We start from the raw sequence: 57,671 nt of genomic DNA on the forward strand, positions 1-57,671 counted from the left end.
CACCCGTTCGCCACTAATCAACGGTGCAAGCACCGCATCATCGTTCGACTTGCATGTGTTAAGCACGCCGCCAGCGTTCGTCCTGAGCCAGGATCAAACTCTCCGAACAAAAACAAAAACGTCAAAGCCCAGAAAAACCCACCACACCACAACAGCACAGCAGGCAATCCCAACCAAAAACAACTCAAAAACAAAAAACAGGCATAAAAAACAAACACACTATCGAGTTCACAAACAACACCCCACACCCAACCACAACACCCCAAAAAGGCACCACAACCAGGCAAGGCAACCACCACAACCCCACAACCAGGAGCCGCAGCAACAAAACACAAACCTACACACCCCCACCCACCCACGTCAAACCCACACAACGTAACACCCACCACACTTTTCACCACCCAACCCCCACAACACACAACCAAACCCACCCCCACAAGCCACAACACCCCAACACGCAGCACATGACCCACAGGCTTCTGGCAACTCACAAGAGCTCCACACCACAACACAGCGGTGCAGACCGCACAAGGCGGGACGCATTCAGGCGAACAACTCAGGAGCATCACAACAGCAAGGAGCTTGCACTACCACAGCAAGGGGCCCGGACCAGATGGTCCGGGCCCCTTTCAGCACTATCCAGGCCCGCCAAGGATCACAGACGCGACCGAAAGCCAAGAATCCGTCGTGAGCGCACTATCCAGGTTCTCCAGGAATCACTGCGGCCGATCGGCGTCGGCCTTCGCCACCGAAGTGATCTTCATGTCGTCGTCCTTCGCTCCAACACTGCGACACTCGGCTTCGCTTCAGCACGATCCTTCAGGCACCCCTTTTAGAAGAGCTCCACCACGTTTTAGAAGAGCTCCACCCCGTTTTAGGAGAGCTCCACCACAGCAAGGTTGCGCCGTCCCTTACGGACCAGCACACGAGAACCCGCCAGAAGATCCTCCACGCAAATCGGAGCGTCCTCGTCCTCGACCTTGATGTTGTTGAGGTAAGCGCCGCCAGAAGCGAGGGTACGGCGCGCCGCACTCTTGCCCTTCTCCAACCCCGTTTCCACCAAGGCGTCAATGATCGTCGCCTCACCGAGCTTCAAACAAGCTTTTGGCAGATCCGAAGTCGCCGAAGACAGGGTCTGCTCGTCGATCGCGTGCAAATCGCCACCACCCCACAGGGCGTTCGTCGCAGCGAGAACCCGATCGAGTTCCTCTTCTCCGTGAACCAGGCGCGTCACCTCGGCCGCGAGAGCCTTCTGGGCGCTGCGGATGTGGGGCCGTTCAGCGACCTCCACCTCGAGCTCTTCAATGCGAGCGCGATCAAGGAACGTGAAGATCTTCAAGAACCTCACAACATCCGCGTCCTCGACTTGCAACCAGAACTGGTAGAAGGCGTAAGGGCTCATCATCTGCGGGTCGAGCCAAATGGCCCCGCCCTCGGACTTTCCGAACTTCGTGCCATCGGACTTCGTGATGATCGGAGTGGTGAGCACATGAGTGGTTGCGCCCTCCACCTTGCGGATCAGGTCGACGCCGCCGATCATATTGCCCCACTGATCGTTCCCACCCGTCTCCATCGTCGCACCGTAGCGACGGTAGAGCTCGAGGAAGTCATTCGCCTGGAGGATCTGGTAGGAGAACTCCGTGTAGGAGATCCCCTCATCGGAGGCGAGGCGACGAGCAACAATATCCTTCGACAGCATCGTGCCGACGCGGAAGTATTTCCCAATCCCACGCAGCAGATCAATCGCGGACAGCTCAGCAGTCCAGTCGAGGTTGTTCACCATCGTGGCCGCAGCAGGCCCCTCGAAGTCGAGGAAATGCGAAATCTGGGACTTGAGGCGATCCGCCCAGCCGCGCACGACCTCGCTCGGCTGGAGTTGACGCTCACCCGATTGACGCGGGTCGCCAATCTGCCCCGTCGCCCCACCCACGAGGGCGAGTGGACGGTGTCCGGCGAGCTGGAGGTGACGCATGAGCAGGATCTGCACGAGGTGACCGTGATGCAAGGAGGCCGCGGTCGGATCGAAACCGCAATAGAAGGTGACCGGACCCGCAGCAAGATGCTCACGAAGAGCATCAATGTCGGTGTGCTGGGCGATGAGGCCTCTCCACTGGAGTTCATCGAGAATATCGGTCACGGAAAACACCCTTTCTTCTACGGCTCAAGGAAGTCAATTCCCGGCTCGAAGCTCATTTCCGGCTCAAGGAAGCGCCAATAGCTTAACGGGTCGAGCCCGCCGCCCACGCCCGGCAAGCCGCAAGCGCCTCTTGAGCGGCTTCGAGCTGCTCGGCGACGCGAACAGGGGCTGTGCCGCCCTTGCCCAAGCGCGCGGACACAGAACCGGCGACGCTCAGTACCTCCCGGACCTCGGCGGTGAGGAAGGGGGATGCACTCGCGAGTTCCTCATCACTCAGATCCGCGAGTTCCACTCCCCTGGCCTCGGCAATGCGCACACAGGATCCGGAGATCTCGTGGGCGTCGCGGAAGGGGACGCCGCGGCGCACCAGCCACTCCGCAATATCAGTGGCGAGCGAAAAACCCTGGGGGGCGAGTTCGGCCATGCGCTCAAGATGCAAGGTCATCGTTGAGATCATCCCGGAGACTGCGGGGAGGAGGACATCGAGGGTGTCGAGCTGATCGAAGACAGGTTCCTTATCCTCTTGCAGATCCCTGTCGTAGGCGAGTGGAATCCCCTTCAAGACCGTCAGGAGCGACATGAGGTCGCCAATGAGACGACCGGCTTTGCCTCGTCCCAGTTCGGCGACATCCGGGTTCTTCTTCTGGGGCATGATCGACGAGCCCGTGGAGAAGGAATCGTCGAGAGTGACATAGTCGAACTCTTTCGTGTTCCAGATGATGATCTCCTCGCACAGGCGCGAAATGTCGACGCCGATCATTGCGAGCACGAAAGCCGCTTCAGCGACGACATCGCGCGAAGCAGTGCCGTCAATGGAGTTCTCCACGGAGTCAGAAAAACCCAGTGCCCGGGCAACGGCGCCAGGATCCATGCCAAGAGTGTTGCCCGCGAGGGCGCCCGAGCCGTAGGGCGAAACAGCGGCCCTGCGATCCCAATCCATGAAGCGCTCGACATCGCGGATAAGAGGCCAGGCGTGGGCGAGAAGATGATGGGCAACGAGGACGGGCTGGGCGTGCTGCAAATGTGTGCGCCCCGGCATCACAGCCTCACCCGCATCCTTCGCCTGTCCGATGATCGCCTCGACGACATCGAGGACGAGCTTGGCAATATGGCGGGCCTCTTCGCGCAGGTACATGCGGATCAAGGTCGCGATCTGATCATTGCGTGAGCGTCCCGCACGGAGTTTGCCACCCAGTGTCTGCCCGGCGCGCTCAATGAGTCCTCGTTCCAAAGCGGTGTGGACGTCCTCGTCTTGGGGGGCGGGGATGAAAGCGCCGGAAGCGACGTCCTCGTCAAGACGGTTGAGGGCCTCGTGCATCGCGGTGATTTCTTCGTCGCTGAGCAGGCCCGCCGCATACAGGGCGTCCGCGTGAGCGTGAGAGCCCGCAATGTCGACGTGGGCGAGACGCCAGTCGAAATGGGTCGAAACGGAAAGGGTTGCGAGGGCGTCGGCCGGAGCACCTGCGAAGCGGCCGCCCCACAGGCTCAGGTGCTGGTTCGAAGAATCGGATGACGTCATAGGTCGATCATGCCCTCCCAAGGGGTACTCGTGGGCTGCTGTCTAGAGAGCGGACGAGGAGCAAGTGCGCTGCCCCGTCCCTGCCGGGTACGCGCGCGGCCTGTAATGCTTACGAATGTGCTCCACGAATGGGCGGGTCTGGGCGACATAGGCGGCAAGAACGACGAAGAGGATCCAGTTGCCCTCAAAGAGGAGGCGAGATTCGACGGTTGATTGCACTCCCAGGGCCGTGGCGAGCAGGGCCGGGATGATCGCCGAACGATCTGTGTCGATGCGCCGCACACCCGTCACATAGGTGCCGAGAAGCACCGTCGCAACCGCGAGGAAAACGAGGAAAGCACCCACTATGCCCGTCTCGAACAGAGCCTCGAAATACGCGTTATGAGCCTGGGTTGTTGGAAGGCCATCTGCTCGCAGAAGGAACCCCTCAAACACGGGGTGGTCAATGGGGTAACCGATGGTCCATCCCCAGCCGAGCATCGGATGCTCGAGCCACATTGGAAGTAGGGCCCGCCAAATATCGCCTCTGCCTGAAAAATCGGAGGAACGACCGAGAAAGCTCGCAACATACTCGTGGGCGAACAGGGTCATCATGATGATGACCATCGCCAGTCCCGTCAAGGACAGAACGAGGCCGGGACGTGCTCGTTCCGGTACCGAACCGACGAAAGCGAAAGCGAGAGTCGCTCCTGCGACCGCCAGGAGACACATTGTGACTGTTCCTGAACGTGTGAGCGCCATTGTTGCCCCGGCGAGCCCGATCCACGCGAGGGCGGGACCAGGGGTGACTCGCCCTTGAAGGAGGCGCCCCATCAGGCAAATGATCAAGAGGACCGCGACGAAGGCCAGGGGGTTGCGATTCCCCATGAATCCTTGGATCGGCCCGCCGCTGAACAGGCGGTTCTCCGACCAGAAGAAGATCTGCGGAATATCCGGATTCCGAATGATCGTCAAAGGTGGGAGCGGGGCTTTCCAGAAGAGAGAAACGAAGAGTTCGAAGAGGAAGGAGACGGCGAGGATCGACTGAAAAGCGCGGATGAGCAAGTCGATGATCTCATCCATTGTCCGCGCTGCTGCGAGCATAAGGCCGACCAGTGTCACTCCGATGGTGACCACTGCCGATACTGCCGTGTGGAAGGGGTATTGCGACCATCCGATTGAGAGGACGCACACGAGCGCATAGAGCAGGGTCGCGACCGGCTGGGGTTTTTTGACGAAGGATGCACCCTGGTGGGCGAAAGCCCAGATGAAGGCGATGAAGAGGATCACGAGGACGATCCCAGAACTGTAAAAGCCCACAATGTAGCGAATGCCTTGGCCCGCGAAGCCGACGAAAAGGATCGCAACGGCGACGAGGTCGAAAAACCTCTTCGATCGGAGGAAGGAAGAGGCCGAAGTCGCCGGTCTGGGGAGGGTCTCGTTCGCAGATGTCATCGAGAGCATACTAGCCGTGTATGACGACGTGATCGGTCTGGATGAAAGGACCGGTGAGAAGCGATATCAGACTGAAACACGCCAAGGATGGATGAAAGCACGGCCCGAATCGAGCGGCTGGACCTTTCCGCCTCCAGCAGCGATGCTCCATCTTCGCGATAGGCGCTGTGGCTCGGCTCTGTGCGCCCGCCCTCAATACAGCCCGGGTCGGCCTCGACACAGCCGTCCTTTCTCGACACAGCTGCCCCTTCTCGGCACAGCCCGGCCGGTGCTCAAGTCAGGACTGTCCCGCCTCTGTCCTCGTCATCGTCATTGTCCTCGCCCTCGTCCTCGTCCTCGAAAAGGAGTGCGCCCGCCCTGAAGACCCAGCCTCAGAACGGGCGCAACACCGATCAATCAGTAGCCGCTGCTCTCCCCCAGGCGCACATCGCGCGCAGCCGCGAGCTTCGACTGCAGACCGTAGATGTCGATGAAGCCCCTCGAAGAGGACTGATCGAAAGAATCACCGCTGTCGTAAGTCGCGAGATTGAAGTCGTAGAGCGAAGCATCAGACTTTCGACCATTCACGGTCGCGCGACCCCCGTGCAAGACCATGCGGATATCACCCGACACGAACTTTTGAGTGTCCTCAATGAAAGCGTCGAGAGACTTCTTCAGCGGCGAATACCACTGCGCCTCATAAACGAGCTCTCCCCAGATCTGCTCCACGCCCCGCTTGTAGCGGCGCTGCATGCGTTCAAGAGTCACAGACTCGAGGGCCTGGTGAGCTTCGATGAGCGCAATGGCACCCGGAGCCTCGTAAATCTCACGCGATTTAATGCCGACGAGACGATCCTCAACCATGTCGATGCGACCAATTCCCTGCGCACCCGCGCGCCGATTCATCTCCTGGATCGCCTCCAGCGGGGTGACGGGGCGCCCATCGATCTTCACCGGGATACCCTTGTCGAAGGTGATGACCACTTCATCGGGAAGCGGCGGGTACGTCGGGTCGTCCGTGTACACGTAGACGTCCTTCGTCGGAGCATTCCACAAGTCCTCGAGGAAACCCGTTTCAATGGCACGCCCCCACACGTTCTGGTCGATTGAGAAAGGATTGTGCTTCGTCGTCTCGATCGGAAGATTGTGCTTTTCCGCGTAGGCGATCGACACGTCCCTGGTGAGGGAGAGGTCTCGGATCGGAGAAATGCAGTCCATGTCCGGGGCCATTGAGGTGATCGACACCTCGAAGCGGACCTGGTCATTGCCTTTGCCGGTGCATCCGTGGGCAACCGTGTGGGCCCCGAATTCTCGTGCCGCCCGCACGAGATGCTTGGCGATCACCGGACGTGAAAGCGCGGAAACAAGAGGATACTTCCCCTCGTAAAGGGCATTCGCCTTCAGGGCCGGCATACAGTATTCGCTCGCGAACTCGTCACGGGCGTCGGCGACATAGGCCTCAACAGCGCCGCAGTCGAGGGCGCGCTGGCGGATGACCTCGAGGTCCTCTCCTCCCTGGCCCACGTCAACAGCCACGGCAACGACCTCGCGGCCGGTCTGCTCCCCGATCCAGCCGATCGCGACGGAAGTGTCGAGACCACCGGAGTAGGCGAGAACGACGCGATCATTCTTCGCAGTCATATGCGCTCCTTTTCCTATTTCTATGACAGTCCGGGAGTCCCGGTTCAGTCGAGGTCCGGCATCTGGCCGGGCTCAGCAAGCTCCATGAGGCACTTCTGGGTTGCCCGCGCATCCGCCGCACTTCGGCAGATGACGAGGATCGTGTCATCACCGGCGATCGTGCCCGCGATCTCCTCCAAGCGCACCGCATCAATGGCAGAACCCAGAAGATTCGCACCCCCAACGGTCGTGCGCAAAACAAGCTGGTGATCCACGAGGATCGAGGTGACGAGGAGCGCCTGGCACCACTTCTGGAGGCGCAGGCGCCCGCCCTCGCCCTCGTGCGTCAAAGCGCCATCAATGTCGGGAACCGAGTAGACGCGGCTGCCCTCAGCGGTACGGACCTTCGTGGCCCGCATGTCGACGAGGTCTCGGGACAAAGTGGCCTGAGTGACCTCGATCCCCTTGTCGGCCAGCCTTTCACGCAATTCCTTCTGAGAGCCGATCTGCTCGGAGGCGAGAATGTCGCGGATCGCTTCACGCCTCGCGTTCGGGGTCTGCGGCATCGGTGTGGGCGTCATCGGCGCTCCTCCTTCAACCCGGTGGCTTCCCCAATGAGGCGAGGCAGAGCCTTCGTGAAAGATGCAGCCTGCTCGGCGCTGACAATGAGGGGCGGAGCAAGGCGAAGAGTATGGGGCCCCGTCGCGTTGAGGATGAACCCGGCTCTCCTGCCGACTTCGACAAGTTCAGCCGCAATATCGCGGGTGAAATCGAGGCCGATGAGCATGCCGCGGCCCCGCACCTCGGCAACCCCCTCGATCAGGGCGAGTTCGGCGCGCCACTTGCCAGACAGTTCCTTCACGTAAGAAAGCACTCCTTCCTCTTCAAGAGTGTCGAGGAGCGCCAGGGCCGCGGCCGCGCAGATCGGGTTGCCCCCGAAAGTCGTGCCGTGCATCCCCGGGCCGAGGACATTCGCGCATTCACCGAGTGCGACGCACGCGCCGATGGGCATTCCAGCGCCGAGGCCCTTCGCGAGAGTCACGACATCCGGGACGATGCCCGAGGCGTGGTGCCCCATCCAGTCGCCCGTCCGGCCGATTCCCGTCTGCACCTCGTCAACGACCATGAGGGCGTTATGAGCGCGTGAAAGCTCGCGCACGAGGCTGAGGTAGGAGGCGTCGAGTTCGTGGACTCCGGCCTCGCCCTGAATCGCTTCGACGAAGATCCCGGCGACGTCATCTAACATCGCGGCTTCCAAAGCTTGGGGGTCGTTCGCCGCAATGAACTCGACATTGGGGATCAATGGTGTGAAAGGCGTGCGGTAGCGTTCCTTCCAGGTGAGGGACAGAGCACCGAGAGTGCGCCCATGGAAGGCGTGTTCGAGGGCGAGGACGCGGGTCTTCTCAGGGGAAACAGCGAGGCCGTGGGCCTTGACGATCTTCAGGGCCGCTTCGTTCGCCTCAGTTCCGCTGTTCGCGAGGAAGACCCGGGAGCCTTCGGGGGCCCCGCCGGGTTCGACGATGTGGAGGATCTTCTCCGCGAGCCGGATCTGGAGCTCTGTTGCGAAGAAGTTCGACACATGGCCGAGGCTGCGGGCTTGTTCTTCGATCGCAGCGATGACTTTCGGATGGCAGTGTCCCAGCGCATTCACTGCGATTCCGCCGAGCAGATCGAGGTAGCGCTTGCCCTCAGTATCTTCGAGGTATGCTCCTTCGCCTTTGGTCAAGACGAGGGCGGGAGTGCCGAAAGTGTTCATCACCGATGAGGTGTAGCGGCTCGTCCATTCGGACCCTGCGGGGGTTTCTTTCATGGCGCTCCCGTTCAAGGGGTCTTTCTTCATTGCGCTCCCCTTCGCGGGGTGTGTTTTCCCTGGGTTCTCATTCATGAGGAGTAGGCGCTGTTCTCGTGGACGTAGTCGTGGGTGAGATCGTTCGTCCACAAGACGACGTTCTCCTCTCCGGCTTTCAAGTCGATGAGGACCTGAACCTCCCTTGGCGTCATATCGACGAGGCTGCGGTCCTCTCCCACTGCACCGTTGCGGCAGACCATCACCCCATTGATCGACACGTCAATCTGCTCTGGCTCGAAGGGGGCGAGGGATTCGGGGACCGTGCCGACCTCGGAAAGAATGCGACCCCAGTTCGGATCGTTGCCGAATACAGCGGTTTTGAACAGGTTGGATCGTGATACGGCGCGGGCGACTGCTTCTCCGGCGGCTTCGTCGCTGGCGTGCGCAACCATGATCTCAATATCGTGACTCGCGCCCTCGGCGTCGGCGAGGAGTTGACGGGCGAGGTTCGCGCAGGCCGAGCGGAGAGCCTCAGTGAAGTCTTCTTCCGAAGGAGCGACGCCTGAGGCCCCTGATGCGAGGAGGATCACTGAGTCATTCGTCGACATGCAACCATCGGAATCGGTGCGGTTGAAGGTCGTGCGCACCGCTTCGCTCAAAGCGGCGGCGGCCATCTCATCGTCGAGGATGGCGTCGCTCGTGATGACGCACAGCATCGTCGCGAGTCCGGGCGCGAGCATTCCCGCGCCCTTCGCCATCGCTCCGATCTTCCATCCCTCCTGAGAGGAGAACTCATAGGTTTTGGGGACTGTGTCGGTCGTGCGGATCGCATCTGCCGCTCGGGCTCCCGCCTCAGGGGTCGAGGCGAGGGCAGCCACGGCCGCGTCTGTGCCATGAAAGATCTTGTCCATCGGGAGGCGTTGGCCGATCATGCCGGTCGAGCAGACTCCCACTTCCTTCACTTCGCAGCCCAAGAGGGGCGCGAGGTGTTGAGCGCTCTCCTGTGCATCGTGGAAGCCTGCTTGGCCTGTGCACGCGTTCGCCCCACCGGAGTTGAGGATGATCGCTTTGAGGTTTGCGGAAGCGAGGTGGCTGCGGGTCAAGGTCACGGGCGCGGCGACGACCCGATTCGAGGTGAATACTCCCGCCGATGCGAACACGGGGCCCTCGTTGACGACGAGGGCTAGGTCCAGGGCGCCTTCCGTGTGTTTGATTCCGGCGGCCACACCGGAGGCGGTGAAGCCGCGGGGCGCGGTAACACCGCACGGAGCCGGGGCTCCGGTGGAAGTGGGGGTGTCGGCGAGCACGGGGCTACCGGCGGAAGTGGGGGTGTGGACGGACGCTGCAGAAGCCGGGGTTCCGGTGGGCGAGGTAGACGCGAAGTTTCCGGCAGGAGCCGGGGCTGCGGTGGGCGTGGTCGATTCAGTGCTGGTCACGGTGCGACTCCGATCATTGGAACACCCAGGTACTCCTCAAGCCCCAGGGCGATATTGGCGCTTTGAACCGCCGCTGCCGCGGTTCCCTTCCCGAGGTTGTCAATAGCGGCGATCGCGATGAGCGTCCCCGCTTTGGCATCAATGACGGCCTTGACTCGGGCGAGACCCGTGCCCGTCACCGGTCCGCTCGTCGGCCAGACACCATCGGGGGTGACAGTGATGAGGGCTTCGTCCTCGTAGATGGTGTAGGCCTCTTTCACGCTCTCCTCCTTCACGCCCTCGGCAAGGGGAGCGACGACGGTCGCGAGAATTCCACGAGAAGTCGGGACGAGGACGGGAGTGAAGCTCAGGCGCATCGATTCCTCGTCCCCTCCTGCGAGTACGAGGTTCTGAATGATCTCGGGAATGTGTCTGTGCGTTCCGCCGACCGCGTAGGGAGCCATATTCCCGAGCGCCTGCGAAGCGAGAAGGTGGGGTTTCATGGACTTGCCTGCGCCGGAGTAGCCAACGGCGAGGGTCGCGACAATGTGCGACACGTCGACGAGTCCGGCATGCACAGCGGGTTGGAGTGCCAGGGTCACCGCTGTGACATTGCATCCGGGAACTGCGATCCTGCGGGTCGCGGCGAGGAGTTCTCTTTGGGCGCGAGCCAGGGGCTCTCGTGCATGGATGAGTTCAGGCATGCCGTAGGTCCATGCGGGGCTGAACTCTCCCCCGTAATACTCCGCCCAGTCCTCGGCCTTGATGAGGCGATGATCGGCTGCGCAGTCCAACACGAGGGCGCCGTCCCCGCTGGCATCGAGTTTTTCGGCGAGCGCGGCGGAGTGCCCGTGTGGCAGTGCGAGAATCACGAGGTCGTGGCCGGAGAGTGTTTCGACAGAGGTCTCTTGGATCTCAAGCTCGGCAAGAGAGCCAATCTGGGGGTGGAGTTCACCGAAGAGTCGGCCCGCGCTTGATGCCGCGGTCAGCGTGGTGACCTCAATTTCGGGGTGGGCGGCCAACAGGCGCGCAACTTCACCCCCGGCATAGCCGGATGCTCCGGCGATCGCAGCTTTCAAACTCATATGCATGAATATACACCGTCATGCATATTTATCCATTAGTGTCCGGGGGACGAACACTCAGACCTTCACGCCACCGACCCCTCCGAACACGCAGGCCATCGGCTATTCAGAACATTCAGTCCTTGTCTGAAAGCTCCGCTGCGATCGAATCCGCCCACGCCTCGACCTCGCTCCAGTCGCGGAAATCACCCTCCACGACACCCGCGAGGCGCGCAACCGAACGCTCGCGCAAGGACAAGAGCGAAGGCTTGTAACGGCCCGCAAAAGTGTGCTTGTCAATCGCGAGAACATGCGTCAAAGCCGGACCAATGCGAGTCGGATCTTGCGGCGCATGCTTCGGCACCCCATTCATCCCAACTGAGAAAGCCCAGACGCGCTTCGTCTTCAGCTGCTCGGCGAAGCGCTCCAAGAAACTCTTCGCCTCGTCCATCCACTGAAGGATGTACACCGCCGAACCGCATACGACCACGTCATAGGGATCCACGGATTCCACGGCCGCCGGAGCCACGACATCAACGCTGTGGCCCGCATCTTCGAGCCTGTGCGCGATCGCTTCCGCGATCTCATGAGCCGAACCATGTTTCGAAGCTGCAGTGACAAGGATGTGCATACGCCCAGTATGAACGACAAGGAGGCCCCTCGCGCTGTCCGATGGTCCCGGTGAGTCGGAATCCATAAGATGCGCGAGGGCCCTCCCTTAAGAATCTGCCTCCCGATGGCGAAGCATTCAGGAACGAAGAGACGCTCCGAGGACCTTCTCCGCTTTCTTCACAACATCCTCACGAACCTTCGCCGATTCCTTCGCAGTGAGCGTGTGATCGGTGGCGCGAAGCTTCAGGGCGAAAGCGAGAGAACGCTTCCCCTCCCCCAACTGCTTGCCTTCGAAAACGTCAAACAAGCTGAGGTCTTCGAGGAGCGGGCCCGCACCCTGGCGAACCACCTGTTCGACGCGCGACACGGGAATCGAGGAGGAGACGACGAGGGCGATGTCCTCCTTCGCGACCGGGAAAGTCGACACGGGCTTGACCTGGATCGGCTCAGCCGAGCAGGCCTCAAGAAGAGCGGACAGATCGATCTCAGCGGCGCACGAGCGAGCGGGAAGACCGAAGGCCTTGCACACCGCAGGGTGGAGCTCCCCGGCGAAAGCGATGTCCACAAGCTCACGCCCCTTCCGCACGAAAACGCGGGCAACACGGCCCGGGTGCCAGGGGGCGACCTCGGATGGATCCTGCGCAGGCGTCGGCATGGGAGCACCCTTCACCGTGGAAGGCTCTAGATCCCAGGCGCGACACGTCTCAACGCGCACCCCGAGGATCGAGGCGAGCCCCAAGACGATCTCAAGGGCATCAGACCACGCGAAGGAACGAGTCTCCTCGGCAAGCGGGGAGGCCGAGGCACGCCCAGCGAGGACCACGCCAATATGCTGAGGCTGCTTGGGAGTCCCCGCGTACAAAGCTCCGAGCTCCTCATCGCTCGGGCGCTGGGACGCGGAAAGCAGCCCAGTTGGAACGGTCCCCTCGGGCCTGGCGACGAGCCCCTGTTCGAACAGGGCTGCCCGGTCCGCACCTCGGGCAATATTGCGGCCCGCAGCATCAAGAAGCGTGTCAAGGATCGAGGTGCGCAGCCAGGGAGCATCATCGGCGAGCGGGTTGCGCAATCTCAAAGCCTGACGCCTCGGATCGGATTCAGCCAGTCGCTGACGGTCAAAGGAATCCGAGACGAAGGGGTAGCTGAGAACCTCAACAAGCCCCTGAGCTGCGAGGAAGTGCACGGCCTGACGGCGAGCCTCCTGCGCGCCCGTCAAACCGGTTCCCGCCGGAGCGGCAGGGAGAATCGAAGGGATTTCGTCGTATCCGTCAAGACGGGCAACCTCCTCGACCAAGTGAGCCCGACCCACCAGATCGGGGCGCCAAGTCGGCGGAGTCACGAGGAAGACCCCTTCGGCGCCCTCCACGACCTCGCAACCGATCGCTTCGAGGATCTCGCGAACCCGGTCCTTCGAATAGTCGACACCAACAAGGCGCGCCGCGTCCTCGAAGGGGAACTCAATCGCCTCAGCGGCGCTGAGCTCATTGAAGTCGAAGACCGCAGGATCGACCGTGCCACCCCCGTATTCGACGAGCAGGTCCACTGCGCGTTGCGCGGCCACAGCCGGAAGTTGCGGGTCGCTTCCACGTTCGAAACGCTTGGACGCCTCGGAGGGCAGGTGATGACGGCGCGAAGTACGGGCAATCGACACGGGGTCGAAGTGCGCCGCCTCGAGGAGAATATCCGTCGTGGACTCCTCGACCTCGGAGTAGGCGCCACCCATCACACCGGCCAGACCAATGATGCGCGAGCCCTCCGACTCAGGTGAATCGGTGATGAGCAGATCCTCCGGGTCGAGCTCGCGCTCGACCTCGTCAAGAGTCTGGAGCTTCTCCCCCGCTTTCGCTCGGCGCACCACAATCGGTGCGGCCAGGGCCGACAGATCGTAGGCGTGCATCGGCTGGCCCAAGTCGAGCATCACATAGTTCGTGACATCAACGGCGAGGGACAAAGAGCGCATCCCCGCGGCCTCGAGGCGCTCCACCATCCAACGCGGCGTCGGCGCCTGAGGATTCACTCCGCGCACGATCCTCGTGACGAAACGGTCAGCGCCCATTGCACCCTTAATCGGAGCCTCGTCCTTGACGAGAACAGGGAAACCATCCGCGCTGGCCTCGGGAACGCTCGTGACGAGATTGCCCACCAGGCCAGGATCGGTGAAGGCCGCTCCAGTGGAGTGGGAGAACTCGCGGGCGACACCGCGCATTGAGAAGCAGTAGCCGCGGTCCGGGGTCACGTTGATCTCAAGGACCTCCTCGCCCAGTCCCAAGAACCCAATGATGTCGGTGCCGGGTGCGGGGATCTCGCGGTCCGCAAACATCTTCTTCAAGACGATGATGCCATCGTGGTCCTCGCCAAGACCAAGTTCCCGTGCCGAGCAGATCATGCCGTCCGAGATGTGTCCGTAGGTCTTGCGCGCCGCAATCTGAAAATCTCCGGGCAGCACCGCGCCGGGCAAGGAGACGACAACCAGGTCGCCCTCGACGAAGTTGTGGGCACCGCAGATGATCCCCCGGCTCTCAAGCTCCGAGGGCTCCTTTCCGCTGCCGGGGGCGTCGTTGAACTCGCCCACGTCGACCCGGCAGTAGTTGACGGTCTTGCCGTTCGATGCGGTCTCCTTCACGAGGGACAACACCTTGCCCACGACGAGAGGACCTTGGACCTTCGCGGGGTGGATCGTTTCCTCTTCAAGACCCACCTTGACGAGAGCCGCGGCGAGCGCGGTCGCATCGGTGCCCTCGGGGACCTCGACGTGGTCGGCGAGCCAGCTGAGCGGAACCATTGGCATTTCAGTGGCCCTTTCCGTGAAGACCGAACTGCTGGGAGAAACGCACATCGCCCTCGACGATGTCGTGCATGTCGGCGATGCCGTGGCGGAGCATGAGCGTGCGTTCAATACCCATGCCGAAAGCGAAGCCCGTGTACTCGTCCGGGTCAATGCCGTTGGCGCGCAGAACATTCGGGTTGACCATGCCGCAGCCGCCGACCTCGATCCATCCGGCCCCGCCCTTCTTCTGGGGGAACCACATGTCGAGTTCGGCGCTCGGCTCGGTGAAGGGGAAGAAGGAGGGGCGAAGGCGGGCCTTCGCATCGGGGCCGAACATCGCCTTCGCGAAATGGTCAAGAACACCCTTGAGATGCGCCATGGTCAGCCCCTTGTCGACCGCGAGGCCTTCGACCTGGTGGAAGACCGGGGTGTGGGTCGCGTCGAGGGCGTCCGAACGGAAAACCTTGCCCGGGCATGCGACGTACAGGGGGACGCCGCGGGCAAGCAGGGAACGCGACTGCACGGGTGAAGTGTGGGTGCGCATGACGAGGCATCCATCTTCGGGGGCCTCGCCGCCGATCGTCGTGCCGTCGATGTAGAGGGTGTCTTGCATCTGGCGCGCCGGGTGGTCGATGTCGAAGTTGAGGGAGTCGAAGTTGAACCACTCGTGCTCAATCTCCGGTCCTTCCGCGATCTCCCAGCCCATCGAGGTGAAGAAGTCCTCGATCTCCTCAATGAGCGTGCCGATCGGGTGGCGAGCACCAATGACGGAGCGGGCACCGAAAGCGGTGACGTCGACGGATTCCTCCACCAGGACCCGGGCTTCGTGTTCGGCCTCGAGGATCTGTCCGCGCTCAGTCAAGGCCTGCGAGAGGCGAGCGCGAGCACCGCCGAGGTTCTTGCCCGCCGTTCCCCTGTCTGCGGGGGCCAGCTGACCGATCTTCCGGTTCGCGAGGACCAGAGGCGCCTGGTCGCCCAGGAGTGCGGACTTCACGGCTTTGAGGGCCTCAAGGTCTGCGGCGGCCTCGATATCGGCGAGGGCGCGGGCGACGAGGTCGTCAACTGCCTCCGAATCGAGCGGGTTGAGGTCAAGGGCGGCTTGGGCCATGTCCTGCTTCCTCCGTCGGGGTCATGAATGCGCGTGCTTCGCGCCCCGCCATGATAGTCCGTTTGCCGATCGCCTCGGATTCACGTCCGCTCCGCGGTGTGCTTCGGTTCTGCAGGTTCTGCTCTGGCGCTCGGGTGCGGTGCTGCATCGCTGGAGCAGAAGAGGTGCTGGGGCTGAGCCTAGACGCTGCGGCACCGTGTCGGGGTGTTCGAGTGATAGGGGCTGAGACGGGGGCTGTTCTTGTACAGGATGGAACCGGGATGCTCCCGTGATGGGGCTGAGACCGGGGCCGCTGTTAGGGAAAGTGGGATGGAGGCAGGGCTGTTGCGGTTCTGCAAGAGAGGCAGGGGCGCTCGAACGAGAGTTCTGAGGTGGGACTAGGCTTGACGCCATGACTCTTTCAGTTGATCTTGCCTCTCGTGCGCCCTTGGGCGATCTGAAGCCCGGCCGTATCTCCCCGCTGCGCACCGTGCCCGCACACATCGAACGCCCCGAATACATGTTCCACGACGGTCCCGAACGTGTCACAGCATCCGATGTCAAGGACCCTGAGACGATCGAGCGCATCCGCTACGCCGGGAAGATCGCTGCGCAAGCCCTCGAACTCGTCGGTGAAGCTGTGAAACCGGGGGTGACCACCGATGAACTCGACCGGATCGGCCACGACTTCCTTATCGCACACGACGCCTACCCCTCTTGCCTGGGATACATGGGCTACCCCAAATCCCTGTGTACCTCGATCAATGAGGTGATCTGCCACGGCATTCCCGATGATCGTCCGCTTGAGGAAGGCGACATCGTCAATGTTGACATCACCGCCTATGTCAAGGGCGTGCACGGCGACACCTGCCGGATGTTCGAGGTCGGCACCGTGGATGAGGAATCACATCTGCTCATCGAACGCACGAAGAACGCCATGATGCGTGGCATTAAAGCCGTTGCGCCCGGACGAGAGATCAATGTCATCGGCCGCGTGATCGAAAAGTACGCGAGGCGCTTCGACTACGGTGTCGTCCGCGACTACACGGGTCACGGCGTCGGCGAAGCCTTCCACTCGGGGCTTATCATCCCCCACTACGATGCGGCTCCGAACTACTCGACCGTCATGGAGCCCGGCATGGTCTTCACGATTGAGCCGATGATTACCCTCGGTGGAATTGACTGGGAGCAGTGGGATGACGAGTGGACTGTCGTCACTGCCGATCGTTCACGCACGGCCCAGTTCGAGCACACGATCGTCGTCACCGAGGACGGGGCTGAGATCCTCACCCTGCCGTAATGCTCCGCCCGCTCAGGGTGGGGATGCGTGAAGCCTGAGCTGTTGTCCTTTTGTCCTTTCCCAGCACAAGCTCACGGCCTCGGCACCCCCGAACACACCACTGGAGGCACCGGGCATGCATTCATCCCCTGTGTGGACCAGCACCCTAAAAGCCTGAGGCGCCGGGATTTCCCCACATCCCCGTAGGCCCAGCACCCCAAAAGCCCGAGGCGCCGGGCATGCATTCATCCCCTGCGTGGACCAGCACCCCAAAAGCCTGAGGCGCCGGGATTTCCCCACATCCCCGTAGGTCCTCGAGTCTTCGTCGGCTCGGGGCGCAAGGCCAGGAATTTTCGGCACTGAAAGGGTCCATTCTGGAACGAATATCGCCCACGCGACTGTGCCTCACCTGTGAAGACGGCATCCCTTCAGTTTTTTCGCGACGAGTAGCCCTCTCAGGGCCTGTCTTCCTCTCGTGATCTGTCTCCCCTTCTTTTGAGTTTGCTCGATGTCCGTAGAGAGCTCGACGTCTGTAGAGGGAACAGATCATTCGTCGAGGGGCGCAAATTATGCTCCCGGCCCCGCCCTTCACCGGACTCGGGTTATTATTCTCATCACACCCCAATTTCTTCTCTTGGAGGACAAGATGACGACGGTGGCATGCGGTATCGATATTGGCGGCTCGGGAGTGAAGTCGGCACTGGTCGACCTCGAGACCGGGGAATTCATCGGAGAACGCATCCGGATCGACACACCGAAACCCGCGACGCCCGACGCTGTCGCCGACGTGTGCCATCAGATCCTCGTCCAGCTCGAGGTCGGCCCCGAGATCCCGGTCGGCATCGCCTTTCCCGCACCCGTAATCCACGGAGTCATCCCCTTCATGGCGAACCTCGACGACTCCTGGGTCGGCATTGATGTCAACGAACTCATGATGCGCCACCTCTCCAGACCGGTCGTTCCACTCAACGACGCCGACGCCGCAGGCTTCGCAGAGGTCGCATATGGTGCCGCGAAGGGGGTTGAGGGCCTCGTCATCCTCACCACACTCGGCACCGGCATCGGTTCCGCGCTCATCATGGACGGGCACCTCATTCCGAATACGGAACTCGGGCACCTTGAGATCGATGGTTACGACGCTGAGAAGCGCGCCTCCTCCGGGCAGAAGACCCTTCAGGACCTCAGCTGGAAGAAGTGGGCGAAGCGCCTTCAGCGCTACTACTCCCACGTCGAGATGCTCCTCTCCCCCGATCTTTTCGTCGTCGGCGGCGGCGTGTCGAAGAATCATGACAAGTTCATGCCTCTCCTCGACTTGAAGACGCCGATGGTTCCTGCGCAGCTGCGCAACACCGCGGGCATCGTGGGCGCTGCATCCTACGCGGCATCCCGAGCCTGAGGCCAGAACGGATCCCGGCCACAAGTCGGACACAACGGGGCCCAAGGTGGCCACAAGTCGGACACAAGGGCACTCCACGAGGAGTTCACCTCCCGTCCGAAGACCAGCCAAAGCCCGCTCACCAGGGGAAACCGCCTCCATCAGGGCCAGTCTCCCCCCTCAGTGTCCGACTTGTGCCCGGGGCGAAACCATCACTGTCCGACTTGTGCCCCGGGCACTCTTTTTCAGCTCCTTTTGGCCAGATCCCTCAGGACGTACTGAAGGATTCCCCCATTGCGGTAGTAGTCGGCCTCCCCGGGAGTGTCGATCCGCAGTCGCGCATCGAACACAACGCAGCTGGAGTCCTCGCGAGTCGCAGTGACGCGCAAAGTCTTCGGGGTCACACCCTCATTCAAAACGCTCACGCCTTCGATATCGAAGAGCTCCTCACCCGTCAGCCCCAGAGTGTCTCGGCTCTGACCTTCGGGAAATTCGAGGGGGAGCACTCCCATACCGATGAGATTCGAACGGTGGATGCGTTCGAAGGATTCAGCGATAACGGCCTTCACTCCGAGCAGGGAAGTGCCCTTCGCCGCCCAGTCCCGCGAGGAGCCCGAACCGTATTCCTTACCTCCAAGGACAACGAGCGGCGTGCCCGCAGCGAGGTAGTCTTGCGCCGCCTCGTACACGGTGGTCGTCGGCGCGCCCTCGCGAGCGAAGTCCTTCGTGAAACCACCCTCGACACCCGGAACCATCTCATTGCGGATACGGATATTGGCGAAGGTCCCACGGATCATGACCTCATGATTTCCACGCCTCGAGCCATAAGAGTTGAAATCCTTGCGCTCCACCCCATTGGCGAGCAGGTACTGGCCCGCCGGAGTCTCCGGCTTGAAAGCGCCTGCGGGCGAAATGTGGTCGGTCGTCACCGAGTCGCCGAGCTTCAGCAAGACCCTGGCGCCGTGAATATCTTCAACGGCTTCGGGCTCGAGGCCCATTCCTTCAAAGTATGGGGGTTTGCGGACATACGTGGAGGTGCTGTCCCAGGAGAAGGTGTCCCCCTCGGGGGTATGGAGTCCCTGCCAGCGCTCGTCTCCAGCGAAGACATCCGCATAGTCCTTCTCGAACATCTCACGGTCGATCGAAGAATCGATGCTCGACTGGACTTCCTCCGGGCTCGGCCAGATGTCCTTCAGGAAAACCTGCTCCCCCGTCGCAGGGTCGGTCCCCAAAGGCTCGGAGTCGAAGTCGAAGTCCATCGTGCCGGCAAGTGCGTAGGCGATGACGAGCGGCGGGGACGCGAGGTAGTTCATCTTCACGTCCGGGTTGATGCGGCCCTCGAAATTGCGGTTGCCCGACAGGACCGACACGACCGCCAAGTCGTTCTCATTCACCGCGGCAGACACTTGCGCGGAAAGAGGACCAGAGTTGCCGATGCAGGTCGCGCAGCCGTATCCGACGAGGTTGAAGCCGAGGGCGTTGAGGGCGCCCCACAGCCCCGCCTTCTCGAAGTAGTCGGTCACAACCTTTGAACCAGGAGCGAGGGAGGTTTTCACCCAGGGTTTCGACTTCAAGCCCCGGGCGACGGCTTTGCGGGCGAGAAGGCCCGCGGCCATCATCACCGAGGGGTTCGAGGTGTTCGTGCACGAAGTGATTGATGCGATCGCGACGTCACCGTGGTTGAGGCGGGTTTGTGTGCCATCCGCCAGGGTCAGCGCCACGTCCTCGCGCTCACCTTCGGGCGCGTAGTCGGCGATGGTCTTGCGGAAGGAATCTTTCGACTCCGACAAGGTGATGCGGTCCTGTGGACGCTTAGGACCTGCGATCGAGGGGACGACGCTCGCAAGGTCGAGCTCGAGGTATTCGGAATAGCGCACCTCGTGGGAGGGGTCGTGCCACAGGCCTTGGGCCTTCGCGTAGGCCTCGACGAGGGCGATGGATTCTTCTGAGCGGCCGGTGAGTCGCAGGTAATCGAGGGTGACCTCGTCGATCGGGAAGATGGCGGCCGTCGAACCGAACTCGGGCGACATATTGCCGATGGTCGCGCGGTTCGCCAGCGGAACGGCGCTGACCCCGGAGCCGTAGAACTCGACGAATTTGCCGACGACTCCGTGGGCGCGCAGCTTCTGCGTGATCGTGAGGACAACATCCGTGGCGGTTGCGCCCGCAGGGATCTGCCCGGTGAGTTTGAAACCGACGACGCGGGGGATGAGCATGGAGACCGGCTGACCGAGCATCGCGGCCTCTGCTTCGATTCCGCCGACACCCCAACCGAGGACACCCAGGCCGTTCACCATCGTCGTATGTGAGTCCGTGCCGACGCAGGTGTCCGGGTAGGCGGTGATCGTGCCGTCGTCTTCGACTCGGGTGAAAACCGTTCGGGCGAGGTGCTCGATATTCACCTGGTGGACGATCCCGGTCGAAGGCGGAACCACTTTGAAGTTGTCGAAGGCTCCCTGCCCCCAGCGGAGGAATTGGTAGCGTTCGCGGTTGCGCTCGTATTCACGTTCGACGTTCCCTTCGAATGCGAAGGGTGTGCCTGCAACGTCGATCTGTACCGAGTGGTCAATGACCATTTCAGCCGGAGCGAGTGGGTTGATGAGGGTCGGGTCTCCCCCGAGGTCAGCGACGGCCTCACGCATGGTGGCGAGGTCGACGATGCAAGGGACGCCGGTGAAGTCCTGCATGATGACGCGGGCCGGGGTGAATTGGATTTCCGTGTCTGGTTCGGCCTCGGGGTCCCAGTTCGCGAGGGCTGTGATGTGGTCTGTCGTGATGTTCTGGCCGTCTTCGGTGCGCAGGAGATTCTCGGCGAGGATTTTCAGCGAGTACGGGAGCTTCTTGAGTCCCTCGACCGCGTCCAGACGGTAGTAGGAGTAGTTCTGTTCGCCGACGCTCAGTTCAGCGCGTGCGGCGAAGGAATCGATACTCGCCATTGGGGTCTCCTTATCGCTGCGGCAATGCCCTGCGGGTGCCAGGCTCGTAGGTGCGGGGCTCAGCTCCCACACAATTTATCTCGACATCAAGATTACGGAGGGGTGGCTTCTGTGCAAGCCGATTCTCACAAAACTCAACGAACCCCGAGTTTTCGCACACTTCCTCTCGTTCATCGTCGAGGACGAGGACGCGAGGATTCGTCTTGCACTCAGCCTTTCGGCAAAGCGCTCATCAAGGAAATCCTCTTCCGGGTCAGCAAGGAAATCCGCTTCAGAGCAGGTGGGAAAAGCGGTTCAGAGCGCATGGGGAATCTCCTCCCCCACTCCCCGATCACAACGCGCCGGGTTCTAGAGGTGGTTGCAACTTGTTCCATGCCCTGAGCACCACGTCCCAGTACGCACTGTTGGCACAGATCAACGTCTCCCCCACTCCCCGATCAGAACACCTGGCGTTCTAAAAGTGCGAGAGTCTCAACATGATGCGTGTGCGGGAACAAATCCCACGCTGAAAAGGCACTGAGCCGATAGCCCGCCTCGAAGAGCTCACGCAGATCCCTCGCCCCAGCGGCAGGATCGCAGGACACGAGAACAATCCTCGACGCCCCGGCATCCGCAATCGCTCGGCACGCCTCGCGTCCCGCTCCCGCTCGCGGAGGATCGAGCACAATGACATCGGGGCGCCGATCGAGCTGTGTTTTCAGCTCTGAAATCCCCTCTTTGTCGACTCCACCGACGAAGGCATCCACCCAACCAAAGGGAGCGAGATTCTCCCCAGCATCCGCCACTGCCCCTTCATCGCCTTCGAGGGATACGAGGCGCCCCTTCGGGCCGATCGCTTCAGCGAGGGGACGAGTGAAAAGGCCAGCGCCCGAGTAGAGTTCAAGGACTCGATCCCCCTCATTCAGGGCCGCAGCGGAAAGGACAGCATTGGCAAGAACCTCCGCCCCCTTGATGTGGGTCTGCCAAAAGCCCGTGGGGCGAACCCGGTATTCGATGTTCTTCCCGGCGACTTCGACATTCCACGGCAAACGCTCGGCCTCGATCTTTTCACCAAGAGAGTTGAAAGCACCCTTCGAGGTGAGCACCATCGGGGACTGCCCGTTCGGAGCGACCACGCGGATCCGCTCTTTCGAACGCCACAGGTCCGCCCACGCCGATCCTGCGCCAAGAATCCCGAGCTCTTCGATCGGAGTGACCGCAAGAGGCATCGAATCGAGGGCGATCACCTCGCGGCCTCGAAAACGGTGCATTCCGGCCCGCCCCTCCTGGTCGATCACGAGTTCGATCCTCGTTCGACGCCGCGTGAGATCTCCGCACTCGTCGCCGGGCGCCGCTTGAACCTGAACCCCGCCCAGTTCTTCGACGGCGGCCGCACAATCCGGCCCGCCGATCCTTCGTAGCTGGTCTTGGATGACCTTTTCCTTCCAGGCCCGTTGAGCATGGGGAGCGACATGGGCGAGTTCTCCGCCGCCGACACCTCCCGGGCCCGCCTGCGGCCACATGGACTCGACGCGATCTGGCGAGGCTTTAAGGATGTCCACGGCATCGGCCCAGGCGAGGGACTTTTGGGTGGAGGTGACACGAGCTCGGACGCGTTCCCCCGGGAGGGCATGACGAACGAACACGACGCGCCCGTCCTCGTCGCGGGCGACGCAGGCCCCGCCGTGCGCGGGAGAGCCGATCTGCAGCTCAAGAATCTGCTCTTCAATGCCTGTTGCGGCGCGGCTGCGGTGATGGCGTCGTGACTTACTCGTCATCGATCATCCTCTTCTCTTCCAGTCATGACGTGTGTCTTCGTATCCGGAGGGTGTGGGCCTCGAAGGCTATGCACTCTCATCGGGGGTGCGTGTGGGCTTTTCCCCCGTCTTAAAGGGATCGTTAACGAGTTGTCGACCTTCGACCTCGTCATCTTCACCAAGTTTCCACGGCACGATGGTGAGGATGACGCCGGGCACAGTCAACAGGGCATGCCGGAGTCGTTCCTGCATCTGATTGTGCATGGCGTTCTCCCACCAGTGGTGCACGAGGACTCGCGGCATGTAGACGACGAGCATTTCCCTTGGGCTTTGGTGGCGCAGTCCTCGAATGTATTGGAGGACGACATGCGTCAGATCACGATAGGGGCTCGACAGGAGCGTCAGCGGGAGCGGAACAGCGGATTGCTCCCAATCCTCGCGGATGCGCCGCTCTTCTTCTTCATCGGCGACGACCGAGACGAGTTCAAGGGCGGAAGGATGCGAAGAGCGCGCCGCCGCGATCGCCCTCATCGAAGCCTTCGACAGACTCGACACGAGGACGAGGGCTCGAACCCTGGTCGGCAGGGCGCGTTTCTCAGACCAGTCCTCAACGTGCAGTTGTTTGCGGACTGTGTCGTAGTGGCGGCGGATTCCCAGCTGTACGAGGAAGGTAAGAGCGATCATGATGAGAGTGATCCACGCGCCGTGGGTGAACTTCGTCATCAAGACGATCAGCAGCACCAGGCTCGTCATCATGAAGCCGATGACGTTCACAGCCCGAGAGCGCAGCACCCGGCCTCGTTCCGAACCGTTCTGGCGCGTGCGCAGCTGCCGGTTCCAATGACGGATCATGCCGAACTGGGACAGTGTGAAGGAGATGAACACTCCGACCACGTACAGCTCGATGAGCCTGGTCGTTTCAGCCTCGAAAGCGACGATGAGGATGATTGCCGCGAGGGCGAGGACGAGGATGCCGTTCGAGTAGGAGAGGCGGTCGCCGCGTTTGTAGAGCTGACGGGGCAAGAAGGAATCTCTCGAAAGCACGGAGGCGAGGGTCGGAAAGCCATTGAAAGCGGTATTCGCGGCGAGCACGAGGATGAGGCCCGTCACTGCCGTGATGAGGAGGAAGAGGATCGACCCATTGCCGAAGACCGCAGCGGCAAGTTGGCCGATCACCGGTTGAATATACGTCTTCGCATCGACTGCGGCCCCGTTCAAGGTGAGCTGGAGGGCCGGGTTCTCAACGATCTTCACGCCGGTCGCTCGAGCGAGCAGGAGGATCGAGAGCATCATCGTCACCGCAATCGCACCAAGGATCGCAAGGGTGGTTGCGGCATTCTTCGACTTCGGGCGTTTGAACATGGGAACGCCATTCGAAATGGCTTCAACACCGGTCAGGGCCGCGCAGCCCGAAGAGAAGGCCCGCATCAGGAGGAATACCCCGCCCAAGCCGATAAGTCCCTCGGCATGATCCGGCGTTGCTGTGAGTTCGTATTGCGCTGTTGGCGCCTGCCCGAGGGTCCCGGTGAAAAACTCGATGAGGCCGACGAGGATCATCAGCAGGATTGAACAGATGTAGATGTAGGTCGGAATCGCGAAAGCGCCACCAGCGTCTTTCGTTCCCCGAAGATTCACGAGCGCGAGGAGAACGACCAGGCTGACGGCGATGATGAGCTTGTGCCCGTGAAGGGCGGGAAGCGCGGTCGTGATGTAGGCGGCGCCCGAGGAGATGGAGACCGCGACAGTGAGGATGTAGTCCACGAGGAGCGCGGATGCGACGAAGAGGCCCCAGTTCCGGCCCAGGTTCTTCGTCACGACCTCGTAGTCGCCGCCTCCCGAGGGGTAGGCGCGGACCGTCTGACGGTAGGACATGACGACCACCGCGAGGACGAGAGCCACGAAAACCCCGACCCACAGGGACTGCATCACAGCGAGAGATCCTGCGAGGGCGAGGGTCAGGAGAATCTCGTCAGGCGCGTAGGCGACGGACGAGAGGGCATCGGAGGCGAAGATCGGCAGCGCGATCCTCTTGGGCAAGAGCTGATGCCCCATCGCATCCGACCTCAGGGGTCGGCCGAGGAGCATCCGCTTCGCTCTGGCGAAGACGTTGGACAACACTCGCTAAGACTAATCCGCCCCATGGGCATTACGAGGCCAAGAGGTCCTCTTTCCATCGTGCAACTCGTCAAAAAAGGCATCGGGGAAGGGCTTGGGCGCATGAGGCGAGCACTTTCCAAGCAAGTGAAGGGGGGTCCCAGTGACATCTGGCGGAAGCCCCAAAGCCACAGCGAAGAGCCTTAGTACATCGCGTGAGAGCTCTCCAAAGCCACAGCGAAGGGCCTTAGCGCATCGCGCGGGGGCCTGCATGCTGGAGTCGAAGCGAAGAGACGAGTAGCGTTAACGCGTGCACTTCGTGATTATGGGATGCGGACGCGTCGGTTCACTCATCGCCACAGCCCTCGACGCCGATGGCCATTCCGTCGCCGTCATCGACATGGACCCCAAGGCCTTTTCACGCCTGCCCGCGAACTTCTCCGGCCGCAGGGTCACCGGTTTTGGAATGGACCGCGGTGCTTTGAAACAGGCGGGCATCAAGGATGCCTACGCCTTTGCGGCGGTGTCGAGCGGTGATAACTCGAATGTCATTGCGGCTCGTATCGCCCAAGAGGTCTTCCACGTCGAACACGTCGTCGCCAGGATCTACGATCCGCAGCGCGCCTTCGTCTACGAGCGTCTGGGCATCCCGACGGTTGCCACGGTGAAGCGCACCGCCGAGTCCGTGATGCGGCGCATGCTGCCCCCCGATGCCTCAGTCATCTGGACTCATCCGACCGGCGAAGTGTCCCTCGTGACCGCCACCCCGGAAGAATCTTGGTACGGCATGGCCTTCCCCATTGTCGAAGAACTCACCGGGGAGCGCATCGCCTTCGTCTCCCGTCTGGGAACGATCATCCCGGCGAGACCTGATCTTGTAATCCAAGAACACGATCAGCTCTATTTCGCGGTTGCGGGCAACAACTCGACTCGCCTGCGCGACATCCTCACCAACGAACCGAACTTCCAGGACTGACATGAAGATCGTCATCGCAGGAGCCGGCTCCGTCGGCCGCTCCGTCGCCCTCGAACTGCTCGATCACGGCCACGAATGCACCCTCATCGATAATCAGCCGGACAAGCTGCGCGTCGCCTCCGTCGCCGACGCCGATTGGGTCCTCGCCGATGCGTGTTCTCCCGATGCCCTCGCAGATGCTGGGCTCGCTCAGGCCGATGTCATGGTCGCCGCAACCGGTGACGACAAAGCGAACCTCGTGATCTCCCTCCTGGCGAAAACCGAGTTCGCAGTCCCACGCGTCGTCGCCCGCCTTAACAACCCGAAGAACGAGTGGCTCTTCGACGCCTCATGGGGCGTGGACGTGTCCGTGTCGACGCCGCGCATCATGACTGCCCTCGTGGACGAGGCGGTCTCCGTCGGCATTCCGGTGCGTCTCTTCTCTTTCAACTCCGCTGAAGTCTCAATGTATGCGATCGTCCTCCCAGAAGAGTCGCCGCTTGTGGGCCGTCGGATTGTCGAAGTCGACCTCCCGCCACGTACAGTCCTCACGTCGCTTCTGCGTTCGGGACGCCCGATCACGCCTTCCGACGACGACATTTTCGAAGCGGAAGATGAGCTTTTGCTGCTGATCTCTGATCTGGAGAAGAACGCGCTCGACACTTTGACCCGTCTGGTCGAGGTGCCCGAGCCTGAGGTGAATGAGGAAGCCGAAGAGCAAGCCTGAGATCGCCGTCTTTTTCTTCGGAGCGACGCTCCGCTTGTCGCAGGGCTTCTCGCTCTGCTGTCGCACGCTCCTCGCCCGGTTATCGCACGCTTCTCGCCCTGCAAGAGGTCGACAGTGCCCTCAAGAAAACGCGAGGCCCTCAAGAAAACACGAGCCTTTCACCCCGCCCGGCGCGAAGGCTCCTTACTCCCCTGCTTCATCCTGTGCTTCATTCCCCTGATTCACGAGCTGCCCGAAAGGACGAAGCCCCAACCAGCTCAACCACGCGGCGAGTGCGAAGAGAGGAACACCGAGGATCAGTTTCGCAACTCCAAGTTGGGCGACCTGGCCCATCCACCACAAGGGCACCTCTACCGCGAGACGGAACGCGAAAACCCCGGCCCATAGCCAGCTCAGCCACACGCATCTCCTCGCCAAAGGCTTAAACCGCTCGAAGCGCCACCACCCCTTCGGCAGCGCCCAAAAAGCGCCAACACCGATCGAAACGAAAGGACGTCCGACCAGGATCGTAAGGAGGACCCCGAGGAAGAAAGAGGCGGAAATGATGAGCCCGAAAGCGTAGAAGTTCTCCCCTTTTCCGCTCGCAAGCGCCCACAGCGCACCAATACCGACACCGAAGAACCCGGAAATCGCCTGGGAGATTGATTGACGTTGAAGGAGACGCGCCGCCAATGCGATCAGGGCCGTCCCCGCAGAAAGAATGCTCGTGAGCATTACGTCCCGGGTCACCACGAAGCAGACGACGAAAACGAGGCCGGGAAGGATCGACTCTATGAAGCCTCGCCACCCTCCCACGGCCTCTTGCCAGGAGAAAGACTCCTCATCAAGCTGCCGGGCCCATTGGGGTGGACGAGATGTGGGGAACTCCTTGTGGTTCACGTATTCTCCACGATGATCCGATACAGGGGATTGAAGATCACCAGATGGTCCCCTTGCATTCCAGCTGTGCCCTCGACCTCGATATGTTCTCCGACATGAAGGCCAGGAATGGAGCGGCGCCCAGGCCAACGCAACTCGATCGAAGCGGTCCCGTCGTACAAGGTGGCGACAAGGACCCTCTCGCCAACCTGTGAAGGGAAAGTCATCGACAGAAGCGAACCGAAAAGGGTGACCCGTTCGCGGTCGCGGACATCGCAGATTGCGATCGTTCCGCGCCGCTTACGTGTCTGCTCCTCATCGCGAGCTTCGTCACGCTGTCGCGTGTCGGTATTCAAGCGCTCCAACAGGGCGAAGAAAGCTCTCGTGATACGGAAGCTGCGCTCCTCAGACACGAGGGGCCTCCACCTGCTCATTCGGCATATGAATGGGGAGCAAGTCAAGACGGGCGCGCGGCTTGGAATCACGGACAATGACAATCCGATCAAGGATTCTCTCGATCTGCGCCCCGGCCTCGGGACTTTGAGCGGCGGGCCCGAGGATGTCGATCCTCGAGAACCAACGGTCACCCTCGCGGCCGATGATGCGCATCCGACTGCTCGCCTTGCGCCCATCGGGGAGCTTCACGGGGATATCCGCGTAGATCTCAGTCCCGTAGCGGCCCTCGACCTCGCGCACCTGAGCCTTATCCGCTCTCAGCCCTTCGAGGATCTGCGAACGAAGCTCGTCCCACACCCCACCTGAGCGGGGGGCCGCAGCCGCTGAAATCTGAAGCCCGGAGTCACCGAGCACGAGGAGGACGCGCAGGACCGAGGTGCCGTCATCGGCGACCTGGGTGCGCATCTGCATCCCCCTGACCGCGGGAAGAAGGATCGAGCCCATGTCGATGTATCCGACGGAGGTATCGACCTCCTCCGGGCTGCGAGGCCCGGGAACGCTCCAGATCTCAGCGTCCTCATTCACACGAGGAAGTCGCTGCGGCTCTTCCTCTTGCGGTGCGGCAGCGGGTTCGGCCCTCTTCTTGCGTCCGAACATCACTGGCGCCTCAGCCCTCGCATTCAGTGCACACCGGGAGTCCGGATGCGTCAACGTAGGCGAGCTGAGAGGCGTGGTGAACGAGGAAACAATGCGAGCAGGTGAACTCATCCTCCTGCTTCGGGACGACGTGGACCGTCAGCTCTTCCTTCGAAAGGTCGGCACCGGGCAGCTCGAAATTCTCAGCGGCCTCAGTTTCGTCTTCTTCGATCTCGGCTGACCCGGCATCATTACGTCGAGACTTCAGTTCCTCGATCGAGTCCTCCGTGACGTCGTCGTCATTCTTACGCGGTGCGTCGTAGTCGGTGGCCATTATCGTCCCCTTCCAACGGGCGGGAGCCATGCGAGCATGACTCCGGATGGTGTCTCGGCGGTCGGAGGATAACACTCCGAGAAGACGAGCGCCATTATTCAATCTCACGGCGCGCCGTCGCGCACGCGCCACCTGCTCTTGAGACGATGCGCTCGGAGTACTGCGAGGAGGAACCCATGATCGAGCTTGAACTGCTCGGAATCGGCGCTGATGGTGAAACCCTGGTGTTCACCGACCCCGAGGGCGAGCGTTACAGCGTGCAGATCACCGATGAACTTCGCGGCTCCATCCGCAGGGACCGCCCACGGATTGAAGCCGCCCCAGATCCGGCACGTCAGACCCTGCGTCCCCGCGACATTCAAGCCCTCCTCAGAGCCGGTGCGACCCCAGAAGAGATCGCCGCCCGTCACGGCCTTGATATTCCTTCGATCATCCGGTACGAGGCACCCGTCCAGGCGGAGAAGGACTATGCGCTCCAACGAGCCCTCGCCTCCACGATCGGTCCAGAAGCTGATGGCCCGAAGATGGGAGACCTCGTCCTCGATCGTTTGGCAGCCCGAGGAGTGAATCCGAACAGTCTCCAATGGTCTGCCCAGCGTGAAGCGAACGGGCCCTGGCAGATCTGTCTGTCCTTCATTCAGGGCGCCGCCGAGCATGGCGCTCATTGGCTCCTGCCCTCTTCGGGGACCCTTGAGGCCGTTGATCGAGAAGCCCAATGGCTCACCGAAACAGTGTCAACCACTCCCGCAGCCTCCATCTTCACCCCGCTTCCCCCAAGTGGAAGCTCAAGCACCGACCACGCCGACCTTGAAGAAGTCCGCCAACGCGAGGCGATCATCGATCAACTCAACGCGGCCCGCGGCAAGCGTCAGGACATCGAATATGAACTCGACGAGGACGAGGCTGCGGCCCTCGCCGAACTAGGACTCGAACAGCCAGCCCCGCAGCCCTCCTCCATTTCCGCCAGGATCTACTCTCTTGCGCAGGCGCGGACGAAAGAAGAACCTGAGGACAAGGCTCGGGCTTCGGAAGAATCTGCAGACTCCCAGGAGTCGCCCAGTGGGGAGATTCCGCTTCCGCTTGTGAACACCGAGTCCTCAACGGATCCGGCATCACGAAAGGCTGCTGCTTCTTCGACGCAGCCTTCGTGTTCCTCGACTCCTTCGAAGAACACGACCTCCGCGTGGCTCACCGCTTCAATTCCCTCGAAACGCGCCGAAGAGGCTGCGAATGGGAGTGGAGCCGGAGGCGAGCAGGAGGCCTCCCTGCCAGGTCTCGAGTCGCTCCCCGCGAAGACAACGGAGAAGAAGTCCAAGTCGCGGCGTCGTTCCGTTCCGAGCTGGGACGAGATCGTTTTCGGCGCGAAGCCCCAGTAAGAAAGAGTTCTGAGTGGGTAAGAAAGGGCTCTGAGTGAATCTTTTGAGAAGGCACCGCTGATCCTCTTGTGAGAAGCCCCCACTGTGCACGCACAGGCAACAAACTGAGCACGCACAGGCAACGAGCGAAACGCAAGCGCCCAGGACGCTGAGGCGCGTCCAGACATCTCAGGACACTTGCAGAACCGGGATCCTCATCTCGGCGCTCGTCAAGGACCCGTGAACCCCTGGCATCTCACGCATTCTTTGCGGCTGCGTCCTCGAATCGACAACGCCACCGCGCCCACTCATGAAGACAACAGCATCACCGATCTGCGCCAAACCCGGGCCCTGGCCCATCACAGCCCCGGCTTCTTCGGAAGAAAGTACCCACGCGGATTCACCCAAAACCTCAGCCCAACGCCTACGCACCGCCTCGGCTGAGCCAGGCTTAGCGTGAACATGAACCGCCCGAGTCTCACCGGCGATGAGCCTCACGCCCTCGGCGAGCGCTCCATCCTCAGCGAGATCACGAATCTGGGAATGATCAATATCGACCATCCCATGGTCAGCCGTAAGAATCGAACACACGCCCGCGGGCATTCGTCGAAAAAGCGCGCCCAAGCCCTCATCGAAAAGTTCAAGAGCCTCGGTCCACTGCCACGAATCCACGCCATGCGCGTGACCGGCATGATCAACGTCGGACCAGTAGAGGTACACGACCCTCGTCCCAGCGCGAAGCTCACGAAGAGCCGCATCGCAACGCTCCTGCCAACTCATCGCCCCGTGGTGGCGGGCACCGCGAAGGGCAGCCCGAGTCAAACCAGAAGAAGCGAACGCATGAGGCGAGATGACGACCGATTCAACACCCACGCCTTTCAGGCCCTCGAAAAAGCTCGGGCACTCCTGCCACGCCTCAGGATCCGGGCCGCCCTCGAAAGCGAGGAGGTTCATCACGTGATCGCCCTGCGCCACCGAATAGCCGACCATACGGGTCGCCCCCGGTTCGCGTCCCGTCCCGAAAGCCGTGATCGCAGCCGCAGTCGTCGAAGGCGCAATCGTGTGGATCGACAAGATCTCTTCGCGAAAGGAGCGCAAGGTCGGCGCGTGGCCGAGATTCTCCATCAGGGGCAGGAAACCCAGGCCGTCAACGAGGATGAAGAGGAGTTGTTCACCGCCCTTTTCGAGACCGAGGGCGTCGCGTGCGCCAAGTGAAGCACCAGGTAGGGTCTCATCAATGCAAGCGAGTCCCGCAGCGAACACATCCGTGATCCGTGGATCCTTGTGCGTGGGCAGATCCGCCCACGCGGGAACGTTCAAACGCACACTCAGATCTGAGGCGCTCATTTGCTCCTCCTCAACACCGAGGAGAGGACTTCCACGAAACGCTCAGCCTCCTCGAGGGCCTCCGCCCCATCAGCCGCAGCCGAGATGCGCATCGTCAGATCGTCAGGGAAGGAGGTCGCCGAATAGCCGTGGTCCGCAAGGCAATTCGGGTCTTCGCAGTGAGCGGGCTCAATCTCGAGACGGCGAGCGCCCTGCACATCAACAGTCAGCGTGAGTTCTTTGATCGCGCCCCCAGTCTCAGGATCCGCGAGGAGCTCCAAAGTCGCGACGGAGCCAAGGCGCGACAGGGGGTGGATTGAGGTGGCGACACCTGCTCCCCCGTCCTCAAGTTCGTCGACGTGAATCTGGATGAAAGCCGAGGGACTGACGACTGCACAGGTCAGATGGCGGAACATTGAACCCCGGTCGAAGTCCGCGTCCAGACGCAGAACCTGAGCGAGAGGCGCCTCGCCGCCCAGGGCGCGCCGCAACGCAGCTTCAACGATCCTTGGGTAAAAGCCCGCTTGATTGATCCGTTCCCACGTATTCACCCCCTTATTGTGCCCGCGGGCGGCGTGGGAGTCGAAAACGCCCCACCTGCACGGTGGATAATGCCGAGCATGCCGAAGAAGGATCTGAGCGAACTCCTAGCCGAACAGGATGAGAACATCTTAGAAATTGACGTATCCGAGGAGATGCGGGGCTCCTTCCTCGAATACGCGGTCTCCGTGATCTACGCGCGTGCACTTCCCGACGCCCGAGATGGTTTGAAGCCCGTTCAACGCCGCATCCTCTACCAGATGGATCAAATGGGCCTGCGTCCCGACAAAGGCCATGTGAAGTCCCAGCGCGTCGTCGGCGAAGTCATGGGTAAACTCCACCCGCACGGCGACTCGGCAATCTACGAAGCTCTCGTTCGCCTCGCCCAGCCCTTCAACCTGCGCCTACCCCTCGTCGACGGCCACGGCAACTTCGGCTCCCTCGATGACGGCCCCGCAGCCGCGCGCTACACGGAGGCACGAATGGCGCCCGCCGCCCTCGACCTCGTTGCGGGACTGGATGAGGACACCGTCGACTTCGTCCCGAACTACGACAACCAGTTCATGCAGCCCGAAGTCCTGCCCGCAGCCTTCCCGCAACTCCTCGTCAATGGAGCTTCGGGCATCGCCGTGGGGATGGCGACGAACGTCGCCCCGCACAACCTCGCTGAGACGATCGCCGCCTCAATCCACCTCATCGAACACCCCGAAGCCTCCGTCACCGACCTCATGCGCTTCGTCCCCGGCCCTGATCTTCCCGAGGGCGGCGTCATCGTCGGCCTTGAGGGGATCAAAGACGCTTACGAGACCGGTCGCGGCGCCTTCAAAACCCGGGCGAAAGTGTCGATCGAACGCGTGACGGCCCGCAAAATGGGGCTCATCGTCACGGAATTGCCCTACATGGTCGGCCCGGAGAAGGTCATCGAGAAGATCAAGGAGAACGTCAACTCTGGGCGTCTCAAAGGCATCTCCTCGGTCCAAAACCTCACAGATCGGATTCATGGGCTTCGCCTCGTCATCGAGGTGAAGAACGGTTTCAACCCCGAGGCTGTCCTTCAGCAGCTCTACGCTCGCACGCCTTTGGAGGACTCCTTCTCGATCAACGCCGTCGCCCTCGTCGAGGGTCAGCCGCGCACCTTGGGACTCAAGGACATGCTGCAGGTCTTCATCGACCATCGCATCAATGTGACGACCCGCCGCTGCCGTTTCCGTTTGGGCAAGGCCCAGGATCGTCTGCACCTGGTCGAGGGTCTTCTCATCGCTGTTCTCGACATTGATGATGTCATCGCGATCATCCGCTCTTCAGACGATGCCGAAACGGCCAGAGCGCGTCTCATGACCGCTTTCGACCTGTCGGAGATCCAGGCGAACCACATTCTCGAGTTGAGGCTGCGTCGCCTCACGAAGTTCTCCCGGATCGAGCTTGAGGCAGAGCGCGACGAACTCGCCGGGCGCATCGCAGAGCTTGAGAAGATCCTCGCCGATTCGAGTCTGCTCAAGTCCCTCGTCGTCAAGGAGTTGCGTGAGGTGTCGGCGCGTCTGGGCACGCCTCGGCGCACGCTGCTCTTGTCTTCCCCGGGCGCTGAGGCTCTGCCCGAGCAGGGTTGCGCAGCCTTGGCGGCGGCCCTACCCTCGGTCTCACGCTCGGGCAAGGGAATGGAACTGCAGATTCCCGACACCCCCTGCATCGTCGTCCTCAGTTGCGCCGGTGGTCTTGCCCGAGTCGAAGGCGCCGATCCTCTTGAACCCGGTCCGCGCGCCCACCAGGACGGGTGGGTCGCGCAACTGTCTTCGACATCGCGTTCACAGGTTGCGGTCGTCACACAAGACGGGGTTGCCCACCGCATCGATGTCGTCGATCTGCCTGCGATCCCCCGTTTCGATACGGGCCTGTCCTTGGCCGCCGCGACACCGGCTTCGATGCTGGTGCATTCTGATTCTCCCGCTATCGGCCTGCTAGATCCCGATTCGGAGACCGTGTACGCGATGGGAACCGCCCACGGTACGGTCAAGCGTTTGAAGCCCGATGCGCTTGCCCGCGACGAGTGGGAGGTCATTGCCTTGGAGGATGGGGATCGCCTCGTCGGCTTCGCGCCGAGTACGGATTCTTCCGATCTGGTGTTCATCTCCTCTGATGCCCAGCTTCTGCGCACGCCGGCGAACAAGGTTCGCCCACAGGGGCGCACCGCTTCAGGCATGGTGGGCATGAAACTGTCGCCCGGCGCTGAGGTCATCGGTTTTTGGGTGGTCGACGCGATTGATGATGCTGTGGTCGTCACGGTCGCAGCGGCGCAGGGCGCTCTGCCGGGAACCGGGCAGACGACGGCGAAGGTCACACCTTTCTCCCTCTACCCGTCGAAGGGCAGGGGCGGTCGGGGCGTCCGCGTGCAGCGATTCCTGCGCGGCGAGGATCGGCTCGACATCGCATGGGTGGGCTCGCGCCCAGCTCGCGCCGCATCCGCGGATGGCTCTCCTGTAGATCTTCCCTCAGAGGACGAGCGCCGCGACGCCTCCGGCTCCCCCATCGTCTTCACCATCGCAGCTTTGGGCTGAGGGGTGTCGTCCGTTCGCGGAGACTAGATCTCCATGGCGTACAGGCGGGACTGCCCGACTGTCGTGAACCCCAGGTAGTCATATACGGCGAGGGCGCCCGAGTGGTTCGCCGACCCGAGGCTCACCTCGTGGGCGAAACCCAGGGACGCCACCGGGCTGAAGCACCGTGCCCGCCTCGGCTGGAAAACCCCTTCGGCAACGCGTCGCTGACTGATCGCACCGAGCGGCGAGCGCGAAAGGGCGGGCGCGCAAAGGGGGCGGGGCGACCGATCACGGCCCACCCCACCCCCTCACTGGGGATGTTTCAGCCCCGCAGGTTCTTGCTCACCGCCAAGATGGCGGCCACCTCCTCCTTCGTGGGCGAGTACGCGCCCTCGTGGTAGACCGTGATCCCCGAGGTGATGATCCCCCGGTGGATGGCGGGCATCAGGTCGGCCCAGCGCGCCTCGCGCAGTCGCTGCTTCGCCTCCGCGCTACCCAACAGGTCCGCATCGACCAAGCCGGAGATGAGGCCCGCCATGAGCGAGTCCCCCGCCCCGACGGTGTCGACCAGTTCCACGTCTAGGGGATCCACGACCAGCATGTCGCGCTCGGCAGCGGTCTTGATGTACACCCCCCAGGGGCCCCGCGTGCACAGCACTAGGGCGGGTCCGGCCTGGCTCCACTCGCGGATGATCTCCTCGACCGGACGGCCCGGGTAAAGCCACTCGAGGTCCTCGTCGGACGCCTTGACGACGTCGGACAGGGCGACGATGGCCTCGATCTGGGGGCGCACCTCGTCGGGGGTGCCCAGCAGAGCCGGGCGGATGTTCGGGTCGTAGGAGACCGTTCCGTGGATGGCCTGCCGCTTGACGGCGGCGAGCACCTTCGCGCCCCCGGGTTGGAACGTCGCCGCGTAGGACCCGGTGTGCATGTGGCCGACGCCGTCCTGGTTGGGGATGACCGGCACGTCCCACAAGACGTCGAACTCGTAGGCGGCGCGCGCCTTCTCGTCGATTGTCGCGTGGGCAACCGTCGTGAACTCGGCGCCGTCGGAGCCCTCGACCAGGGTGACGCCCGCCTCCTCGGCGTGGGCGCGGACCTTGTCGCCGCGCTCGTCGCGGCCGAACCACGTGGCCAGCTCGGACTCGTGGCCCAGGCGGGTCAGGCCCGCCGCCACGTTGAGCATCGAGCCGCCGACGACCTCGACGGGCGCGGTATTGGGACGGTTGATCTCATCAATGAGCGCTTCACCGATGTTGAGGATCCTAGTCATCGCTCAACCCCAGCTTCTCTTCCATTTCTTCCAGCGGAATGCCCTTGGTCTCGGGCATGACTTTCAGGACCCAGAGTAGCTGGCCGACCATGCACAGGAAGAAGATTCCGAAGGCGAAGCCGCCACCGAGGCTGTCGGTGAGGACGGGGAAGGCGTAGGTGGTGATGAAGGCGAAAGTCCAGTGCGTCAGGGAGCCCAGCGACTGGCCGCGCCCGCGCACGCGGTTGGGGAAGATCTCTGAGATGAACACCCAGATCACCGAGCCCTGGCCGAAGGCGTGGGATGCGATGAAGCCGAGCAGGCCGATGAGTACCAGCCACACGGCGGCGGCGCCGGTGACCGCGCCCGCCTCGTAGGCGAACATCATGCCCGCGAGGAAGCCCAGGGACACCAGGTACCCGATGGAGCCGACGATCATGAGTTGGCGGCGGCCGAGCTTGTCGATGACGGTCAGGGCCGCCATCGTCGCAATGAGGTTCATGAGGCCGACGACCACGGAGGCGATGTAGGGGAAGGCCGCGCCGAAGATCGCCTCGCCGCCGGCGAGCCTCATGACCTTGGGGGCTTAGTAGAGGATCGCGTTGATGCCGGAAAGCTGGTTGAACATCGCGATGCAGAAGGCCATGAGAATGACCTTGCGGTAGCGGCGCGTGAAGAAGGGGACGTGCCCGGCGGCGCGGTCCTCGGCCAGCTGGTCGGCGATCTCCTTCATCTGCTCCTCGGACTCCTCCGCGGAGTTCGTCAGGCGGGCGGAGATCTCGCGCGCCTGGTCCTCGCGCCTGTGGGCGAAAAGCCAGCGCGGCGTTTCGGGGACGGACATGAGGAAGATCAGGAAGAGGACTGCGGGCACGGCCATGACGCCGAGCATCCACCGCCACGCGGTTTCCTCGTGGACAATCTCGCGGATGATCGCGTTGGAGGCGTAGGCTAGGAGGATACCGAAGACGATGTTGAACTGGACGAGGCCGACCAGGCGCCCTCGCACTCGCGCGGGGGCGATCTCCGCGGTGTAGATGGGGGCGACGACCGAGGACATGCCCACGCCGATGCCGCCCAAAAAGCGGAAGACCATGAAGAAGGTGATCGGGAAGGCTGAGGAAGCCGTCATCGAGCCGTCCGCAGCGGAGATCAGGGTGGGCGTCGGGGCCAACGCAGTGGCGAGCGCGCCGACGCCGAAGAAGACGCCGATGCAGAAGAGGATCGGCTTGCGCCCATGGCGGTCGGCGAGGCGGCCCGCGATGATCGCTCCGAAGATCGTGCCGATCGTGGCGATGGCGACGATCATGCCCTCTCCGACGGAGGAAAGCGCGTAGAGTTCTTTGAGTTTCTCTTCGGCGCCTGAAATGACAGCGGTGTCAAAACCGAAGAGCAGTCCGCCCAGGGAGGCTACAATAGCGCTTCGAATGACAAGCGGCGAAGTCTTTGACTGCGATGTAGACGACGTGGTCATACATGTCTCCGTGTCGATTAGTGACGGGACGCGCGGGGACTCGCGCATCGAAATCCCCGTGAGAACATGGGCGATTCTTCTGTGATGGTAGACATACAACAAACACCGGCGCCTGTGACCTGACTCACCTTATCAACCAAATAGCAGCGCTATTGACCGGTTCCGCGCCGTTTATCCCAGAACATGAAGTGATTCACATAATGGTCGTTAGCGCTGTCAACGTCCACGAAGTGAGCAGATAAGGACCAAAGTCGCAAGTGGCGCCGGGCGAGGCCGCTCAGACGTCACGGGCGTACAAGCGGGTCTGCCCCACTGTGCGGAAACCCAAGTAGTCGTAAACGGCTAAGGCCCCCGAGTGGTTCGCCGACCCGAGGCCCGTCCCAATGCGGTCCATGCCGTCGCACGCCATCGCCCGCATCGAGGCGATGATGAGCGCATTGACCGCATGACTCGAACGAGCCTCCTCGAGCACCCCCATCTGGTCGATGTAGCCCTCACGCCACCCCAAAACCGCCCAATCCTGAACGTACTTCGACGCGAGAAGGAAACCGAGGAGACGAGGACGATCCCCCCGCCGGTCGACGGCAACGAAAGACCATTCGGGCACAAAAGCACTGCGCCCGCTCAACCACTGCTCCTGAGTGAGCGGAGGCCTGCCCCACTCCAACTCGGAAAGCCGATTCGAAGCCATGCGAGCAGGCTCTTCCCACTCCGGGCCCCACGGCTCGATCCTCAGATAACTCCCCAGATCAGGGGCGTTCGGAATGCGTGAAAGGTCCGCACGGAGCTCATAGTAGGTGCGGGCCCAATGAAACCCCCGCAGTTTCAACTGCTCTTCGAGATCCTCCTGCCCGACCTCGACCTGCATGGCGATCTGCGCGCGCCCAAGATCGGGGATCCTTGCGAGCATCTGCCTCGCAGTGGCCTCCTGCCACGCAACGAGGGAACCCCCCAGACCAATCCTGCGGAAAGAAGGATCAACGCCGCCTTGACACAGACATTCGACGATGCCCGGCTTGCGAAGCACCACCTGGCCGAAGGCAACCATGCGACCCTTCGCGATTCCGCGCGTCGCAAAACCCGCAAGCCCCCTCCATGTCCGATCTTCGGCGAGCATTTCAGCGACCTCGTCGGTGCTCGTCCGATAGGGAGGATTATCCTGAGCTTCCATTCGGGAAATGAGCGCCGCAAGCTTGTGCAGGTGCGCAGGCTCAAGAACCTCCCAGACGATGCCGTGGTGGCTCTCCGGCAAGCTCACCTGCGTGGGCGAAACAGTGTCGGGAGGACAAGCAGTGTCGACAGGAAGGGTTTCACCGCTGAGCGCGTCTGAATCAGTCATGGCGCACTCCCGTCCCTATTGGTCGATCGTGTAGAAGACTTCAGCGGGCCCATCAACGAAACCAAAACGCTCGTAGATCGCATGCGCATTCGAAGGGTTCTCCGTATCGACATCAAGTCCGATTCGTGACACCCCGCTCGCCGCAGCCGCCGACACCGTTGCCCCCAGGAGGGCCGTCGAAAGGCTATGTCCACGATGCTCAGCATCCACGCCCAACAGGTAGATATAGGCTTCCGTGCGACCGTTTGCGATCCACCGCTCCGCAGGCCTTCCCGTCAGACAGTAACCCGCAGGCCTTCCGTGCGGATCGAGGGCGACGAAGGACCAACGCGGATCGAGTTCCTCGGTCGCCTCGTCCCACCATATGCCCCGCAAGGAGGGACGGTAATGCTCGAGAAAAGCATCCATATGGACATGACGAACATCCGCTGTGGCAACCTCATCCCAGGGGACCACTGAATAGCCGTGTTTGGCTTTCAATGCCTTCTCGGAGCCTTCGAGCTCGCGATACATGATCTGGAAGGTGCGCTTCGCATAGAAGCCCGCCGCGATATAGAGGCGACGCCGATCCGTCATATGCGCATCGACGAAGTTATGGATCGAAGAGGGAATTTCACTGTCCGCGCCAAAAGCTTCAACGAGCATCTGACGTGCACGCCCGTCCTGCCAGTACAAGAGGGCGCGCCCCAGTCCTCGTCCTCGCCAATGAGGGTGAACGTAGGCGTTAACCACGGCGTTCGCACAGTCCGTGATTCTACGCAGCACGCGCACCGTTGCGACCGCGCAAATTCGATGTTCAGCATCAATGCCGACGAGGGCGTCGACCCAATCCGTGCCGCACCGGCCCTCAATCATGTCGGCGACCTCTGAGGCGGAGACGCGATGATGAGTGTCATCAGCGGCTTCCACCGTTCGGATCAGCTCGTAGACCGAGGGGGCGTCAGACGCGATGATCGAACGCCACCGCAGTCCAAGGTGAACGCCAGGGTGCGGAACTGAGGCCGGCGGCGTTAGTCGCTCAGCGAGTCCAGTCATGCTTCTAGTGTACTTTCGATCCGGGCCTAAAGTCTTACCCCGCCAATTCCGGGGGCGCACAAGCGGGTGAAAACCCAGATTTCAGGCGTCGATTCGATCGCGATCAAGACCAGAAGAGCCCTCAACGATGAACTCTTTACGAGGACCAACGGTAGATCCCATGAGAAGTTCAAACACTTCCTCAGCCTCACGCAAAGCCGCCTCATCGGCGAGGGTGATCCGCCGCAGAGAGCGGTGAGCGCGATCCATCGTCGTCTCCGCCAGCTGGTCCGCGTCCATTTCGCCCAGGCCCTTGTAGCGCTGGATCGGTTCCTTCCAGGTCCTCCCCTGTTTCCTCAGCTGCGCCAGCTTCGCATGGAGTTCCACCTCCGAGTAGGTGTAGACGAGCTCTCGGGGTTTTCTTCCGCGCGCGGACACGTCGATGCGATGCAAAGGGGGCACTGCCGCGTAAATTCGCCCAGCCTCGACCATGGGACGCATGTAGCGGAAGAACAGAGTGAGGAGCAGGGTGCGGATGTGCGCGCCGTCCACATCCGCGTCCGTCATGAGGATGACTTTGCCATAGCGCGCCTGCTCGATGTCGAAGGTTCTGCCCGATCCTGCGCCGATGACTTGAATAATGTTCGCGCACTCCGCGTTCGCAAGCATGTCCGCAGTCGAAGCCTTCTGGACATTGAGGATCTTGCCCCGAATCGGGAAGAGGGCCTGATATTGGCTGTTTCTCGCGGCCTTCGCGGTTCCCAGCGCGGAGTCGCCCTCGACGATGAAGAGTTCGGTCTTAGAAACGTCCTCCATGCGACAGTCGGCGAGTTTCGCGGGCAGTGAGGAAGTCTCGAGGGCGTTCTTCCTTCTTGAGATCTCCTTGTGGATGCGGGCCGAAACCCGGGCCTTCATCTCCCCGACGACCTTCTCCAGCAGTTGGGAGGTCTGATGCTTGTCATCGCGTTTCGAGGAGGAGAACTTCTTCTTCAGCCACTCCGAAACGACCCGGTTGACGACGGCACGCACCTGCGGGGTACCGAGAACTTCCTTCGTCTGTCCTTCGAACTGGGGCTCAGGGAATCGCACGGTCACAACAGCCGTCAAGCCCGCCTGAACATCTTCTTTCTCCGGGCGTCCGTCCTTCGCCGTCACTTTGAGTTTGCGAGAGTTCTTGTCGATCTGGGCGCGCAGGACCTTCAAGATCGCCTGTTCGAAGCCTGCGATATGGGTGCCGCCCTTCGGGGTTGCGATGATGTTGACGAAGGACTGGAGGGTCGTGTCGTAGCCGATCCCCCAGCGCAGGGCGCAGTCGACCTCGCACAGGCGCTCCACTTCAGTCGCGGCAAGGTGACCAGTCGCGGGGTCGAGGGCCTGCACGGTCTCTGTGAAAGTCCCAGATCCTTCAATGTGCCAGGTGTCCGTCACGGCTCCGTCTCCGGCGAGCCAGTTGACGAAGTCGACGACTCCTCCGTCGAAGCGGAAGGACTCGTGGAGGACCTCTTCTGCGCGTTCGTCCCAGCAATTGATCGTCAATCCGGGCACAAGGAAAGCAGTCTGGCGGGCGCGTGCGAGAAGGCTCTCCCAGGAAAAACCCTCAGTGGCGGGGAAGATCTGGAAGTCCGCCCAAAAGCGCACTCTGGTGCCGGTGGTGTTCTTCTTCACTTTGCCGACAGTCTTCAAACGGGAGGAGTCGGTGAAGGGGGTGAAGGGCGAGTTCGGGGTGCGCTGCTCGGAATCGTCGAATTCACCGGGCTCTCCGCGTCGGAAGCACATTTCCCAGGTTTTCGAGCCGCGGTCGACTTGCACGTCGAGGCGGGCGGAGAGGGCATTGACGACGGACGCTCCAACACCGTGGAGGCCGCCAGAAGAAGCGTAGGAGCCGCCGCCGAATTTGCCGCCCGCGTGGAGCTTCGTATAAACGACCTCCACGCCGGATAAGCCCACTCCCGGGACTTCGTCAACGGGGATTCCGCGGCCGTTGTCGGCCACTGATGCGGAGTGATCGGGGTGGAGGCGGACGTTGATCGTGTCGCAGTGTCCTTCCAGCGCTTCATCGACCGCGTTGTCGATGATTTCCCAGAGGCAGTGCATGAGGCCGCGGTGGTCCGTGGAACCGATGTACATGCCGGGGCGCTTACGCACCGCTTCGAGCCCCTCGAGGACGGAAAGGTGGCGCGCTGAGTAGTCAGAGGCTGGAGGAGTCACCCGCATATCCTAAGGAAGAGCCTGGGCATTTCCATCCAGGCGTGCCGAGATTCCCGAGGCCGAAGGCGAATCCCACGGCCCGCAGGGGTGTGTTCGAAGGCTGTGATCGCCCCCTTATCACGCCTTCGTCCCTGTTCTCTGCTCTGCGAGAGGCATCATCGGGACACGTGGCACCCTGGATAGTCTCCTGCGCTCGCGATCGGTTCCTGTGCTCGCGCCTGCGCCGCAGCCGCCACGGCCCGAAGCACCCTCCGAATTGCGCCCGCGGTGAACATCGGCTTGTGAATGCGCGCCGGGGCGCCCTCGTGGTGTCCAATGGAGACATGACAGCAACGACTCTTGAACGCCCGGCGTCCACCGAGGAAGCGATCCTCACCGCAGCCGACCGCTGTGATCAGTGTGGCGCTCGTGCACGCGTCCGCGTCACTCTCGCTTCCGGTGGCCGCCTCTTCTTCTGTGCCCACCACGGCTCCAAGCATCTCGCGCCAATCGCGTCAAAGGCGAGTGAAATCCTCGACGAACGCCATCTTCTCCTTGAGGACTAAGCGCCTCGAGTACTTTTCCATGATCTGAAAGGGGGCCTGTGGAGCTGAGAGTCCACAGGTCCCCTCTTTTCACCTCCGATTTCATGCCCGCAGCCCAGTCGGGCAAGTACCCTCGAAGCGGATGAGGAGCACCTAGGTGTTGTCATTCGCTCAGCTCAGTGGGGCAATTCCGGATTCGCTCGCGCCTCTCCCCCGCGCAGTGGAGCTAATGGGCGAGCCGCTGAGACACGACCCCCGTCACGCCATCGCGCATCGTCACGCCGTAGAGGGCATCTGCGATCTCCATCGTCCTCTTCTGATGCGTAATGACGATGAGCTGCGATTCCTCACGCAACTCCTGGAAGATCTTCAAAAGCCGCGAAAGATTCACATCATCAAGAGCGGCCTCGACCTCGTCCATGACATAGAAGGGCGAGGGACGGGCCTTGAAGATCGCGACGAGGAAAGCGATCGCCGCAAGGGAACGCTCACCACCCGATAGGAGGGACATGCGCTTGACCTTCTTTCCTGCTGGGCGCGCCTCGATCTCAACGCCCGTTTCGAGCATCGCATCAGGATCAGTGAGGATGAGCTCGCCCTTGCCGCCGGGGAAGAGCACATCGAACACGTGGGCGAATTGCGCGCGAGTGTCCTCAAAAGCGGACGCGAAAGCCTCCTCCACCAGTCGATCCACGTCGTCAATGATTCTCAGCAGATCCGCCTTCGACTCGCGAAGATCCCTCACCTGGCTCACGAGGAACTCGTGGCGCTTCGCCAGGGCGTCATGCTCCTCCAAAGCCAATGGATTGACCTTGCCGAGGCGCACAAGCTCCTTCGTCGCGGCCTCCAAAAGCTTCTCCTGCTCGGAGCGGACGAAGGGCGCTGCCCCCTCCTCGATTTCAGCATCCGGGTCATCCGGGAATCTTGGGACAAGATTATGAGGACCGAAGTCGGCGATAAGGGTATCAGTCTCTAAGGAGAGCTCCTCAAAAGCGCGGCGTTCACAGTCCTCGACCCGCAGTTGAAGCTGGGCGCGCGCAATCTCGTCCCTTTGCGAAGCTCCCGTGACATCTGCGAGGGCGAGGCGCGCCTCTTCCGCCTGGCGGCGCGCATCCGACAATGCCTGCGAGGTTTCACGCCGAGCATCCTCATCGATCAGGCGGGCCTGCTCAGCCTCTTCGAGGGCGCGGGCCGCCGCCTCAACGCCGAGCCGAGCCCCGGCTTCAACATTCACAGCTGCTTCGAGTGCGCGCACACGTCGAGCCTCGCGTTCAATGCGACGTCGACGCTCATCGCGCTCCGCAGCCGCCTGGGATCGAAGGGCACGGGCCTTCGATTGGGCCTGGCGTGATCTCTCTTCGATGGCGCGCAACTCGAGGCGGGCATTCGTCTCCGTTTCTCGGGCCGCCCGAGCCTTCGCCGAAGCATTCTCAGCGGCAGCCTTCGCGGCTTCAAGATCCTCACCGGGATCCTCACCGCTGCGCTCAGCTAGACGGGTTTGTGCGTCTTTGACCCTCTCGTCCGCCCATTCGACGTGTTCAGCAGCCTTCTTCGCCGTCGCCCGTGTGCGGGCCGCTTCAGCTTCGGCCGCTTGGACGGCTGATTTCAAACGAGCCTGTTCCTGTGCGATTTTCGCCTTGTGCCAGTCCTCGGCGCGAAGTGCCTTGAGTGCCTCGTTCGCGCCACGGATGGCTTCATCCAGTGAGGAGTTCGCCGCCTGAAGTTCAGCGTCGATGCGCGCCTCCTCCTCAACCGCGTGGCGCGCCCGATCCTTGGCGTCCTCAAGTTGCGCGCGCAGGGCCAGCAGGGAATCGCCCGGAGCTCCCGAGCCGATTACGGATTCTCTGCGCAGGATCGCACCGCTCGACGTGACCGCTGCTCGCACTCGTTCATCGTCAAGAGCGGCGAGCGCACCATCAAGGTCCTCGACGATAACCGCATGGTCGAGGAGGGCCGCGAGCGCCAAGCCGATCGGTCCTTTCGCTGTCGCGCACTCGCGCGCCCACTTCGCGCCCTTCGGGGCAGGGCCCCGGTCGTGCTCGCTACTGTGCGCAGATTCCTGTGTCGGGGTCTCCCCTGCGATGAGCATTCTCAACTGCCCGGAGCCGAGTCTTTCCGCATCGCGCACATGAGTGGCGGCCGCCTCCACGGACTCGACGAGGACCGCGTCTGCGAAAGGCGAGAGCAATGCGGCGATCGCGTTCTCCGCGCCGCGTTCGGCTTCGATGAATTCTTGTACAGCCCCGAAGCTGCCCTCGGCCTCAATGAGCCTGGAGGTGTCGTCATCTCTGACGAGGGATTGGGCGAGCGCGTCGCGTCGCGCCTCCCAGTGTGCTCTGTCTGCTCTAGCCTCGCGTTCTTTCGCTACAAGCGCGTCGACTGCGGCGCGGGCCTCATCGCGTTTCCTGGTCGCTCTAAGGTGCGTGTCAGCGGCTCCGCCCTGGGCCTCCTCCTCAAGTCGAGGTGCGCCAGCCAGGGCCTCACGGGCTTTTTCGAGGCGCTCATGTGCCTCTTCAAGGGCCTTGTGGGAACGTTCAGCTTCGGATTTGGCGGCCTCCGCGCGGGTTTTCGCACTCGCCACATCGCCGGTGAGTCTCGCCCTCATCTCCCGATGATCGGCGTGCACACGATTGACGCGTGCGAGTTCTGCCGAAGCTCTCATATCGGCGTCCTCGGCCTCGTCCTTTTCACGGATGACGGCCGTGAGTCGCATTTTCGCTCGTTCCACCGCTTCGAGGAGCTCGGCGTCCTCTTCTCCTGCCTTCTGGGCGCGCTGGTCGAGGACCTCGGGGTCTTCACCTTCGGGGGCAAGCTCGGGTTGGGAATGGTTGCGGACGCGCTCTTGGGCGGTCCGAAGGGTTCCGCGCAGACGCTCATGCAGTGCGGTGATCTCCTGCCATTGCCTATTCGCCTGTTCGAGGGCGGGAACGAGGGAGCGCTCATGGTCTTCGAGCTGTGTGATCTGCGCGCTGATGCGCTCGATGCGTTCCTCAATGGAGGCCCGGCGTCTTTTGAGGAGCTGTTCGGATTCGGATTGGGCGGCAAGACGCTCGTGTGCTGCGACGAGTTCGTCGGCGAGGAGGCGGGCTTTCGCGTCACGGACTCGGGCCTGGATGAGGGAGGCTTTGCGCGCGGTTCGGGCTTGTCGGGCCAGCGGGCCGAGTTGGCGTTGGATCTCCTGGGTGAGGTCGAGGACGCGCACGAGGTTGTGGTCCATGTCCGCGAGTTTGCGGAGCGCGCGTTCTTTTCGGCGCCGGTGTTTGAGGACTCCGGCGGCCTCTTCAATGAATCCGCGTCGTTCTTCCGGGCTTGCTTGGAGGATCGAGTCGAGCCTGCCCTGGCCGACGATGACGTGCATTTGACGACCCATGCCCGTGTCGGAGAGGAGTTCTTGAATGTCGAGGAGTCGAGCGGGAGCACCGTTGATCGCGTATTCGGAGCCGCCGCCGCGAAAGAGGGTCCTGGTGATCGTGACTTCCGTGTAGTCGATCGGCAGCACTCCGTCAGTGTTGTCGATCGTCAGATCCACTTGTGCGCGGCCGAGGGCGGGGCGTGCAGCTGTACCGGCGAAGATCACGTCTGACATGTTGGAGCCGCGCAGGCTCTTCGCACCTTGTTCACCCATGACCCACGCGAGGGCGTCCACGACATTCGACTTGCCCGAGCCATTGGGCCCGACGACGCAGGTGATCCCAGGTTCGAGGCGGAGTGTCGTTGCGCTCGCGAAGGACTTGAACCCGCGCAGGGACAAGGATTTGAGGTGCACATGGCCACATTACGCGAAATGGCGCCTCCCTTAGGTGCGGGCAGGCGCCTGTGTTCTTGTTGTGTTTGTTGAGGCGTGGCTTGTGCGAGGGTCACGCCCTTTCAGGATTGTCGCGGCGTTGACTGCGCTGCGCTCTGCGTTGTCTGCGCTTGATGGTTACCAGAGGATTGGAGGATCCGCACGGCGCTGCAGCGCCGCCGCGCTGGGTCATCATCGGAGCGTCGCATTATCGAAGCGTTTGATCAGCATCGGCGGATCGAATCCCCGCCCAGGTCTTGCTCTATCGTCGCCGCGTTGTGTTGCCAGAGCATCAGTCCCTCTACGATTCCTTGAAGAAGCGACGAAACACGACCCGTGCAAGCAAGCAGCTGCGTTCTCAGTGTGTGGCGCGTCGGCGAAGAAGCGCCAAGCGGGAGGCGCCTGGGGCGCCTCCCGGCCGCGTCCTCGTCACTCGTGGTAGACGAGCTCAGGGAACCACAAAGCGATCTCACGCTCCGCGGAAGTCGGAGAATCCGATCCGTGGACCACGTTCTCCACGTACTTCGAACCCCAGTCACGTCCCAAGTCGCCGCGGATCGTTCCAGGTGCCGCGAGCGTCGGATTCGTCGTCCCCATGAGGACGCGAACGCCCTCGATCACCCGGTCACCCTCGACGACGACCGCCACAAGGGGACCCGAGCTCATGAACTCGAGCAGGCCGGGGAAGAAGTGCTGATCGCGGTGCTCCGCGTAGTGCTCCTCAAGCAATTCTTTCGAGGCCCGCTTGATCTTCAAGCCCTTGAGCACGTAGCCCTTCGCCTCGATGCGGCGCAGGACCTCGCCGGTGAGGCCCCGGGCGAAACCATCGGGCTTAACGAGGACGAGAGTGTGCTCCTTGTTCGGGTCGAGCAGTTCAGGAGTCGGCATCGGCCCACCTTTCAGTTGTCGTTTCAATGAGCATCATCAGATGCTCGGCTTCGAGCGCGAATCATTCTGGCAGATAAACGCGGTCGGGCGTAGGGGATTCCGGATGCTCTCACAGCGCTGTTCCTCGCTGTGAATCGGCTGAGGATCATCGGCCTGGGCCACTCGAGGAGAACGCTGTGAGCATTGAGGCTTAAGCCGGAGGAGAGGCCGACGCAGCAAGCCGAACTCCCAGCCGAAGTCCAGCACAACACCTCAGCTCCGGGCTGTCTGAGAATCCCGCTTTCAGCATTGAGCCTCAAGTCAAGCAAGAGGCCGAGCCCAGAGGCTGCCCGAGGAACACCCCGGGCAGCCATCGGCTTCACTCGACCTTCTCGATCGCCTTCACAACAGCGTCCAAGGCCTGAGCCGCTTCCGGGCCCGAAGCTGAAAGCTCAACCCTTTGCCCCTGAGTGACTCCGAGCGCCATGAGTTCAAGAACCGATGCAGCATCCGCACCGTTCAAAGTCACCTCAGCGTCGAAAGAGCCTGCGACCCGAGCGACGAGCGCCGCCGGGCGAGCGTGCAGCCCCACCGGGTCAGCGACAAGAGCACTCGCCGTCATCGGCTCATCATCCCGGATAGGCGGTTCGGGGCGAAGATCGAAATCCTCGGCCTCCTCCGCCGCCAATTTGCAGACGTTTCGGGCCGCCGCCACGACATTGCCAAGGGAATCGCCGAGCTGTGCCTTCACGGAAGCCGCGACCGTCGCCTCCACCACGGGGGCATCAACGAAGACGATGTGCTCCGGGTCGTCGGCGAAATCGAGCACAGCCTCGACTGTCATCAGCGCGGACCCAAGATCAGCCAGGACGACGACGCCCGAGCCCGCTTCGGTTCCCACAGCCTCCAGCGCCGAGTTCACAGCCGCTTCGATCTTGTCGTAGGAAGTGCCGATCCCCCCGTCCTCGGTGCCGCCCGCCGCCTTGAAGACGACGTCCGGCGCCATTTGTTCGGCGAGTTCAACGATTCCCCTGGCCAGAAGATCCGAATGCGAAGCAATGACGAAAGCGACCCTGGTCATCATGCCCTCTTCGCAGCTTCGAGAGCCTTGGCCAAAATGATCGACGAGGACATCGCGCCCGGATCGAGGTGCCCGATGGAGCGCTCACCCAAGTAGGAGGCGCGCCCCTTCGTTGCTTTCATCGGTTCGGTCGCGGCTGCGCCCTCGGCGGCGGCAGCAGCTGCGGCCTCGAGGACCGCGATCTCGTCCGCCCCCTCGGATGCGGCCTTCGCGGCAGCATCGGATGCGGGGCCCCAGGCATCGACCATGGTCTTCTCCCCGCGTTCGGCCTTGCCGCGGGCCTGAATCCCTTCGAGCGCTGCCGAGATCAGCGCTGCCACGCCCTCGGCCTTGACGGGTTCGAGGGCGCAGGCCTTCGCGGCGCGCAGGAACGCAGTGCCATACAGGGGCCCCGCCGCTCCTCCAACCGTGGACATGAGGGTCTTCGCGACGACTTTCAAAACGTCTTGGACGCTCCCGCAGGGCCTCTCCTCGAGGACCGAGACGACCTGGGAGAAGCCGCGGTCGAGGTTCTCACCGTGGTCGCCGTCGCCGATCTGGCGGTCCAGATCAATGAGGTACTCGCGGTTGGCGGCAACGGCTTCACGGGTGAGCAGCATCCACCGGGTCGCCCATGCGACGTCGAGAGTCATTGTGCGTTCCTCACTTCCATGCCGGAGTGAACACCGGCGCGTCGAAAAGCTCGAGCAGTTCATCGTCGACGCGCAGCAGCGTGATGGACACGCCGGGCATCTCCAAACTGGTGACGTAGTTGCCAACGAGGGAGCGAGCAATGCTCACGCCATCCGCTTCGAGGAGTTCAGCGAGGCGACGGTGGCAGATGTACAGCTCCGAGGAGGGAGTGCCGCCCATGCCGTTGACGAGGGTGATGACGCGCTCCCCAGCTTTGAGTTCGAGGTCGTCGCGAACCTTCGTGTAAAGCTCTTCGACGAGGGCGTCGGCGCTTTCCATCTTCCCGCGGCGGTATCCGGGCTCTCCGTGGATGCCGATTCCGAGCTCAATCTCATCATCAGCGAGGTCGAAGGAGGGTTTGCCCGCGTGGGGGACGGTGCAGGGGCCCAGAGCCAGGCCCATGGAGCGCATTTCAGAGTTCGTCTTCTGCGCGACTGCGGTCACGGCGTCCAAGTCGTCACCGCGTTCAGCGGCGGCTCCCGCGAGCTTTTCGACGAAGATCGTGCCTGCGACGCCCCGGCGGCCCGCAGTGTAGAGCGAATCTTCAACGGCCACATCGTCGTTCACGACGATGCTGCGCACCTCGATGTCCTCCATTTCGGCCATTTCGGCGGCGGTCTCGAAGTTGAGGACGTCGCCGGTGTAGTTCTTCACAATGTGCAAGACGCCAGCGCCGTGGTCGGCGGCCTTCGTCGCCTCGAGGATCGGATCGGGGGTCGGTGACGTGAACACCGCTCCGGGGACGGCCGCGTCGAGCATGCCCTCACCGACGAAGCCTGCGTGAAGGGGTTCGTGGCCGGAGCCGCCGCCGGACACGAGTCCGACCTTCCCTTCGACCTTCGGGGTTTTACGGGTCACGAAGTCGGGATCAAGATGGACCTCGACCAGGTCGGCGTGGGCGAGGGCGAAGCCCTCCAGGGTTTCCTTCACGACGTTATGGACGTCGTTGACCAGCTTCTTCATAGTGCCTCCTTGCATCCGGTGAGCGGTCGCCACGACCAATGCTGCCACCTCGATGCACGTTCAACCACCCATTTGGACGAGTGTGCAGACCTTAAGCCTTCTTTCCGGCCAAAGACAGCATATGACCTGCAAGAACAACCGAACCGAAGACAACGACACCCGCCTTGTCCGCAGGGTCACTCGTCGCCTCGGCAAGCTGGGCCGCCAGATCCACCGCATCAGCGAGCGAATCGCGCGCCTGAACCCGTTCCTCGCCGAAAACCTCGGCGGCGATGAGCTGGAGCGTCTCAAGATCGGCCGCCCGCTCCCCCGGCATCTGCGTGACGACGATCGAGTCGAGGTGCGGCTCCATCTCGGACAGCACGGATTCGATCTCCTTATCCGCCATTGCTGAATACACGCCGACAGTGTGCGCAAAGGGGAAGGACTCTTCGAGGGCGCGGGCCAAGGATCTGACTCCGGCCGGATTGTGGGCGGAGTCAGCGATGATCGTCGGTGAATGGCGGACGACCTGGAGGCGCCCGGGCGAAGTTGCCGTCATCATGCCGTTCTCCACGATTCGCCCGTCAAGCTCACGGCCTCCCATGAACGCTTCGACTCCGACGAGGGCGCAAGCGGCGTTGTGGGCCTGGTGCTCGCCGAAAAGCGGAAGGAAGACGTCTTCGTATACGGCTGCAGGGGTACGGACGCTCACAAGTTGCCCGCCGACGCCCATCTGGCGTCCCAGCACCTCGAAGTCCCGTCCCTCCAGGCGCACGACGGCATCGACCTCGCGGGCGCGTTCGAGGAGAATATCGAGGGCCTCTTCGGGCTGTTCGGCGATGACGACGATCTGTCCGGGTTTGATGATGCCCGCCTTCTCGCGCGCAATATCAGCAATCTCGGAGCCCAACCATGTGGTGTGGTCACGGTCGATCGGCATGATGACACTCACCCCCGCATCAAGAGTGTTCGTCGCATCCCACAGGCCACCCATTCCGACTTCCACGACGGCCGCGTCGATGGGATAGTCGGCGAAGGCCGCGAAAGCCATGACGGTGAAGACTTCGAAGAAGGACAGGCGAGGCCCTCCTTCGGTGGTGGAACGTTCATCGACCATGTCGATATAGGGGGCGACGTCCTCCCAGGCGGCGATGAAGCCCTCCTTGGAGATAGGGGCGCCCTCAAGGCTGATGCGCTCGCGGGCGTCGAGCAGGTGCGGGGAGGTGAACCTGCCGGTCTTCATGCCGAAGGCCGTGAGCAGCGCGTCAATGATCCGGGCTGTGGAGGTCTTGCCATTGGTCCCCGTGATGTGAATGGCCGGGTAGGAGCTCTGAGGGTCGCCGAGAATGTCGAGGACTGCTTTCACCCGCTGCGTGGAGGGCTGGACATTATGCTCGGGCGCGCGCGAGACGATCGACTGGTAGATCTCCTCGACTCTCGTGTCGAGCGCAAGCTGTGCATCAGCCTCATCGAGGGCTCGCTCATGCTCGAGCTTGGCCTGTTCGGCCTTCGCCTGCGCGGCGTCTTCGAGGAAGTCCTCATCGACCTCGCCCTCGATTTCGGCGAGAATGGAGGGGTCGGGGCCGAGCAGCAGGGAGGATTCGACGAGGGCGCGAAGGGCTGCAGCGCGCTCGTCCTCCTCCTCGGATGCGTCGGCGTTGGTGACGTCGGTGAGGGCGAGTTCGTCGGGGGCATCGGCCTGCTCGAGGTACGGGAGGAGATCCGCGGGGATGGTGCCGGGCTGGTGCTCGTGGTACTCGTCGTGCTGGTGCTGCTCGCGGCGCTCGTGAGCATTCATCTCATTGCTCTGCTGCAGGTCCTCACCCTTCTTGCTCTGCTGCTGCTCGTCACCGAAAAATGCGGGGTGCTCGTTTGCCATTCATTCCTCCCGGGCTCCTTCCCGGGGTCCCGGGACGCGAAAGCCGATTCTATCCCCGCACGCTGCGCCAAGGCTCACCGCCCGGGTGCATGGGCGCCTTCTGGGCACAAGTCGGACCCTCACGGCCCTTCTCTCCCACGGCCAAGCGCATTTGCCCAGGTCGCAAGTCGGGGTTCACCCCACTCTCCCCCTCTTCGTCCGACTTGTGCCCACCAAAGGACCAAGCGCTCACCCTCAAAGCGGAATAGTGCCCCTAATTCGTCCAACTTCACCAACAAAAACCAGCCAACTTCACCAATAGAAACCAGCCAACTTACCCAATGAACACGGGCTTTTCATTGCAATCACAATGAATCTGCCCTACCTCAGACCCACGGTTGGGACTGATCTTCCGCGCATTGCCGATGACATCCTCGCGAAGGCTCTCGCAAGCAGCGGTGCCGTCCAGATCCGAAGTGCAGAATGCTGAAATGTGAGAGCCAAGGCAACCCTCAGAATCAATGATCCGAAGTGACGCTACATTCACACAGCCCGGCGTGAACGTACATCCACACCTATGAGATGTGACAATACGTTTACATCAAACGAATGTTGACGTACCATCACATCATGCAGTTCCGACGAATCATGGGTCCCCAAGGCCTTGGAGCAGCAATCCGCGAGGAGCGCCTCGATCAGGGGCTCACTCAGGCCCAGCTGGCCTCGAAAGCGCGGGTCTCTCGAGAGTGGCTGTCCGGCGTTGAGCGCGGCGAACGCGCTGGCGCTGAATTGTCAAAGATTTTCCAGGTCCTCAGCTCCCTCGACATAGATCTATCCCTCTCCCCATGCTCATCCCGCGAACCATCAAGTCCACGATCCGAGAATCCGAGCATTCCCCCTCCGCTACACACTCCGAACTCAACGAGGTTGACAACGAATGAGGCGACCCGCAAAGCCCTGAAAGAGATGGGGTATACAGGCGCGAGTACCCACGGCATATCACAGAACGCTCCAAGCTTCCCAAATCCTCAGATGCGCTCTGCCTTCCTAGAGGCAGCAAAGATCATTGGTCGCCTATCAGTCGCCGCTTCAACAACAACCTCAACTCCTTATTCTCTCGCTGCAACTGAAGCAATTCAGAAGCTCATGCAAGAAATTGAAGGCCAACGGAAACCAAAATGAAGCGCCTGAACATGATGATGAACGGCCATTCCGTCGGCCACCTGGATCAGGACGATCACGGAAAGACAACCTTGACCGCTCCCCCCACCGAGGACGCACCACGCCTATCATTGGCGTTCGCGCCATCTAGTCGCCCGGTTTCTCATCGACTCACTCGCGCCTACATTGAAGGTCTATTACCTGAGAACGAGATAGTCCGTAGAGCTACAGCAGAGCGGACCGGGGCAAATGCAAACAACCTTTTCTCACTGTTAGAGAAGATTGGCAGGGATTGCCCGGGGGCGGTGCAGTTCTTCCCAGAAGATGTTGAAGCCTCCGAACTCGAGGGGCCCCTGAAGCCGATAGATGAAGAACAGATCGGTCGCCGACTGAAAGGGGCTTCATCAGCTTCCGGGATCCCCTGGATAGTGACTGGAGAGCATTGGTCGCTTGGCGGCCTGCAGGCAAAATTTGCCCTGCGCTATGAAAATGGTCACTGGTTCGAGGCCTGCGGATCACAAGCTACGACTCACATTTTTAAACCCGGAATCACCGAATTACGATCACAAGCTTTAATCGAGCACCTAACTATGAGGGCACTCTCCCTGACCGGTCAAGCCCTAACCGGAACAATGCCTTTTCCAGAGATCGCCGAATCGAGCTTCACAGTCTTCGACCGGACACCGGCTATCGTCGTCACCCGTTACGACCGTTTTAGGGATGAAACTGGCCATCTATACAGGATCCATCAGGAAGACTTCTGTCAGTCAACTTCAACATTACCTCGTGACAAGTATCGTGTGACGGCAGCGGATGTCGTCTCAGTTCTGCGTAAGACAGGGACGTCGCAGGACCAGATCGATCTATTTGCAAGAGGTGTACTGCTCAACTGGATCGTGGCCGCACCCGACGGGCATGCGAAGAACTTCTCCGCGATTCTCACATCGGATTCCCCGGTACTCGCGCCGTTGTATGACGTAGCTACAGGTCTCGGGCAGAGCACCACGTACGACAGCCTTGCAATGGGGATCGGGGGAAAGACTCAGATGCCCCAAGTCCATAGCACACATATCCTGCGCTTCGCCGACGCTTTGAAAGTTGACGGAGATTCATTACTGGGATTCGCAACAGCATCTGCTCGTATCATCCCGATGGCGTTCAAAGAAGCCATCGACGAGGTTCTGCACTCCTTGAGTGCTGAAACCACAGAGCACATCCAACGAGTCGAGGCCGAACTCGCCAAGCACTGTCAGTCGGTCTTGCGACAGCTTGACTGATTCGCTCCATCTCATCAGAGAATCGTTGCGCAGGAGAACATCGCCGATTCCAAGACAGGTAGCGACCGCACCCTAAATTGGGAGTCAAAATCTGAAGACCATACCGCACTAATGCTCACGACTACTGTTGACGACTTCGTTAGTTGACTGGACACAGAAAGGACGAACAGCGTCGCCAGCCAAGCCCCAGGAATCCGACCCAAAGTCGCCTTCAAGAACATGGCACCCAGGTACCACAATTGGACCTACCATCCTGCCTTCTACGCATTGCGAGACGATCCACCACACACATCGCTAACCCTACGCTCCAACAAGAAGAATATCCAACCAAAAAGACTCTTTCGCAAAAAATAAGAAGAGTTGATCGCAGACAACAGAACATCTGAGAATTCCTTAGCCCAATGCGAATCACCCGCTTCTGCAATCTCACGATCACCCCCAAAAAGGTCATAATCCTCTAACCAAACCCCTTTTAGTAGATTATCTCTGCCTTTCTCCCTCAAGTACTGAAAATAGGGTGTTGCCTCAACCAATCTCCGCCCCAGCTCCGCCCGCGAGCCAAAAAGAATCGGATCATCAACACCCCACGTCATCGAGCAACTATTCTGATAGCCCACTAACGCATAATAGAGACCATACAAAGAATCGAGAGCCTCCTCTTTACGCCTATTTGCATCAATTCTTAAGGAAACACAGGCGGAGACAACAGAACCAAGGAACCCTCCAACAAGAGCGGACAACAAAGCAGACAAAACACCGGGAACAAACAAGTCTAACATCTATCTCAATTCCCTAAACAAACGTTTCTACAAATATATTCCAGTCACTTTAAGGCGAGACCCTGCAAGCATCTAAACCACGGCAACATCTGTAGATCCATACAAATTCTTCACACACCATTTTGTCTCATATCAATTCTCAGCACAGGTCGCGAGTATAAACAAGCACAGGGGAACAGGCTATAACCGAAAGGCAGACCGATCTAACTGATATGTCGGCTTGTTGATTATAAGGCTCAGAGCTTCAACGAACGCACCCGACCTGTTCCCAAGCCTCAGGGAATACCCCTTACCTCAGATGGGGATGGAGCGGCCCTGAGCAGCGTTCAAAGCGGGAGCAGCACGCAAAGCGGGGGGCCAGGGTGTTGATCCACCCCGGCCCCCGCCGGATCATGCGCGCTCAACTCAGCGCTTCGCGACGCTCACGCTTAGTTTCTCGCCTGCCTCGACCGACACCGAGAGGGCCAGGGTTTCGTGGGCAATCATCTCGCGATGCGTCTCAACCGCGCCGACTCGCTCCGCAGGCACAGTGAGCGTAAGGTCAATGCGGTCGGCGACATGCAGGCCCGCGTTCTTACGCTCATCTTGGATGGCACGGATGACATCGCGCGCATACCCCTCGGCCTCGAGCTCGGGCGTGAGCTCAGTGTCGAGCACGACGAAAGTGCCATTCGCCAAAACGTCCGCGACTTGTCCTTCGTCGGCGTTCACCGAGGTCGTCACACTGAACTGCTCGCCGCTCAAAGAAACAGGTGTGCCCTCGACCATAACGCCGGAAAAGACGCAAGACGCCCCGTCCTCGGACACCTGCCACTCCCCCGCCTTCTGGGCCTTGAAGAGCTGCGACGTGAGCTTGCGGATCTCAGGCGAGAAGGCACGCGGGTTGAGGGACAACTCAGTGGAAACCGACAGGCCAGACTCGGCCGGAGTCAAAAGGCGCACATCCTTGACATTGACCTCGGAAGCAATAAGGCCCGAGAAGGAGGAGAGCGCCTCAGCCTGCTCGGACACGACCCGCAAGCCCTGGAGAGGCTGACGCACGCGCAACTGGTTCGCCTTGCGCAACGCATGGGCAGAAGACACAACATCACGCACCTCGTCCATCGCGGCGACGAGGGCATCGTTGGCCACGGCCTCGGGCAGGATCGGGTAGTCGACCAGGTGCACAGACTCGCCGCCGGTCAAGCCCCTCCAGATCTCCTCGGTCAGCAGGGGCAGCAGCGGCGCGGCGACCTCCATGAGGCGTACCAGAGCCGTGTACAGCGTGTCGAAAGCCGCCTGGTCCTCGTCCCAGAAACGCTGGCGTTGAGTGCGCACGTACCAGTTCGTCAGCACGTCGAGGTAGTCGCGCACCAGCTCGCAGCCCTTCGCGATGTCGTATTCGTCGAGGCTCGCCTTCACGCCGCTCGCGAGGTCTCGCGTATGCGCCAGCAGGTAGCGGTCCATTTCGACGAGGCCGTCAACGACACGTGGGTCACCGAGGTCGAGCAGGCGCCCTTCAATGCCTTCACCTTTGTTCGCGGCTCCCGCGTAGAGGGTGAAGAAGTAGTAGGCGTTCCAGATCGGCAAGAGCACTTGGCGGACGGTGTCGCGAATGCCCGCGTCCGTGACCATGAGGTTGCCGCCGCGAACGACGGGTGAGCTCATGAGGAACCAGCGCATCGCATCGGAGCCGTAGGAGTCGAACACTCCGTTCACGTCCGGGTAGTTGCGCAGCGACTTACTCATCTTGCGCCCATCGTCGCCCAGCACGATGCCGTGCGAGACGACGTTCGTGAACGCCGGACGATCGAAGAGGGCGGTCGCCAAGACGTGCAGGGTGTAGAACCAGCCGCGGGTCTGACCGATGTATTCGACGATGAAGTCGCCCGGGTAGTGCGACTCGAACCATTCGGCGTTCTCGAAGGGGTAGTGGACCTGCGCATAGGGCATTGATCCGGATTCGAACCAGCAGTCGAGAACGTCGGGGATGCGGCGCATCATGGACTTGCCGCTCGGGTCGTCCGGGTTGGGGCGAACGAGTTCGTCGATGAAGGGGCGGTGCAGGTTGTCGACTTTCACTCCGAAGTCGCGTTCGAGTTCGGCGAAGGAGCCGTAGACGTCTTCACGCGGATAGTTCGGGTCGTCCGAACGCCACACGGGGATCGGTGCTCCCCAGAAGCGGTTGCGCGAGATCGACCAGTCGCGCGCGCCTGCGAGCCAGTTGCCGAAGATTCCGTCCTTCGTGTGTTCGGGAACCCAGGTGATTCCCTGGTTGAGTTCCACCATGCGGTCGCGGATCGCGGTGACCTTCACGAACCAGGAGGACACGGCCTTGTAGATCAGGGGCTTGCGGCAGCGCCAGCAGTGCGGGTAGGAGTGCACGTAGGACTTCTGCTGGACGAGGACGGCGCGCCGCTCCTCAGGGATACGAGCCATCGGGCCCGAGCCGTCGCGAAGGTCCACGATGATCGGCTTGTTCGCTTCGAAGACTTGCAGGCTCTCGTAGTCGGTGACTTCAGAGGTGAAGCATCCGCCCTCGTCGACGGGGATGACGGGCTTGATGCCGACCTCCATGCACACGAACATGTCGTCCTCGCCGAAGGCGGGGGCGATGTGCACGAGGCCGGTGCCGTCCTCAGTGGACACGTAGTCGCCGGGGATGATGCTCCAGCCGTTCGGACCGGGGGCTGCGCCTTCGGAGCGGTGTTCGGCGTTGTCGTAGTAGTCGAAGATCGGGTGGTAGCTGCGACCCGCCAGGTCTGAACCCTTCAGGCGTGCGACGATTTCGGGGTTTTCTCCAAGTTCTTTCGCGTAGGCGCCCAGGCGGGCTTCAGCGAGGATGACGCGCTGACCGGCGAGGGGCGATTCGAGGTCGTCTGCGACGCGCACGACCGCGTAGTCGATTGTTGGGCCGACGGCAACGGCCAGGTTCGAGGGGAGCGTCCAGGGCGTGGTC

41 protein-coding genes, 1 rRNA gene and 2 pseudogenes (1 of these 44 running past the window's edge) are annotated in these 57,671 nt (G+C 61.8%); 9 read left to right on the plus strand and 35 right to left on the minus strand.

Going from position 1 to position 57,671, the window contains the following annotated elements:
• The 12 genes from JFX23_RS07770 to pheS form a co-directional block, all read right to left on the minus strand.
• Positions 1-109 (minus strand): 16S ribosomal RNA (locus JFX23_RS07770); the annotation flags it as partial.
• A 765-nt stretch (positions 110-874) separates the two neighbouring features.
• Positions 875-2,137: a tyrosine--tRNA ligase gene (tyrS, locus tag JFX23_RS07775; RefSeq protein ID WP_198776422.1), complete on the minus strand. Its 1,263-nt coding sequence runs from the start codon at positions 2,135-2,137 to the stop codon at positions 875-877.
• A gap of 82 nt (positions 2,138-2,219) precedes the next feature.
• A complete protein-coding gene (argH, locus tag JFX23_RS07780; RefSeq protein WP_198776423.1) occupies positions 2,220-3,656 on the minus strand; it encodes an argininosuccinate lyase in 1,437 nt (478 codons plus the stop codon).
• Between the two features lie 42 nt (positions 3,657-3,698).
• A complete protein-coding gene (locus JFX23_RS07785; protein ID WP_233050691.1) occupies positions 3,699-5,090 on the minus strand; it encodes an O-antigen ligase family protein in 1,392 nt (463 codons plus the stop codon).
• A 396-nt stretch (positions 5,091-5,486) separates the two neighbouring features.
• Positions 5,487-6,710, minus strand: a complete 1,224-nt coding sequence (locus tag JFX23_RS07790; RefSeq protein WP_005961488.1) for an argininosuccinate synthase — start codon at positions 6,708-6,710, stop codon at positions 5,487-5,489.
• A 44-nt stretch (positions 6,711-6,754) separates the two neighbouring features.
• On the minus strand, positions 6,755-7,270 hold the full coding sequence (locus tag JFX23_RS07795) for an arginine repressor (protein WP_198776425.1): 516 nt from the start codon (positions 7,268-7,270) through the stop codon (positions 6,755-6,757).
• Positions 7,267-8,529, minus strand: a complete 1,263-nt coding sequence (locus JFX23_RS07800) for an acetylornithine transaminase (RefSeq protein WP_198776426.1) — start codon at positions 8,527-8,529, stop codon at positions 7,267-7,269. The genes JFX23_RS07795 and JFX23_RS07800 overlap by 4 nt, the downstream gene beginning before the upstream one ends.
• Positions 8,530-8,570: 41 nt before the next feature.
• A complete protein-coding gene (argJ, locus tag JFX23_RS07805) occupies positions 8,571-9,785 on the minus strand; it encodes a bifunctional glutamate N-acetyltransferase/amino-acid acetyltransferase ArgJ (RefSeq protein ID WP_198776451.1) in 1,215 nt (404 codons plus the stop codon).
• A 125-nt stretch (positions 9,786-9,910) separates the two neighbouring features.
• Positions 9,911-10,978, minus strand: coding sequence for an N-acetyl-gamma-glutamyl-phosphate reductase (argC, locus tag JFX23_RS07810; RefSeq protein WP_198776427.1), 1,068 nt, complete (start codon positions 10,976-10,978; stop codon positions 9,911-9,913).
• Positions 10,979-11,093: 115 nt separating this feature from the next.
• A complete protein-coding gene (locus JFX23_RS07815) occupies positions 11,094-11,588 on the minus strand; it encodes a flavodoxin domain-containing protein (protein WP_005961493.1) in 495 nt (164 codons plus the stop codon).
• Between the two features lie 117 nt (positions 11,589-11,705).
• Positions 11,706-14,354 carry a phenylalanine--tRNA ligase subunit beta gene (gene pheT, locus JFX23_RS07820; RefSeq protein WP_198776428.1) on the minus strand — a complete coding sequence of 883 codons (2,649 nt, stop codon included), beginning with the start codon at positions 14,352-14,354 and terminating at the stop codon, positions 11,706-11,708.
• A gap of 1 nt (position 14,355) precedes the next feature.
• A complete protein-coding gene (gene pheS / locus JFX23_RS07825; protein WP_005961495.1) occupies positions 14,356-15,441 on the minus strand; it encodes a phenylalanine--tRNA ligase subunit alpha in 1,086 nt (361 codons plus the stop codon).
• A gap of 391 nt (positions 15,442-15,832) precedes the next feature.
• Between pheS and map the strand changes: the two genes are divergently transcribed.
• Both map and ppgK read left to right on the plus strand, forming a co-directional pair.
• Positions 15,833-16,720 carry a type I methionyl aminopeptidase gene (gene map / locus JFX23_RS07830; protein WP_198776429.1) on the plus strand — a complete coding sequence of 296 codons (888 nt, stop codon included), beginning with the start codon at positions 15,833-15,835 and terminating at the stop codon, positions 16,718-16,720.
• Between the two features lie 625 nt (positions 16,721-17,345).
• Positions 17,346-18,095 carry a polyphosphate--glucose phosphotransferase gene (ppgK, locus tag JFX23_RS07835; protein WP_040313450.1) on the plus strand — a complete coding sequence of 250 codons (750 nt, stop codon included), beginning with the start codon at positions 17,346-17,348 and terminating at the stop codon, positions 18,093-18,095.
• 224 nt (positions 18,096-18,319) lie between these two features.
• On the opposite strand, the gene acnA is transcribed toward ppgK, so the two are convergent.
• From acnA to JFX23_RS07850, 3 genes are all read right to left on the minus strand, one after another.
• The gene (gene acnA, locus JFX23_RS07840; protein WP_198776430.1) at positions 18,320-21,010 is read right to left on the minus strand and encodes an aconitate hydratase AcnA; all 2,691 of its coding nucleotides are present in this window, start codon (positions 21,008-21,010) and stop codon (positions 18,320-18,322) included.
• Positions 21,011-21,447: 437 nt separating this feature from the next.
• On the minus strand, positions 21,448-22,767 hold the full coding sequence (locus tag JFX23_RS07845; RefSeq protein WP_198776431.1) for a class I SAM-dependent RNA methyltransferase: 1,320 nt from the start codon (positions 22,765-22,767) through the stop codon (positions 21,448-21,450).
• A 66-nt stretch (positions 22,768-22,833) separates the two neighbouring features.
• Positions 22,834-24,831 (minus strand): APC family permease, encoded by a 1,998-nt coding sequence (locus JFX23_RS07850; protein ID WP_131247248.1) that lies wholly within the window; start codon positions 24,829-24,831, stop codon positions 22,834-22,836.
• A gap of 334 nt (positions 24,832-25,165) precedes the next feature.
• Here JFX23_RS07850 and JFX23_RS07855 point away from each other — a divergent pair, with 334 nt between their 5' ends.
• Complete coding sequence (locus JFX23_RS07855) at positions 25,166-25,816, plus strand: potassium channel family protein (RefSeq protein ID WP_040313454.1); 651 nt, start codon at positions 25,166-25,168, stop codon at positions 25,814-25,816.
• Between the two features lies 1 nt (position 25,817).
• Positions 25,818-26,522 (plus strand): potassium channel family protein, encoded by a 705-nt coding sequence (locus JFX23_RS07860; RefSeq protein WP_005961504.1) that lies wholly within the window; start codon positions 25,818-25,820, stop codon positions 26,520-26,522.
• A gap of 183 nt (positions 26,523-26,705) precedes the next feature.
• Here the strand turns inward: JFX23_RS07860 and JFX23_RS07865 are convergent, their stop codons facing one another.
• Genes JFX23_RS07865 through JFX23_RS07880 form a run of 4 tightly spaced genes read right to left on the minus strand, consistent with a single transcriptional unit; the run spans position 26,706 to position 28,746 of the window.
• The gene (locus JFX23_RS07865; protein WP_198776432.1) at positions 26,706-27,401 is read right to left on the minus strand and encodes a DUF3159 domain-containing protein; all 696 of its coding nucleotides are present in this window, start codon (positions 27,399-27,401) and stop codon (positions 26,706-26,708) included.
• A complete protein-coding gene (locus tag JFX23_RS07870) occupies positions 27,398-27,814 on the minus strand; it encodes an OB-fold nucleic acid binding domain-containing protein (RefSeq protein WP_005961506.1) in 417 nt (138 codons plus the stop codon). Before JFX23_RS07870 ends, JFX23_RS07865 begins: the two co-directional genes overlap by 4 nt.
• Positions 27,786-28,433: a DUF3710 domain-containing protein gene (locus JFX23_RS07875; protein WP_198776433.1), complete on the minus strand. Its 648-nt coding sequence runs from the start codon at positions 28,431-28,433 to the stop codon at positions 27,786-27,788. The genes JFX23_RS07870 and JFX23_RS07875 overlap by 29 nt, the downstream gene beginning before the upstream one ends.
• Before the next feature lie 10 nt (positions 28,434-28,443).
• A complete protein-coding gene (locus JFX23_RS07880) occupies positions 28,444-28,746 on the minus strand; it encodes a DUF4193 domain-containing protein (RefSeq protein WP_040313456.1) in 303 nt (100 codons plus the stop codon).
• Positions 28,747-28,922: 176 nt separating this feature from the next.
• Between JFX23_RS07880 and sepH the strand changes: the two genes are divergently transcribed.
• On the plus strand, positions 28,923-30,122 hold the full coding sequence (sepH, locus tag JFX23_RS07885; protein ID WP_198776434.1) for a septation protein SepH: 1,200 nt from the start codon (positions 28,923-28,925) through the stop codon (positions 30,120-30,122).
• 168 nt (positions 30,123-30,290) lie between these two features.
• Here the strand turns inward: sepH and JFX23_RS07890 are convergent, their stop codons facing one another.
• Positions 30,291-31,448, minus strand: coding sequence for an alkaline phosphatase family protein (locus tag JFX23_RS07890; RefSeq protein WP_198776435.1), 1,158 nt, complete (start codon positions 31,446-31,448; stop codon positions 30,291-30,293).
• A complete protein-coding gene (locus JFX23_RS07895; RefSeq protein WP_005961511.1) occupies positions 31,445-31,978 on the minus strand; it encodes a DUF5998 family protein in 534 nt (177 codons plus the stop codon). The genes JFX23_RS07890 and JFX23_RS07895 overlap by 4 nt, the downstream gene beginning before the upstream one ends.
• A gap of 69 nt (positions 31,979-32,047) precedes the next feature.
• Between JFX23_RS07895 and JFX23_RS07900 the strand changes: the two genes are divergently transcribed.
• Positions 32,048-34,519, plus strand: coding sequence for a DNA gyrase/topoisomerase IV subunit A (locus tag JFX23_RS07900; protein ID WP_416153025.1), 2,472 nt, complete (start codon positions 32,048-32,050; stop codon positions 34,517-34,519).
• Between the two features lie 23 nt (positions 34,520-34,542).
• Here the strand turns inward: JFX23_RS07900 and JFX23_RS09545 are convergent, their stop codons facing one another.
• The 6 genes and pseudogenes from JFX23_RS09545 to JFX23_RS07925 form a co-directional block, all read right to left on the minus strand.
• The gene (locus JFX23_RS09545; protein WP_268874450.1) at positions 34,543-34,671 is read right to left on the minus strand and encodes a hypothetical protein; all 129 of its coding nucleotides are present in this window, start codon (positions 34,669-34,671) and stop codon (positions 34,543-34,545) included.
• A 152-nt stretch (positions 34,672-34,823) separates the two neighbouring features.
• Positions 34,824-35,774: a PfkB family carbohydrate kinase gene (locus tag JFX23_RS07905; RefSeq protein WP_198776437.1), complete on the minus strand. Its 951-nt coding sequence runs from the start codon at positions 35,772-35,774 to the stop codon at positions 34,824-34,826.
• Positions 35,767-37,224 (minus strand): annotated as a pseudogene (locus JFX23_RS07910) (sugar porter family MFS transporter). The gene JFX23_RS07905 and the pseudogene JFX23_RS07910 overlap by 8 nt, the downstream one beginning before the upstream one ends.
• Positions 37,225-37,501: 277 nt before the next feature.
• Complete coding sequence (locus tag JFX23_RS07915) at positions 37,502-38,563, minus strand: N-acetyltransferase (RefSeq protein ID WP_233050692.1); 1,062 nt, start codon at positions 38,561-38,563, stop codon at positions 37,502-37,504.
• A gap of 15 nt (positions 38,564-38,578) precedes the next feature.
• Positions 38,579-39,598: a GNAT family N-acetyltransferase gene (locus JFX23_RS07920; protein ID WP_233050693.1), complete on the minus strand. Its 1,020-nt coding sequence runs from the start codon at positions 39,596-39,598 to the stop codon at positions 38,579-38,581.
• An 81-nt stretch (positions 39,599-39,679) separates the two neighbouring features.
• Positions 39,680-41,791: a DNA gyrase/topoisomerase IV subunit B gene (locus JFX23_RS07925; RefSeq protein WP_198776438.1), complete on the minus strand. Its 2,112-nt coding sequence runs from the start codon at positions 41,789-41,791 to the stop codon at positions 39,680-39,682.
• 317 nt (positions 41,792-42,108) lie between these two features.
• On the opposite strand from JFX23_RS07925, the gene JFX23_RS07930 reads away from it, so the two are divergent.
• On the plus strand, positions 42,109-42,330 hold the full coding sequence (locus JFX23_RS07930) for a DUF7455 domain-containing protein (RefSeq protein WP_198776439.1): 222 nt from the start codon (positions 42,109-42,111) through the stop codon (positions 42,328-42,330).
• A gap of 205 nt (positions 42,331-42,535) precedes the next feature.
• On the opposite strand, the gene smc is transcribed toward JFX23_RS07930, so the two are convergent.
• The 6 genes from smc to JFX23_RS07960 all read right to left on the minus strand — a co-directional run bounded on the left by smc (position 42,536) and on the right by JFX23_RS07960 (position 51,456).
• The gene (smc, locus tag JFX23_RS07935) at positions 42,536-46,075 is read right to left on the minus strand and encodes a chromosome segregation protein SMC (protein WP_198776440.1); all 3,540 of its coding nucleotides are present in this window, start codon (positions 46,073-46,075) and stop codon (positions 42,536-42,538) included.
• 447 nt (positions 46,076-46,522) lie between these two features.
• A complete protein-coding gene (gene ndk / locus JFX23_RS07940; protein WP_005961519.1) occupies positions 46,523-46,981 on the minus strand; it encodes a nucleoside-diphosphate kinase in 459 nt (152 codons plus the stop codon).
• A 358-nt stretch (positions 46,982-47,339) separates the two neighbouring features.
• Positions 47,340-48,044 (minus strand): dihydroxyacetone kinase phosphoryl donor subunit DhaM, encoded by a 705-nt coding sequence (gene dhaM, locus JFX23_RS07945; RefSeq protein ID WP_198776441.1) that lies wholly within the window; start codon positions 48,042-48,044, stop codon positions 47,340-47,342.
• Positions 48,041-48,673 (minus strand): dihydroxyacetone kinase subunit DhaL, encoded by a 633-nt coding sequence (gene dhaL / locus JFX23_RS07950; protein ID WP_198776442.1) that lies wholly within the window; start codon positions 48,671-48,673, stop codon positions 48,041-48,043. Before dhaL ends, dhaM begins: the two co-directional genes overlap by 4 nt.
• Before the next feature lie 10 nt (positions 48,674-48,683).
• On the minus strand, positions 48,684-49,676 hold the full coding sequence (dhaK, locus tag JFX23_RS07955; RefSeq protein ID WP_198776443.1) for a dihydroxyacetone kinase subunit DhaK: 993 nt from the start codon (positions 49,674-49,676) through the stop codon (positions 48,684-48,686).
• Between the two features lie 91 nt (positions 49,677-49,767).
• Positions 49,768-51,456, minus strand: a complete 1,689-nt coding sequence (locus tag JFX23_RS07960) for a bifunctional folylpolyglutamate synthase/dihydrofolate synthase (protein WP_198776454.1) — start codon at positions 51,454-51,456, stop codon at positions 49,768-49,770.
• A gap of 708 nt (positions 51,457-52,164) precedes the next feature.
• On the opposite strand from JFX23_RS07960, the pseudogene JFX23_RS09650 reads away from it, so the two are divergent.
• Positions 52,165-52,335 (plus strand): annotated as a pseudogene (locus tag JFX23_RS09650) (helix-turn-helix domain-containing protein); the annotation flags it as partial.
• Between the two features lie 359 nt (positions 52,336-52,694).
• Entirely contained in the window at positions 52,695-53,954 is a 1,260-nt protein-coding gene (locus JFX23_RS07970; RefSeq protein ID WP_198776445.1) for a HipA domain-containing protein, read from the plus strand.
• A gap of 260 nt (positions 53,955-54,214) precedes the next feature.
• On the opposite strand, the gene JFX23_RS07975 is transcribed toward JFX23_RS07970, so the two are convergent.
• On the minus strand, positions 54,215-54,733 hold the full coding sequence (locus JFX23_RS07975; protein ID WP_198776446.1) for a hypothetical protein: 519 nt from the start codon (positions 54,731-54,733) through the stop codon (positions 54,215-54,217).
• A 405-nt stretch (positions 54,734-55,138) separates the two neighbouring features.
• Positions 55,139-57,671: the 3' portion of an isoleucine--tRNA ligase gene (gene ileS, locus JFX23_RS07980; RefSeq protein WP_198776447.1), read on the minus strand. Its footprint extends 749 nt past the window's final position; 2,533 of the gene's 3,282 nt are visible here — the last part of the coding sequence; its start codon lies off the right edge, out of view; it ends in the stop codon at positions 55,139-55,141.

The sequence above is a fragment of the Schaalia cardiffensis genome (genome assembly GCF_016405145.1).
In the GTDB taxonomy this organism is placed as follows: domain Bacteria; phylum Actinomycetota; class Actinomycetes; order Actinomycetales; family Actinomycetaceae; genus Pauljensenia; species Pauljensenia cardiffensis.

Bases quoted from the DNA above. Each gene is read 5' to 3' on its own strand.
- argH (WP_198776423.1), bottom strand. From the start codon at position 3,656: ATGACGTCATCCGATTCTTCGAACCAGCACCTGAGCCTGTGGGGCGGC.
- JFX23_RS07785 (WP_233050691.1), bottom strand. From the start codon at position 5,090: ATGACATCTGCGAACGAGACCCTCCCCAGACCGGCGACTTCGGCCTCT.
- JFX23_RS07790 (WP_005961488.1), bottom strand. From the start codon at position 6,710: ATGACTGCGAAGAATGATCGCGTCGTTCTCGCCTACTCCGGTGGTCTC.
- JFX23_RS07795 (WP_198776425.1), bottom strand. From the start codon at position 7,270: ATGACGCCCACACCGATGCCGCAGACCCCGAACGCGAGGCGTGAAGCG.
- JFX23_RS07800 (WP_198776426.1), bottom strand. From the start codon at position 8,529: ATGAAGAAAGACCCCTTGAACGGGAGCGCCATGAAAGAAACCCCCGCA.
- argC (WP_198776427.1), bottom strand. From the start codon at position 10,978: ATGAGTTTGAAAGCTGCGATCGCCGGAGCATCCGGCTATGCCGGGGGT.
- JFX23_RS07815 (WP_005961493.1), bottom strand. From the start codon at position 11,588: ATGCACATCCTTGTCACTGCAGCTTCGAAACATGGTTCGGCTCATGAG.
- pheT (WP_198776428.1), bottom strand. From the start codon at position 14,354: ATGCCAATGGTTCCGCTCAGCTGGCTCGCCGACCACGTCGAGGTCCCC.
- pheS (WP_005961495.1), bottom strand. From the start codon at position 15,441: ATGGCCCAAGCCGCCCTTGACCTCAACCCGCTCGATTCGGAGGCAGTT.
- map (WP_198776429.1), top strand. From the start codon at position 15,833: ATGACTCTTTCAGTTGATCTTGCCTCTCGTGCGCCCTTGGGCGATCTG.
- ppgK (WP_040313450.1), top strand. From the start codon at position 17,346: ATGACGACGGTGGCATGCGGTATCGATATTGGCGGCTCGGGAGTGAAG.
- acnA (WP_198776430.1), bottom strand. From the start codon at position 21,010: ATGGCGAGTATCGATTCCTTCGCCGCACGCGCTGAACTGAGCGTCGGC.
- JFX23_RS07845 (WP_198776431.1), bottom strand. From the start codon at position 22,767: ATGACGAGTAAGTCACGACGCCATCACCGCAGCCGCGCCGCAACAGGC.
- JFX23_RS07850 (WP_131247248.1), bottom strand. From the start codon at position 24,831: ATGCTCCTCGGCCGACCCCTGAGGTCGGATGCGATGGGGCATCAGCTC.
- JFX23_RS07855 (WP_040313454.1), top strand. From the start codon at position 25,166: ATGGGATGCGGACGCGTCGGTTCACTCATCGCCACAGCCCTCGACGCC.
- JFX23_RS07860 (WP_005961504.1), top strand. From the start codon at position 25,818: ATGAAGATCGTCATCGCAGGAGCCGGCTCCGTCGGCCGCTCCGTCGCC.
- JFX23_RS07870 (WP_005961506.1), bottom strand. From the start codon at position 27,814: ATGAGCAGGTGGAGGCCCCTCGTGTCTGAGGAGCGCAGCTTCCGTATC.
- JFX23_RS07875 (WP_198776433.1), bottom strand. From the start codon at position 28,433: ATGTTCGGACGCAAGAAGAGGGCCGAACCCGCTGCCGCACCGCAAGAG.
- JFX23_RS07880 (WP_040313456.1), bottom strand. From the start codon at position 28,746: ATGGCCACCGACTACGACGCACCGCGTAAGAATGACGACGACGTCACG.
- sepH (WP_198776434.1), top strand. From the start codon at position 28,923: ATGATCGAGCTTGAACTGCTCGGAATCGGCGCTGATGGTGAAACCCTG.
- JFX23_RS07890 (WP_198776435.1), bottom strand. From the start codon at position 31,448: ATGAGCGCCTCAGATCTGAGTGTGCGTTTGAACGTTCCCGCGTGGGCG.
- JFX23_RS07900 (WP_416153025.1), top strand. From the start codon at position 32,048: ATGCCGAAGAAGGATCTGAGCGAACTCCTAGCCGAACAGGATGAGAAC.
- JFX23_RS07905 (WP_198776437.1), bottom strand. From the start codon at position 35,774: ATGACTAGGATCCTCAACATCGGTGAAGCGCTCATTGATGAGATCAAC.
- JFX23_RS07915 (WP_233050692.1), bottom strand. From the start codon at position 38,563: ATGACTGATTCAGACGCGCTCAGCGGTGAAACCCTTCCTGTCGACACT.
- JFX23_RS07920 (WP_233050693.1), bottom strand. From the start codon at position 39,598: ATGACTGGACTCGCTGAGCGACTAACGCCGCCGGCCTCAGTTCCGCAC.
- JFX23_RS07925 (WP_198776438.1), bottom strand. From the start codon at position 41,791: ATGCGGGTGACTCCTCCAGCCTCTGACTACTCAGCGCGCCACCTTTCC.
- JFX23_RS07930 (WP_198776439.1), top strand. From the start codon at position 42,109: ATGACAGCAACGACTCTTGAACGCCCGGCGTCCACCGAGGAAGCGATC.
- ndk (WP_005961519.1), bottom strand. From the start codon at position 46,981: ATGCCGACTCCTGAACTGCTCGACCCGAACAAGGAGCACACTCTCGTC.
- dhaM (WP_198776441.1), bottom strand. From the start codon at position 48,044: ATGATGACCAGGGTCGCTTTCGTCATTGCTTCGCATTCGGATCTTCTG.
- dhaL (WP_198776442.1), bottom strand. From the start codon at position 48,673: ATGACTCTCGACGTCGCATGGGCGACCCGGTGGATGCTGCTCACCCGT.
- dhaK (WP_198776443.1), bottom strand. From the start codon at position 49,676: ATGAAGAAGCTGGTCAACGACGTCCATAACGTCGTGAAGGAAACCCTG.
- JFX23_RS07960 (WP_198776454.1), bottom strand. From the start codon at position 51,456: ATGAATGCTCACGAGCGCCGCGAGCAGCACCAGCACGACGAGTACCAC.
- JFX23_RS07970 (WP_198776445.1), top strand. From the start codon at position 52,695: ATGAAGCGCCTGAACATGATGATGAACGGCCATTCCGTCGGCCACCTG.
- JFX23_RS07975 (WP_198776446.1), bottom strand. From the start codon at position 54,733: ATGTTAGACTTGTTTGTTCCCGGTGTTTTGTCTGCTTTGTTGTCCGCT.